Consider the following 57,671-nt stretch of genomic DNA (forward strand, 5'->3'; position numbering starts at 1 on the left):
TCCGAATGGGGCAACCCACCTTAAATACCTAGAAAGTTTAAGCCGTGCTTCGGTACGGTTTAGGTTTCTAGGTATTGTTTATAAGGTATCTTACCTTCGAATACATAGGGGTAAGAAGCGAACTCAGGGAACTGAAACATCTAAGTACCTGAAGGAAAGGACATCAACCGAGACTCCGTAAGTAGTGGCGAGCGAACGCGGACCAGGCCAGTGGCAATGAGGAATAAAGCTGAACAGGTTGGAAAGCCTGGCTATAGTGGGTGATAGCCCCGTAAGCGTAGAACACTCATTGTCCTTGAGTAGGGCGGGACACGTGAAATCCTGTCTGAACATGGGGAGACCACTCTCCAAGCCTAAGTACTCGTGCATGACCGATAGCGAACAAGTACCGTGAGGGAAAGGTGAAAAGCACCCCGACAAGGGGAGTGAAATAGAACCTGAAACCGGATGCCTACAAGCAGTCGGAGGGCGCAAGCCTGACGGCGTACCTTTTGTATAATGGGTCAACGACTTAGTGTAACTAGCAAGCTTAAGCCGGTAGGTGTAGGCGCAGCGAAAGCGAGTCTGAACAGGGCGTTCAGTTAGTTGCATTAGACCCGAAACCGAGTGATCTAGCCATGAGCAGGTTGAAGGTTGGGTAACACCAACTGGAGGACCGAACCCGCATCTGTTGCAATAGATTGGGATGACTTGTGGCTAGGGGTGAAAGGCCAATCAAACTCGGAGATAGCTGGTTCTCCGCGAAATCTATTTAGGTAGAGCGTCGATCGAATACCCCAGGGGGTAGAGCACTGGATGGGCTATGGGGACTCACCGTCTTACTGATCCTAACCAAACTCCGAATACCTGGGAGTACTAATCGGCAGACACACGGCGGGTGCTAACGTCCGTCGTGAAGAGGGCAACAACCCTGACCTCCAGCTAAGGTCCCCAAGTCATGGCTAAGTGGGAAAGGATGTGAGGATCCCAAAACAACCAGGATGTTGGCTTAGAAGCAGCCATCATTTAAAGAAAGCGTAACAGCTCACTGGTCTAAATAAGGGTCTTTGCGCCGAAAATGTAACGGGGCTAAAGCCATGCACCGAAGCTGAGGATACATCGTAAGATGTGTGGTAGCGGAGCGTTCCGTAAGTCTGTGAAGGGGGACCCGTGAGGGCCCCTGGAGATATCGGAAGTGCGAATGTTGACATGAGTAACGACAAAGGGGGTGAGAGACCCCCTCGCCGAAAGACCAAGGGTTCCTGCTTAAAGTTAATCTGAGCAGGGTTAGCCGGCCCCTAAGCTGAGGCAGAAATGCGTAGGTGATGGGAACCACGTTAATATTCGTGGGCCTGGTGGTAGTGACGGATTGCGTAACTTGTAAGGTCTTATTGGATTGATCTTGCAGGGAAGCGGTTCCAGGAAATAGCTCCACCGTATAGACCGTACCCGAAACCGACACAGGTGGTCAGGTAGAGTATACCAAGGCGCTTGAGAGAACTATGCTGAAGGAACTCGGCAAATTGCACGCGTAACTTCGGAAGAAGCGTGACCCTCTTTTACGCAAGTGGAAGAGGGTGGCACAGACCAGGGGGTAGCGACTGTTTATCAAAAACACAGGGCTCTGCGAAGTCGAAAGACGACGTATAGGGTCTGACGCCTGCCCGGTGCTGGAAGGTTAAAAGGAGAGGTGCAAGCTTTGAATTGAAGCCCCAGTAAACGGCGGCCGTAACTATAACGGTCCTAAGGTAGCGAAATTCCTTGTCGGGTAAGTTCCGACCTGCACGAATGGCGTAACGACTTCCCCGCTGTCTCCAGCATAGACTCAGTGAAATTGAATTCCCCGTGAAGATGCGGGGTTCCTGCGGTTAGACGGAAAGACCCCGTGCACCTTTACTATAGCTTTACACTGGCATTCGTGTCGGCATGTGTAGGATAGGTGGTAGGCTTTGAAGCGGGGACGCCAGTCTTCGTGGAGCCATCCTTGAAATACCACCCTTATCGTCATGGATGTCTAACCGCGGTCCGTCATCCGGATCCGGGACAGTGTATGGTGGGTAGTTTGACTGGGGCGGTCGCCTCCGAAAGAGTAACGGAGGCGCGCGATGGTGGGCTCAGACCGGTCGGAAATCGGTCGTCGAGTGCAATGGCATAAGCCCGCCTGACTGCGAGACTGACAAGTCGAGCAGAGACGAAAGTCGGTCATAGTGATCCGGTGGTCCCGCGTGGAAGGGCCATCGCTCAACGGATAAAAGGTACGCCGGGGATAACAGGCTGATGACCCCCAAGAGTCCATATCGACGGGGTTGTTTGGCACCTCGATGTCGGCTCATCGCATCCTGGGGCTGGAGCAGGTCCCAAGGGTTTGGCTGTTCGCCAATTAAAGCGGTACGTGAGCTGGGTTCAGAACGTCGTGAGACAGTTCGGTCCCTATCTGCCGTGGGTGTAGGAATATTGACAGGATCTGTCCCTAGTACGAGAGGACCGGGATGGACATATCTCTGGTGGACCTGTTGTCGTGCCAACGGCATAGCAGGGTAGCTATATATGGAATGGATAACCGCTGAAGGCATCTAAGCGGGAAACCAACCTGAAAACGAGTATTCCCTATCAGGGCCGTGGTAGACGACCACGTTGATAGGAGGCGTGTGGACGTGCAGTAATGCATGAAGCTTAGCCTTACTAATAGCCCGATTGGCTTAATCGTTCCCATTGATCAATGCTCATCCGCCTGCAAACGCAGGCCGTGAGACAAAGACGTGTTCAAATCAATCACTCAAAGAGTGAACCAGCTTCTCTTCACATTGCCCTTAGATGACCTGGTGGTCATGGCGGGGCGGCCGCACCCGTTCCCATTCCGAACACGGCCGTGAAACGCCCCAGCGCCAATGGTACTCCGTCTTAAGACGCGGGAGAGTAGGTCGCTGCCAGGTCTTCTAAAGGCAATGCATGCGAAAGCATGATACAATCTTCTCGACACAGCTCGGCCCAAGCCGAAACACCAGTTGGGCCGCTCATGCGGCCCTTCGTCGTTCATCGCCGAAAAACGCAGAACAAGACGGAATAAGGATGGCTCACTGGTCTTGATCTGGTGCCCGCCTTACAGGAGACAAAACCCAAAGGGTTTTGCTCCGGCAGTCCGCCAACGCCTTCGCGTTGGCATCTCGCACAAACCAAAGGTTTGTGCTCGTCGCGGGGTGGAGCAGCCCGGTAGCTCGTCAGGCTCATAACCTGAAGGCCGCAGGTTCAAATCCTGCCCCCGCAACCAATAATCTCAGAATATCTCCCATTCCGGAAACTTTCTCACAAGCTCCTTGGCGTAAGCCTCGAGGAGCTTGTCTCTTTGTGCTCCGTGTCGATCTCGCCAGATGCAATGCTTGTTAGCAGGTCGTGCTGGGCCGCGGCCACAAACTGTTGTTGCATCACATCCATCGAAGCGATGATGTTGGCGATTTCTCCGTGGACCTGCAGAGATGCCGGGTAAGCGACAAGCTGAGGCCTTCTAGACCTGGTAATTCCATGGCATGAGAGCATCGATCTCGCCGCTGGGCCAGCCCTTTGCGAGACGTTCCAGGCTGAATCGACATTCACCGCATCCATATCATGGCAGCAGCGATCTGTATGAAGCTTAGAGTGTTGATTTCCACTGAGAACTGACCCGGCGTGGCCTGATATTTCCATTGAGAATTGACCCATGTTCCAACCTTCCCTCGCATGTTTTCAGCGGGGGCTATGGAGTGATCGACATGGCGTTATTGAGCGTGATCCGACGCTGGCATTTTCGAGACCATCTATCGATCCGGGAGATTTGCCGCAGGACCGGCCTATCCCGGAATACCATTCGCAAATACCTTCGCCTGGACGGCGTGGAGCCGAAGTTCAAGGTGCCGGAGCGGCCGAGCAAGCTTGATCCGTTTGCAGATCGGTTGTCGGCCTGGCTGAAGACCGAATCCAAGAAGAACCGCAAACAGAAGCGGACGATGAAGCAATTGCATGCCGATCTGATGAGCCTCGGCTATGAGGGTTCCTATAATCGGGTGGCGGCATTTGCTCGGGAATGGCGTGATGATCGGCAGCGGGAATTGCAGACGACGGGTCGCGGGACATATGTGCCCCTGGCGTTCGATCCCGGTGAAGCCTTCCAGTTCGACTGGTCGGAAGACTGGGCCATCATCGGCAACGAGCGCACCAAACTACAGGTGGCGCACACGAAGCTGAGTTACAGCCGCGCCTTCATCGTGCGGGCCTATCTGCTGCAAACCCACGAGATGCTCTTCGACGCCCACAACCATGCATTCCGCGTGTTCGGAGGCATCCCCGGTCGTGGCATCTACGACAACATGCGCACCGCGATCGACAAGGTCGGCCGTGGCAAAGAGCGTGACGTCAACGTCCGCTTCCAGGCGATGGCCAGCCACTACCTGTTCGAACCCGAGTTCTGCAATCCGGCTTCCGGCTGGGAGAAGGGACAGGTCGAGAAGAACGTTCAGGACGCGCGTCATCGTCTGTGGCAGCCAACGCCGCGCTTTCCATCGCTGGATGCTCTGAACGACTGGCTCGAGCAGCGCTGCAAGGAGATCTGGGCGCAGACCCCACACGGCCAGATGCGTGGCTCCATTGCCGACATCTGGGCGGAGGAAGCACGCGCGCTTATGCCCGTTATCCGGCCGTTTGATGGGTTTGTCGAACACACCAAGCGTGTCTCACCGACCTGCCTCGTCCATCTGGAGCGCAATCGCTACAGCGTCCCGGCGTCCTTCGCCAATCGACCGGTGAGCCTGCGGGTCTATCCGGATCGTGTCGTGGTTGCTGCGGAAGGACAGATCGTTTGCGAGCATCGTCGCGTCATCGATCGCTCCCATGACCGACCGGGACAGACCATTTACGACTGGCGGCACTATCTGGCGGTGGTGCAGCGTAAGCCCGGCGCTCTGCGCAATGGTGCACCATTCGTCGAGCTACCGGACGCATTCCGGACCTTGCAGCAATATCTCCTGAAGAAGCCGGGTGGCGACCGCGAGATGGTCGATATCCTGGCGCTCGTCCTTCAGCACGATGAACAGGCCGTCCTGTCGGCGGTCGATATGGCACTGAAGTCCGGGATTCCGACCAAGACGCATGTACTGAACCTGCTGCATCGCCTCGTCGACGGCAAATCCTTCACGCCGCCGACCATTGATGCGCCGCAAGCCTTGACGCTCATCAACGAGCCCAAGGCCAATGTCGAACGATACGATGCCCTGAGAAAGACGGAGGCCCGCCATGCGTCATAATCCAGCAAGCGGTGCTATCGTCATCATGCTGCGGCAACTGAAGATGCACGGCATGGCACAAGCCGTCGGCGAACTGACTGAGCAAGGATCGCCGGCGTTCGAGGCTGCCATTCCGATCTTGTCGCAGCTCCTCAAGGCGGAGACCGCGGAACGTGAAGTTCGTTCGACTGCCTATCAGCTCAAAACAGCTCGCTTTCCTGCCTATCGTGATTTGAACGGCTTCGACTTCGCCAGCAGCGAGATCAACGAGGCGCTCGTGCAACAGCTTCATCGCTGCGACTTCCTGGACGATGCAAACAACATCGTTCTGGTCGGTGGCCCTGGCACGGGCAAGACACACATTGCTACCGCGATAGGTGTTCAGGCCATCGAACATCACCACAAACGGGTCCGATTCTTCTCAACGGTCGAACTGGTCAACGCGCTGGAACAGGAGAAGGCGCAAGGACGGTCTGGGCAGATCGCCAATCGGCTCGTCCACTCCGATCTCGTCATCCTCGATGAGCTTGGATACCTGCCGTTCAGCGCGTCGGGCGGTGCGATGCTGTTCCACCTGCTCAGCAAACTCTACGAGCGAACCAGCGTCATCATCACCACAAACCTCAGCTTCAGTGAATGGGCCAGCGTGTTCGGCGACGCCAAAATGACCACAGCATTGCTCGATCGGCTTACCCATCATTGCCACATCCTTGAAACCGGAAACGACAGCTTCCGCTTCAAGAACAGCTCTGCGCACGACACCAAAACGACAAAGGAGAAAACGAGGAACTTGACCACGACCGCAGACCCGAAACATACCTAACAAGCGGGTCAATTCTCGGTGGAAACGCCGGGTCAGTTCTCAGTGGCAATCAACACTCCAGCATGTCATGAGCATGGGCTATCCGTCTCATCTCCTGGCGCGGGCGGTGACGCAGCAGTTGGCGAATGCCCAGGCTGCTATTGTGAAGGGCGATATCACGGGCCTCAAGGCGGCCCTCGACTTCCTTCACGATGAGGGCGTTATAGAGATGCTCGACCACTACATCGGGACGGCACGAGGAGTGCCGCATTCAATAGAGGCGGGGTTCGCTTACGTGGCCGTTGCGGGGGATTTTGTCCAACAGCTATCCGTGGGGGCGTCGGACCGAGGCATTCAGGAGATCGTGGACGGTCTAAACAGACAGCATCCGATGTCAGACTCACCTTGGGGCTTGGTTGCCTTGTGGCTGGTCCATGACGTCGATCAGGCACAAGAAAGCATCGATTGCCATATCAAGGAGAGCGGCGGCCCAGTCTCAGGATCGCGAGACGCCGTTTGGTGGCGAGCCAGAAAGGTCCAGAGCAAGCTCGAGGAAGCGCTCATCGATTCAAACAACCTTATTCTGTCACCGTGGCATGTCGACGACGATCTCGCATTTGAGAGGCTCGGGATCAGTTCATCAGAACGATTGATTGCCGCGAACCAATCCATACCAAGGGTCGCATGAAGATGAGGCCCGATGGTCGTGAGACGTCCAGAAATCTGGGCTGCACGCCGTGTGTTGGGACCTCCGTACGACCGTGTTCTAACACCTTGATTTCCTAACTTAAACGGACTTGGGAAATTTGGACCTACCAGTTTGCGGATGTTTTCTTTGCTTTGGGAAATTCGGCGATTACCTTCACATTTGCCAGCGACAGGGTGTGGCTTACCGAACAGTTCTCGCTGCAGGGCAGCTTGCGATGGGACTATTTCAACAGCGAGTTCAAGAGCGCGGATGCAGCAGGCGTAACCACGATCGAAGGGTCCGCTACGTCGCGTGAAGTCAGCCCGGCTATCAGTGCCATCTGGGAGCCGACGGACGACTACATGCTCTACGCATCCTTCTCGCGCACCTATCGCCCGATCGGCACGGATATCGCTGCCGCGGTCGGCGGTGTCGGCAGCGAGGTTCCGAGAGACGGCCTTGATAACAGCCCTGAAAAGGCCGATACGTTCGAAATCGGCGCGAAGGCCGATTTCCTCGACGGACGTCTCGGCATTACCGGCGCGGTTTTCCAGATCGACAAGGATAACTCCTACACGACCGACCCAGTGACGGGTGAGGTTTCGCCAGGCTTCTCCGACAGTGGGCAGGGACGCCGTATCCGTGGCGTCGAGGTCGGCGTCAGCGGCAAGGTGACCGACGACTGGTCGGTCAACGTAGCCTACGCCTATCTCGACGGCGAAGTCACCTATGCCGACGATGCCGCCCAGATCGGCAACGATGCTCCGGGAGTTGCAAGGAACAACCTCACTGTGTGGACGAGCTATGATCTTCCCGAGAATGCCCTGGCCCTTCCGGGACGGTTCACGCTCGGTGGCGGTATCCAGTACGCCTCGTCCTACTGGGCCGATGCCGGAAACACGGCCGAGGTGCCGGAAACATTCTCCCTCGACGCGGTGCTCGCTTACAAGAAGGACAATTTCCGCGTCTCGTTCAATGGCTACAATCTCACGGACCACCTGAACTACACATCGACGTTCAATGCGGTGCGCGCCGTACCGACGTCCGGCCGGACATTCATGCTGAATGTCGGTGCAACCTTCTAGGCCTATCCGCTTATCAGGCGGCAGGCTTCGGTTTGCTGCCTGCTTCCCACGTACATTACAGTCGCAAAGTTCCGCCGGTATTGCGCGGCGGCGAAAGAGATAGATCCCATGCTCATCGAAATCCCGAATGTCCTCAGCAAGGACGAGATCCTGCATTGCAGATCGGTTCTGGAGAGTTCCGCATGGGTCGACGGCAGGGTCACGGCAGGTCAACAGGCTGCCCAATCCAAGTTCAATCTGCAGATACCGGTCGACAGCAGGGAGGCTATGGAGCTCGGCAACCTCATCCTGACGGCGCTCGGCCGCAACCCGACCTTCAATTCCGCTGCACTGCCGCTGCGGGTGATGCCGCCAATGTTCAATCGCTACGACGTCGGGATGAGTTTCGGCGCGCATGTCGACAATGCCATCCGGTCGGTGCCGGGATCGAACGGCGTGCGCATGCGGGCAGATGTCTCGTCGACCTTGTTCCTGACGGAACCGGAAGACTATGACGGCGGCGAACTGATCGTGGAGGATACGTACGGTACGCATTCCGTGAAGCTGGCTGCCGGCTCAATGGTCGTCTATCCGTCATCCAGCCTTCACAGGGTCTCGCCGATCACGCGCGGGAGCCGATGGGCGTCGTTCTTCTGGACGCAATCGATGGTCAAGGACGGCGGATCAAGGACGATGCTTTACGATCTCGACGTGTCGATCATCGAAACCCGGCGCCTTTTGGGGGACGACAATCATGCCGTGCTTGGTCTCGTCAATCACTACCATAATCTGCTGCGTCGCTGGGCTGAGCTTTGATGCAGGCAATCCACGGAGATAAGACTGCCGATGCCGATACTGCGACGATGGTCGAGGTGCAGCTGGCGCTTGGTCAGATGTATCTGGATCGGCGCGAGCACGATCATGCGGCGGATACGTTTCGCGCTGCGGCGAGAAGCGGGGACCCGCGCGCGCTCAACATGATGGGCCGGTGCCTGGAGCGTGGCTGGGGAGTGCAGGCTGATCCCGCGCTGGCCGCCCGATACTATCAATCTGCTGCGGAACTCGGAGACGTGTGGGCGATGTTCAATCTTGCCGACGCCTATTGCCGGGGTTCCGGCGTCGGTCGCGACAATGCGGCAGCTTATACGCTCTACATGTCGGCGGCACGCAACGGTCACGTCAAGTCACTGAACATGCTCGGCCTGTTTCATGAGGATGGGCGTATCGGACCGGCAGACCTCGACAAGGCGATGGAATTCTATCGCGGCGGTGCGGAAGGCGGTGATTGCTGGGCCCAGTTCAACCTCGCACGGGTGATGCTGTCGCATGGCGATGTCGACGATGCGTTGCCCTGGATCGACCGTGCGCTCGATTGCGGCTTTTCGTCCTTTCACCGGAGCATGGCGCAGTTGCTGATGCCGCATCCTCTGCCGCAGGTGGCGGATTACGGGCGTCGCGCCCTGCAATTAGCTGAAGCCGCAGAACGGGTAGACGGGTGATACCTTCCGACACCGTTTCGCTGGAAGACTACGAGCGCCATTTCCCGGCGCGGGTGGATGCCGCTGTCTTCGCGTATATCAATGGCCATGCCGCCGATGGCGTGACGCAGCGCGCAAACAGAGAACAGTTTTCCCGTATCGAGCTGATGCCGCGCGCGCTTGCCGACATGAGCGGGGCAACGGCAAGCTCTGTCCTGTTCGGCGAAGAACTGCCGTATCCGATCATCGTCGCACCGACCGCCTATCACAGGCTTCTTCATCCCGACGGCGAGATTGCCACGGCAACCGCCGCATCCCTGACACGTACCTGGATGACCGTGAGCACCCAGGCCAGCGTGCCGTTGGAGGAGATCGCTGCCGTATCGTCCTCCCCACTTTGGTTCCAGCTCTATATGCAGCCTGTCCATCGCGACAGCCTGTCGCTCGTCGAGCGGGCCGAAGCGGCGGGCTATCGTGCTATCGTTGTCACCGTCGATGCACCGCTCGGTGGCATTCGCAATGTGGAGCAGCGTGCCGGCTTTCATCTTCCGGCGGACGTCACGGCGGCAAACCTCGTCGGCATGGCGCCGTCCCGACCGCTCGTGGCAAGGCGCGGAAGCCCGGTGTTCGACAGGCTTGCCGAACATGCGCCCCGCTGGACCGACATCGAGGATCTGTGCCGCCGAACCCGCCTTCCCGTTCTCCTGAAAGGCGTGCTGAACCCCGATGACTGCGATCGGGCGCTTGCTGCCGGCTGCTCCGGCATCATCGTCTCCAATCACGGCGGCAGGGTGCTTGATACCGTCCCGTCGACCATGTCGGCGCTCGAAAGCATCACGGCGAGGGTGGCGGGCAGGATGCCCGTTCTGGTCGATGGCGGTTTCCGGCGCGGCACGGATATCGTCAAGGCCATTGCGCTTGGAGCCCGTGCGGTGATGATCGGCCAACCGATACTTCATGCTCTGGCCGTCGGCGGCGTCCCAGGCGTCGCTCACGTGCTGACAATCTTGCAGACGGAACTCGAGACAGCCATGGCACTGCTTGGGCGCCCGAGCCTGGCGTCCATCGACCGGACGGTCCTCACCGGTCGCGACTATTCGTAGAACAGGCAGACCCGCTGGCCGTTCACCTCGACCACGCCGATATCCATGTCATAGATTTCCTTGAGTACGGCCGGCCTGATAATCTCGCTTGCCGCGCCCTGGTGTGTCAGCTTGCCATCGCGCATCGCAATGATACGGTCGGAATACCAGGAGGCGAAGTTGATGTCGTGGAGAACAATCACCACGGTCTTCTTCAGTTCGTCGGCGGCGCGCTGCATGATCTTCATCATGCTCGACGCGTGTTTCATGTCGAGATTGTTGAGCGGTTCATCGAGCAGCACATAGTCCGTGTCCTGACACAGAACCATGGCGACGAAGGCGCGCTGACGTTGGCCGCCGGAGAGTTCGTCGAGGAAACGTCCGGCCAGGGGCTCTAGATGCAGATAGTCGAGCGCGCGGTCGATATGGACCTTGTCCTCAATCGTCGGCCTGCCTTTCGAATAGGGATAGCGCCCGAAGCTCACCAGATCGCGCACGGTCAGCCGTGAGGAGATGTGGTTGTCCTGCCTGAGAATGGAAAGCCTGCGGGCCAGAGCGTCGCTCGGCGTCCTTGTGACATCCAGACCATCGACGGTCACCGTTCCCCTCTCCATCGACATCAGGCGGGACACGATCGACAGAAATGTCGATTTTCCGGCTCCGTTCGGGCCGATGATCGAGGTAATGCCGCCTGTCGGGATGGATACCGATACGCCATCGACGACGATTGTACCACCATAGGATTTGCTGACCTCTTCGGCGATGATCATCGCGTACCCCGCTTGAGAATGAGACCTATGAAGACGATGCCGCCGACGAATTCGATGATGATCGACAGCGCGGTATTGAAGGCGAAGACCCGTTCAAGCACGACCTGACCACCGACAAGGCAAATGACTGCCATGAGAATTGCCGAGGGCAATATGTAGACATGCTTTCCGCTTCCCGTCGCATAATGCGCGAGCGCGGCAACCAGAAGGCCGAAAAACATCACCGGACCGACAAGCGCGGTCGATACCGCCACGAGGACCGATACAACCATCAGGATCGTGGTCACCGTGCGTTTGTAGTTGACGCCGAGACTTATTGCGGCCGAGCGACCGAGAGACAGGACATCCAGGGTATGCATCAGCTTCAGGCCGACGACCGTGGTGGCGGCGACGAGGACTGCCGAAACCCCCAGCAACGTCGAATCGACGGAATTGAAGCTGGCGAACAGGCTGTCCTGGAGGACCGCAAACTCGTTGGGATCCAGTACGCGCTGCATGAATGTCGAGAAGCTGCGGAACAGCACGCCGAGGATGATGCCGACCAGCACGAGCAGATGAAGGCTGCGCTCGGCGCCGACGAAAAGCCAACGGTAGAGAACAGCGGAAAACGCGACGAGCAGCACGGTCTCGACCAGAAACTTCGCCTGCGGATTGAAGAGCAGGACGATGTCGGAACCGAGAAAGGAAATCAGCGCTGTCTGCATGAGCACGTAGAGCGCGTCAAAGCCCATCACCGAGGGTGTCAGGATGCGGTTGTTGGTCACCGTCTGGAACAGGACCGTCGAGACAGCGATCGCATAGGCGACGAGCAGAAGCGACAGCAGCTTCATGCCCCTGAACTGAATGATGAAGGCCCAGCTTCCGCGCGCGCCAAGCGTCATGAACGCCAGTATGGAAAGCGCGGCGAGTGTCGCCAGCAGGTAAAGCACGAGCCGTGCCCGTCTGTCGGCATCCCTAGACAGCATGGTGGCGTTTCCGCAAAAGCAAATACAGGAACAGCACGCTGCCGATGACGCCGATCACCGTGCCGATAGGCACTTCGTACGGCGCCCGGATCGTTCGTCCGATGATATCGCAAAGTAGGACGAAGATTGCCCCAAGCGTCGCGACCCATGGAACGGAGCGGCGCATGTTATCGCCGATCATCATGCTGACGACGTTTGGCACGATCAAGCCGAGGAACGGGATCATGCCGACGGTGACGACAACGACTGCGCTGACCAGGGAAACGACCAACAGGCCGAAAGCCATGACACGCCTGTAGTTCATGCCGAGATTGGTTGTGAAGTCGCGTCCCATCCCGGCCACGGTAAAGCGATCTGCTGCGAAATAGGCGGCTACCGCAAACACGAAGCCGAGCCAGAGGAGTTCATATCGTCCGCGCAACACGCCCGAAAAATCGCCGGTCATCCAGGCGAGCATGGTCTGGGTCAGGTCGAAGCGGTAGGCGAAGAAGGCTGTAACCGAGCCGATGACGCCGCCGAGCATGATACCGATCAGTGGCACGAGCAGAACGTCGCGCAAGGGTATCTGCCTGAGGATACGCAGGAAGAGTGCGGTCCCGGCAAGCGCGAAAACGGCGGCTACCAGCATCTTGCCGAAGATGGAGGTGTCCGGCGCGATCATGGTGACGGTTAGCAGGCCGAGGCCGGCGGATTCAGTCGTTCCGGCGGTGGATGGCTCGACGAAGCGGTTGCGCACGAGCATCTGCATGATCAGGCCGGCGATCGCCATGGAACTGCCGGCGAGCACAAGCGCCAGGGTGCGCGGGATACGACTTGCCAGCAGTACCAGCATGGCATGCGCATCTGCCGTCGACGAGGCCAAAGCCGCCACGCCAACATTGCTCACGCCGACGAAGAGGCTCGTGACGGCGAGTGCAACGGCGATGAGAAACGCAAGTGCCAGTATTTTCAACAGGATTGCTCACACGGTAATGAGCTTCCGTCGGAGTGCCGACCGAAGCCCATCTTCAGATCGAGGAGGGTCGGCTTACTTCTTAGCCGAAATGGCAGTGTAGACTTGGTCCATCAGGGTCGTGAGCGCCGTATAGCCGCTGCTGACGATATAGGCCGCCTGCGGATCAAGATAGACGACCTGGCCCTTTTTCCAGGCCGTCGTCTGGTGAACCAACTCGTTGTCGAGCACCTGGGCGGCGGCATTGCCACTGTCGCTCTGTCCAACCCCCGCATCGCGGTCGATCACGAACAGCCAGTCCGGGTTCTTTTCGAGCAAGTATTCGAAGGAAACCACGTCTCCGCCGTGGAAGCGATCGTCGATGTTTTCCTCAACCGTGGCGAAACCCACTTCCTTGTGCAGCCATCCGACACGGGAATTCGGACCATAGGCGCCCAGCTTGCCGGCATTGGTCACGAGGATGATGGCCTTGCCTGCGGAAGGGGCGGCGCTTTTCAAGGCGGCCAGCTTTTCGTCGACGGCTGCGACGAGTTCCTTCGCCTTGTCCTGCTTGTCGAAGATGTCGCCGAGCTTGCTGATGTTGGTCTTGACGCTTTCGGTGAAGTTCTTGCTGTCGACCGACATATCGATGGCCGGCGTGATGGCCGACACGTCCGGATATTTGGCGCGGGAGCGTCCGCCGACGATGACAAGGTCGGCTTCTGCCGCGTTGATCGCCTCATAATCGGGTTCGAAAAGAGAGCCCACCTTGAGATACCGACTGTCCGAATAGCGTGACAGGTATTGGGGAAGGTTGGTTCCCGGAACGCCCTGCACATCGACCCCGAGAGCCGCCAGCGTATCGAGGCTCGGCATGTCGAGGACCAGCACTTTCTGCGGCGGGGACGTCAGGACAGTCTCTCCCTGCGCATGCTGGATCCTTACCTCCTGCGCCAACGCCGTCGATACCGTCGCGATCGAAAGCGCGCCGGCGATAAGGAAGCTCGTGAATATGTGGCCTGCTTTTTTCAAGGTCATCTCCTCGTCATCGAACCGTGCATGCGCCTCGGCTTCCATTTTCTGAAAACTAAACTTAACTTGATCCTTGAAGTCTGCTTTAGTTCCGGTAAGCGAATTTTGTCAAACGATGTAGTTCAGACTAGTTCTAAAGTGATTGTGCGGAAACATTCCGCGAAAGCGTTAGCTCCTTTCGAGTTCCAGGACACATAATGCAGCAGCCCACACCGAGCGTACTCGAGCGACCAATTTCGGATGCCTTGACGCCAGCGATAGAACAGCGTCTTGCCAATGGAAAACTGATAATTGTTCTTGATGCGATCCTAAAGACAGGCAGCGTAACCTTAGCCGCGAAACGCCTGGGAATGCAGACATCTGCCGTTAGTCGAATACTGGGTCAGCTTCGCGAACAGCTAAACGACCCCATCGTCATTCGTTCCGGCCGTGGGCTGGTCCCCACACCGTTCGCCGAGAAAATGCAGGCGGTCGTCGCAGCGGTGGTTGAAGGCATTGAGGCCGTTTTCCAAGGCGGCGCCGCCGACAGTTTTCGTGAGCCGCCTTTCGATGAGAGCTGGAATGTACAGAATCTTCGAGTTCTGCCGGGTTTCGCCACGAGTCGCGCCAATCTGATCGATGGAGAACCATCCGCACGCGATTTTGATGCAAAACTATCGAAGATTGGTGAGGAAGCCCATCCACAGGACCGATTGGCAAAAGCGCTCGCGATCATATCGACGACTGCGGGCCATAGGCGCCCACTTAGCCAGAACGAGGCTAAAGAGGCGATCGCCATCATTCTCGAAGGCAATGCAGACCCGGTCCAGATCGGAGCATTCATGGCTATTCTGCAGTTGCGAAACATAACTGCCAGCGAGCTTGCCGGTTTCGTTTCCGCCGTCCGCGAACATGTAGATGACCGCTTCGGCGCGACCCATCTCAGAGCCGATCTCGACTGGCCATGCTACATTTCTCCGAACCAGCAAAATCCGCCCTGGTTTATGCTTGCGGCACTTCTGGTCGCAAAGGCGGGTCATAAGGTTGTTTTGCATGGCGCATCCGGTGCAGGCGATCGGTCCGGGCGTCATGAGTTTGTCGCGAGTGCGTTGGGTATTCCAGTCTGCCACTCGGCCGAGGACGTGAGTGGCGCGCTTACGGAAAAAAGCATCGCCTATGTCCCGCTTTCTGCGTTCGCGCCACAGGTCTATCATCTCATGGGCTTGCACAGGCTGACTGGACATCGCTCTCCGATACGGAATGCAATGCATCTGGTCAGCCCTGTCAGGGCTGAGGCAACGGTGCTTGGCGTGGCTCAGTCCGGCTACAAGGACATGCACAGGGAAACCGCAATTGCACTCGGTCTGAAAAACCTGGCGATACTTGGTAACACGCGAGATGTCGCACAATTTACGCCATTCAAGGCGACGGCCATCAGCAGATTGGTGAACGGTGAGGCCATCGACACAAGGGTCCCTCGTATCAGGGAGCCGGTCTCCTTGTCCCGGCCGCGCACCACGAAAATTGAGTATTGGTGTGGAGTGTGGAGAGGAGCCGTCGTTGAGGAGCGGATCGAGAAAATTGTCATATCAACCGCCGCCACCGCCCTTTTAACGCTGGCCCGGGAGCCATGCAGTTCGTACGACGCCGCGTATAGCGAAGCTGCCCGAATCTGGAAGTCTCGTCACACGACCTGAGGTCTTCATGCAGCAAAATGGTCGGCGGACGACATGGAGCCGAAGTTCGGCATTCCGCCGGTAACCCGAGCCGCGACCACAGCACGTCACTGCGCAAGGCGTGCGGAAAGCGATATAGCTGCCGAGCGAAGCGGAGCAATGACCGGGCGAGAAAAGCGGGGTTGCAGCTGCTGCGCCGCCTGACCGAGCGGGCCTCCACCTATAATGACCGCTTCTGCCCCGTCGAGATCGAAGCAGGCGCGCACGGCGGCCTCCAGCGCGTCCGTCAGCCGTATCGGGTCGCCGACGAGATCGACCGGGTCGCCTTTCGTGAGACGAGTCCCTGTGAATGCGGTCGAGAGGCCGAGCATCTCTGCCTTCGCGGCGAAGCTCGTAACCAAGCTCGGCGTCACCGTGGCGATACCGAAGCGGCGGTGCCCGCCTGCCGCCTCGCGCATGCTTGACTCGCAGAGACCCACGACAGGGATCTGGCAACGCGACGCGAGGTCTTCAAGCCCGGGGTCGCCGAAGGCGGCGACAATGATGCCCGAGGCGCCGGCGGCTTGGGCCGTCAGCCCCATTTCGACGACGCCGGGTGCCGATGCGGCGAGCGCTTGTTCGTTGACAATCATTGCAACACCGGTGGCGGCGGTCATACCATGCACATCAAAGGTTTGCAGATGGCCTTGGGCGATCTGCGTCATCATCGCAGTGGTCGCCTGCGATGTGTTGGGATTGATCAGGGCAATCCGACGCGGGCTCACGCCAATAGCGCGGCCGTTCGGATTGTCCGGCTGTTCCCCGACGTCAGGATGTGTTTCCGGGTCAGGCATAGCGAAGGCAGGCCACCTTGCCGGATGCGTCAGCGTTTACCAGCGCCGGGACCTTGCTGTGACATGTGTCGAGAACCTGCGGACAACGGGGTGCAAAGGCACAGCCGGGCGGCATGTTGGCAAGATCCGGCGGAGATCCGGGTATCGTGACCAGCCGGTCACGGCCGTGGGCAAGCTCGACGCGGGCGCCGAGAAGCCCCTTGGTATAGGGGTGTTTCGGGTTGCGGATAATATCGCCGACCAAGCCTTCCTCGACGATCCGGCCAGCATACATCACAGCAATGCGGTCGGCGACTTCGGCCGCCACACCGATATCATGGGTCACGAAGATTACAGAAAGCCCGTATTCCTCCTGCAGTTCACGGATGAGCAGCAGGATCTGGATCTGAACGGTGGCATCGAGCGCAGTGGTCGGTTCGTCGGCGAGGAGCACTTTCGGATTGCAGGCCAGCGCCATGGCGATCATCGCACGCTGCAGCATGCCCCCCGACATTTCGTGCGGATAATTCTGCAAACGCCGTTCGGGCGAGGGGATGCGGACTTTCTGAAAGAGCGCAAGCGCACGCGCGGAGGCTTGCCTACGCGACACCTTTTCGTGCCGCATGATGGTTTCCTCGATCTGCTGGCCGACGGTGTAGACTGGGTCCAGGGCAAGGCGCGGCTCCTGGAAGACCATGGAGACGACGGCGCCGCGCAGGGCGCCGAGTTCGCGGGTCGAGAGCCCCATGATGTCGCGGCCGGAGACCGTCATTTCACCGTCGATCGTGGTGCCCTTGGGATGCAGGCGTAGAAGCGAGCGCATCGTCACGCTTTTGCCCGAGCCGGATTCTCCCAACAGCGCGACAACCTCACCCGGATTGACGGAGAGGCTGACGCCGTTGACGGCTCTCACGGGCTTTCGACCGCGATTGAAGGTGACCGACAGATTGCGGATGTCGATCATGTTTTCGGCGTGCGGGTCTGCTTGCATATCAGGCCTCCGTCAATGCTGGCGAGCGGCTATGGCCCGCGCCCGGTATGGACATCAGGCAGGCCGCAGACTGCTGTGCGGAAATGCCCGTCAGTGGCGGCAGAAGATCGCTGCATATGTCTTCAGCGAAGCAACAGCGCGTGTGGAAACGACAGCCAGGGGGCGGGTCGATCGGGTTGGGCGGGTCGCCCGACAGTGGCGGCACTCTCGTGCGTTCCGACGGGTCCATTTTCGGCATTGAGGCGAGAAGCGCCGCCGAATAGGGGTGGCGGGTATCGTCGAAAATGGCGTCGCGCGTGCCAAGCTCGGCAACCTTGCCGAGATACATGACCATCACCCGGTCGCACATGAAGCGCACGACGTTGAGATCGTGGGAGATGAACAGGTAGGTGAGACCGAAATCACGCTTCAGGTCGAGAAGCAGATTGAGGACCTGGGCTTCGACGGATTTGTCGAGCGCCGATACCGCCTCGTCGAGAATGACGAGACGCGGTTCGAGGGCAAGCGCTCTTGCGATATTGACGCGCTGCCGCTGACCACCCGAGAGTTCATGCGGGTAACGACCGGCAAAACGCGATGGTTCAAGGCCGACCCGATGCAACAGGTCATGGGCGCGGGCGATCGCCTTTTGTGCCGGTACGCCATGTATGCGGGGTGCGAAGGCGATCGTCTCTTCCATGGTCAGACGCGGATTGAGCGAGGCATAGCTGTCCTGAAACACCATTTGCACCTGCCGGCGATAGTCGGAGAGGGACAGCTGGTCGCCGACTTTTTCTCCGTCGAACAGGATTTCCCCCTGATCGGGCATGATGAGCTGCATCAGCAGCCTTGCCGTCGTCGATTTGCCGCAACCGCTCTCGCCGACGACGCCCAGGGTTTCTCCCTTCAAGATGTCGAAATCCACACCATCGACGGCGCGGACCATTTTCTTCGGCTTCAGAAATCCGCTTCCCTTGACGGGGAAGTGCTTGAGCAGACCGCGCGCGGAAATCAGGGGCTGGGCCGGGCCGCCTCTTTGGCCGAGCGGCAGATCGTAAGCCGGTTCTTCAACGATGCTGATCATGATTTCACGTCCATGGCCGAGCGCAGCCCGTCTGAGAAAAGGTTGAAGCAGATCGATGTGATGAAGATCATCACGCCGGGCAGTGCTGCGACGAATGGGTTGTTGTAGATCGCGGTTCTCAGCGTATTGAGCATCAGGCCCCATTCGGCATCCGGCGGACGCACGCCGAGGCCAAGGAAGGACAGCCCGGACGCCAGGATCATCGATACGGAGATAAGGCTGGTGGCGAAGACGAAGATCGGGCCGAGAACATTGCCGAGAATGTGAATGCGGATGATCGTCAGTGCTGGTGCGCCCGAGGCGCGGGCGGCATCGACATAGTCGAGTTTTCTGACCTGTGTCGTGACGCTTTCGGCAACGCGGGCGATCTGCGGGATGAAGACTACGGTCAGCGATACGAGCGCGTTGGTGAGGCCCGAGCCGAGCGCGCCGGACAGCGCCACGGCGAGAAGCACGGAGGGAAAGGCATAGAAGACGTCTACGAGACGCATGATCAAAGTGTTCGTCAGGCCACCGGCGTATCCGGCGATGATGCCGATCGTCGTGCCGATAACGAAGGCGATCGGCACCGGAATGACGCCCATGATGAGCGAGAGCCGCGCGCCGTAGATGAGGCGGGACAGCATGTCGCGGCCGAGTTCATCGGTGCCGAGAATATAGCCCGGTGTCCCGATCGGCCGCAGCCGGCGGATGACGCTGCCTCTCGCCGGGTCGTAAGGCGCGATATAGGGAGCGAAGATCGCGATCAGCACCAGCAGCAGCAGGATGGCAAGCGCCGTCACCGCCACCGGATCACGACAGACCCGGCGCAGGACGCCGCTCCAGAAGCCCGGAGATTTCACGATATGCGGTGGCGTCACCGCGATTTCTGCTGTCATGACGGCCATCGTCAGCTCCTCTGGATGCGGGGATCGATGGCGCTCTGCAACACGTCGACCAGGAGATTGAGGAAGACGAAGAACATGGCCAGGACCAGGATCGTGCCCTGCAGGATCGGCAGGTCGCGGGTGAAGATTGCGCCATTGAGAAGAAAGCCGGTTCCGGGCCATGAGAAGACGGTTTCGATCAGGATCGAACCGCCCAGAAGATAGCCGAGCTGCAGGCCCATGACCGACAGGGCGGTGGGGGCGGCATTGCGCACCACATGCCGGAGAATCTGCTGCGACATCAGTCCCTTCGCCGCCAGCGCCTGGGTGAAATCCTGCGACAGGATATCCGCCACCAGCGAGCGGATGGTGCGGGCGATGATGCCCATCGGAATGACCGACATGGTGACGGCCGGAAGAATAAGGAAACGGATGTAATCCCAGCTGAAGCTGCGGCCCGCCGACCCTTCCGGTCCGCCGCCCATGGCAGGCAGCCAGCCCAGCGTTACCGAGAAAGCGATGACGAGAACCATGCCCAGCCAGTAGTGCGGCACGCTGACGCCGAGCATGGAGAGCGCCGAGGCGAGGCGATCGATCCAGCCGCCGCGGAAGACGCCGGCGAGAAAGCCGAGCGTGGCCCCGAAAACGAAGCCGATGGCTGCGGCAAACAGCGCCAGGATGATGGAGTTGACCGATGCGTCGAGTATCTCGTTCAGCACCGGCCTGCCGGTGGCGATGGAGGTGCCGAGGTCGCCCTGCAGGGCATTCCATACCCACAACACATACTGGACCGGCAGCGGTTGATCCAGGCCGTACAGGGCGCGCATCTGCGCCTGCATTTCGGCCGACGCGTCCGACGGCAGGATGGCCGCGAGCGGGTCTCCCGGCGCGATATGGATGAGCATGAAACAGACGATGCTGACGCCGATCGTCACCGGAATGACGTGGAGCAGCCTTTTGAAAGCATAGAGCAGCATGAGGTCCTCACCAAGGATCTTGATCGGGCGTCACGGGCTGTGGCGCGCGAGAAGCCCGCGCGCCACATGCTCGGGTCAAGGATCGACGGTGATGGGCGAGAAGTCCTGGAACCAGTTCTGGGCCTGGACGAAGCCTTTTACCTTGTCGGTCATCGCGCGCGGGTTGACGTCATGCGTCACCATCAGGAACAGGGCGTCGTTGACGTATTTCTCATGCACCTGCTGCATGACCTTGTCCTGCTCCGCCGTATCGAAGGTATTGCGAACCTTCTCGAACAGGGCATCCATTTCCTGGTCGCAGTAATAGCCCCAGTTGGTGCCTGTCGGTGGCGCCAGGCTGCATTGCGACTGGCGGATCATGGCGGTGAACGGGTCCTGGATGAAGTAGCTGTAGTTGACGGCGGTGCCTTCCCTGGCGGTCGCATCCTTGGCTCCCGCACGCCAGACGTTGATGACCGTGTTCCAGTCCATCACCTCGTATTCGACGTCGATGCCGATTTCCGACAGCGTCTGCTGGATATATTCGTTCATCTGAAGCGGCAGCATCTGACCCGAACCGGAGGAAGAGATGATCGCCTTGGTCTTGATGCGGTTATCCGGCCCAAAGCCGGCCTCCGCCATCAATTTGGTGGCTTCCTCGATATTGTATTCGAGCTTGAAGGTGGGGCTGCCGAACCACTGGTGGCCGGGCGGCATGTAACCCTGCGCCGGGATGGACAGGCCACCGAGCAATTCGTTCAGGCCTTCGCGATCGACGGCGAGGTTTGCGGCCTTGCGGACGCGGATATCGTTCCACGGCGAGCCTTCGACGCGGGAGAGGTGCCATGTCCAGTTATGAGGGTAGGCGTTGGTAACGATCGAGAAACCCGCTTCCTTGAGGGAGGTGACGGAATCCGGTGCCGGTGCCTCGATCCAGTCGACCTGGCCGGATCGCAAGGCCGCGACACGGGTGTTCGGCTCGGGAAGCGGTATCAGGACCAGCTTGTCGAGTTTCGGAACGCGGGCCTTGTCCCAGTAGTCCGCATTGGGGGTCAGTTCGGCGCGCTCGCGTGGGGTGAAACCGTTCTCCAGCTTCCATGGACCTGTGCCGGAGGGCTTCTGCGCCACTGCATCCCAGCTCCTGCCCTGGGTTTCCCAATTGGCCGGAGAGGACATGAGAATCCAGCTCAGCTGATAGGGAAGCGTCGCATCAGGCGTCTTGGTCGTGATCTCGACGGTTTGCGGGTCGACCACGCGATAGGATGCGACTGCCGGAATACGCGACCGGCCCTGCGCGGACTGGCGCTTGTCGAATTGCGGGGCGGTGTCGAGCATGATCTTGTCGAGGTTCCAGACAACCGCTGCCGCATCGAAGCTGCTGCCGTCATGGAACTTCACGCCTTCGCGCAGGGTAAAGGTCCATTTGGTCTTGTCGGCGTCATCGACGGCCCATGTGGTCGCGAGGCTGGGGATGAGGCCGGAGGGCTTGTCGGCGCTGGAAAGATCCCACTCGATCAGTGAGTTATAGACCGTATAGCCCATGAAGCGCTGGCCTTCGCCGCCCTGGTCTGTCTGCCCGGTCGTGAGCGGAATGTCGGAAGCTGTCATACCGATGCGCAGCGTGCCGGCTGCAAGTGCCGTATTGGCTGACAAAAAGGCCAGGGCTGCAGCGCCAATCGCCGAGGCAAGGCGATAGCGGCCCGACGATGGGAAGGCTTTTTCCATCAATGTTTTCGTCATGCTGTTCCCTCTTTTTTGAAATGCCGGACTTTTGCCCAGTCGGATAAAGAGCAAGCAGACTTCGTGCCATTTGCCTGTGGGGCGAATTTTCTATTTTATTACAGTTGTTTGGTTGTGTTTCGGCAGGACTTGTTCGATGCGGTGAGGCAAAACTGAGCAAAAATGCAGATCCCGGTTGCGGATATTTGTCGCATAAATCGCCCCGCGCGGGCATCGAGATGCTGTGTGAGCATTTTTACGTGGGGGCTCGGATTGTCCCGATACACATTTCGCATGCTCGCCCTAGTTACGCCTGCGGCGAGTTCACAACGGGAGAGAACTATGCAGATCAATAGAACAGGTTCTGCTCATTGGACGGGTGGGCTGAAGGACGGCAAGGGCAAGATTTCCACCCAGAGCGGAGCGCTCAGTGATTATCCCTATGGTTTTGCCAGCCGTTTCGAAGGCGTTCCGGGCACCAATCCGGAGGAATTGATCGGTGCGGCGCATGCCGGGTGCTTCACCATGGCTTTGTCGCTGATCCTTGGCGAAGCGGGCTTTACAGCCGAGGCGATGGAAACGAAGGCAAAGGTTACTCTCGAGCAGGTGCCAGACGGTTTTGCCATCTCGGGGATTTCGTTGGCGCTGAAGGGCAAGGTGCCTGGGCTCGATCTTGCCGGTTTCACCGAGCTTGCCAACAAGGCAAAGGCCGGATGCCCGGTATCGAAAGCGCTCTCTGCGGTGCCGATCACTCTTTCTGTCGAGTTCACTTAAAGCACCGCATGCAATCATCGGATCACCGGAAGGGATCGATCTGTCCGGATTTGCGCATTCCGGACAGTACACCGTTTGCCGATTTTGCTCGACCTGCTGCCCTATCGTGTTCGGCATGACTGCCTGAAGTGCGCCGTGATCCAGGCATAAGGCGGGCCAAGGTGGCGATCACCCTGCAGTTCCCAGCGGAACCATTCGTCGATAGAGAGTGGGTGTCGCTGGCGGATAGTCTGGTTACTGATTTTCGAGCTGCTGCTCGATCAGTTCTCGGGCCAGTTCATGTGTGCCATCTTCGTCCGAGCCGGCGACGTCGTCGATTTTTTCAATCGCCGATACATAGATCGCCTTTTCCTCGTCGGTCGATAGAATTCCCTTTTCAACCAGCGTGTCCACCAGCGAAGACAGGAGTGCGGCAGACGAGAGGGTCAAGGCTTCCGACATCAGTCTTGCGGATTCGTCGGTCATTCGGAGATCTCCCCAATCAAGCAAAAACGATGCGACGATTGAGTTCCGGAACGCCGCCATGAAGCACCGGAGGGCTGCTGGATGACTTACAGCCTATCCCCGTACGCACAAGAAATGCCAATTTTACAGCATTCGGCAAGTGCAATCGTCAGGACCGGTTACGCGGTAACCTTAATGTCAGGCAAGCAAGGTTCGCGGAAAAACGGAGTGGAAGGGAGATGGCGCCACTCGCGAACAGACTGGTTTCTGATAGCCTCAGAGGCCACTCGCCCGCAAGGATGCGCTCAATCCCGCTTCATCTCGACGCGAAAGCCGCGGTTCTTGTTGGAGATAGAGGCCTTTTCATTGGCGGCCGGCGGTTGTTTCATTGAAAGCCGTATTCCGGGCAGGAGATCCGTCAGTGCATCGACCGTGGTTATCTCACGCAGCTGATCTCTATCCTCGTTTAGGATCGCAACAGAGGTCATCGTCAGCGGTCGACCATGACGAATGTGGTCCGAGATGATATCCCGCATGGCAATCATGACGTTCTTTGCGGCATCTTCCAAATCTTGATACTCCGCGACTTGAGTTTCGCTGAGCGACGGGTCCGAATCCCTGAAATTCAGAAAAAATACAGACATCACGTTATTCTCCTCGGAGCATCCACCCTTGATTAATAACCGGGTTCAGCTCAGATCTAGCGACAAACGTGTGGTTTACCAATACCAAACTCACCTGACTAAATAGTTCTCCCTGTCAATTTTTCCAGATTAGAGTTGTTTTTCGTGAGTTTCACGATTTATATTCTGATTCAAATCGACGTTTACTTGGAAACGCCGCAGGCGAGGCGTTTCCGTTTCATCGTGTAATCATCCTTTCCTGTCTGCCGACCTCTCATAGATTTATGATGGCGGGCTTGCCCGGATAGGCCGGCGCAGTGCTCCGTCAGGCAGTCGCGTCATCGCGTATAACGAAATCCAGGTAGTCGATCTGAAGCCCCTTGCCGATTGTGGTAAAGGCAGTCGCGGCTGCCCCACCCGCACCATCGGCATCATAGAGAAGCTGCCCGGCATTGCTGTCATAGATGATGCGGTCCGAGGCATCGAGCGCCTGGCTTGCCCTGACGAAAGCGGCTTGCGAAAGCTGGCCGGCGGCGAGCGCGGAAAAGATTGCGCGGTCGAGAACGATCGTGTCGTCGACCACCTTGAAATCCTTGATCTGATCGATGTTGTTGCTGCCGAGTGCCGTGCTGAACACGAAGCTGTCGCGACCATTGCCGCCGGTCAGCACGTCCTTGCCGAGACCACCATCGAGAATGTCGTTGCCGTTGTTGCCGTTGATCGTATTGGCGGCAGAGTTGCCGATCAGCGTATTGGCCAGATTGTTGCCCTTCAGCGTTGCGGCCGAAGTGCCGGTTGCCTGGATGAACTCGATCTCGACACCGTCCGCTAGCGTGAAAGACGACGTGGTGAAGACGCGATCGTAGCCACCTCCCGCCGCTTCGAACACCCTGTCGCTGGAACTGTCGACATAATAGGTGTCGTTGCCGGCATAGCCATACATGCTGTCAGCGCCCTTGCCGCCGTCGATCGTATCGTTGCCGGCGGTGCCGTAGAGCGTGTTGGCGCTGTTGTTTCCTGTCACAATATTGCCGCCGGCTGCCGGATTGACCGAGATTGCAAAGGTTTGTGCGGCACTCGTCGCGCCATGGGCATCGGCGACCTGATACTGGAACGTGAAGTTGCCGCTTGCTCCGGCCGCCGGGCTGTAGCTGAATGCGCCGTTGGGCTGAAGCGTGAGACCGGCAAGGCTGCCGACCTGGAGATAGGTCAGCGCATCACCTTCGATATCGAGCCCGGTCGGGATCTGGCCGCTGATTACCGTATTTGCGGTCCCGGTTGCCGCGTTGCCACTGGTGGCGGCCACCGGCGCGTCGTTGACCGGGGCAAGGTTTATGGTGAAGGTCTGCGCCGCGCTCTGGCCGCCGAAACCATCCGACACACGATACTGGAAACTGAAATTGCCGCTCTGGTCGGCCGGCGGTGCAAAGCTGAACGTGCCGTTGGCATTGAAGGTCAGTCCGGCAAGGCTGCCGATCAGAGCATAGGTCAGCGGGTTGCCGTCCGGGTCATATCCTGCCGGCACCGCGCCGCTGAGAACGATATCCTCCTGACCGGCCGCGTTGTTGCCCGTCGATGAGGCAACCGGTGCATCATTGACGGGAGAGACAGTGATGGAGAAGGCCTGTGCGGCACTCGATGCGCCATGCGCGTCGGTCGCCACGTAGTTGAACTCGACTATGCCGTTGAAGTTGGCCGCAGGCACATAGCTGAACGTACCGTTCGGGTTGAGTGTCAGGCCGGCCACCGGTGCCGCGAGCGCATAGGTCAGCGCATCGCCGTCCGCATCGTAGGCGGCCGGAATGGTCCCGGTAATGACTGTGTCCTCCTGGCCGGTCGCCGTATTCCCGGTGACAGACGCTACGGGAGCGGCATTGGCCGGTGGCGGCGTGACGACGCCGTCAAAGGCGTAATCACTGGCATGGACCGGCTCTGCGCCGGCGGGTGTCTTGATCCGGAACGTTTCCGTATAGGCGCCATCCTGAACCTGCCAGCTGTCGCCTCCAAGGTTGACGAGGATGGCGTTCTGGCTGAAGCCGACGAACCGGATGCTGTCACCAAGCGATGCGCCATTGCCGGCGAAATCCTCGATGACGTCGCCGGCGAACTCGCCACGGCGCATCACAAACGTGTCGTTGCCTGCGTCGCCATAAAGCTGGTCGGCGCCGAGGCCGCCCTCGATCGTATCGTCACCATCCATGCCGTGCAGCCTGTTGGCGCCGTCATTGCCGATGATCGTGTTGGCGAGTTCATTGCCGGTGCCGTCGCGCTGGGCGGCTCCGGTCAGGACCAGGTTTTCCAGGTTGGCGCCGAGCGTATAGGTGAGCGAACTGCGTACCGTATCGAACCCCTCTCCGGCGAGTTCAACGACAACGTCGCCGGTATGGTCGACGATATAGGTGTCGTCACCCTGTCCTCCACGCATGATGTCTGCGCCGGCCATTCCATCGAGAAGATTGTTGCCGGCATTGCCGACGAGTTCGTTGGCGAGATTGTTGCCGGTCGCACTGAGATCCGCCGTGCCTTGCAGGATGAGCTTTTCGACCTCGACGGCGAGCGTATAACTGACGCTGCTGAAGACGGTATCGACACCGCCCAGTCCGCCGTGATCCCTTTCGACGATCACATCGCCGATATTGTCTACGTAGTAAGTATCGTTGCCATTGCCGCCCTGCATGATGTCGGCGCCCTGGCCACCGTCAAGCAGGTCGTCTCCCCCAAGACCCTCAAGCTCGTTATTGGCCGCGTTGCCGATGATGATGTTGGCAAGGTCGTTACCGGTGCCGCGGGCGGCAGTTCCGGTCAGTTGCAGGTTTTCGACATAGGCCGTCAGCGTGTAATTGAGACTGGCGATTACGGTGTCGGTACCGGCATTCACCTGTTCCGTCACCACGTCGCCCGTGTGGTTGACCAGATAAGTATCATTGCCGCCAAGCCCGGCGAAGCTGTCGCCGCTGGTCGTGCCGTAGAAGATATCGTTGCCTGAGGTGGCGCTGTAGGGCGGGATGAAATAATCGCCGGTCGCCATGCCGGTGACGGTGTTGTCATGTACGGACGTGCCTGATGGGTTGCCTGCCGTCGAGTTTGTCAGCTCCTCACGGATGCCGTAGCGGCTTGTGCCGTCGGAATGAATGTCGTTGCCATAAATCGTGGTGTTTTCCGAATAGTAGGTCCGCGGCGGATTGACGACGTCATCCAGGCGCAGGCGAATGTTGATCTCGTCGTAACCACCGGCTCTCTCCTGCGAGTTGTTGTAGATCTCGCTATCGTGGATCGTCGTGTTGGTCGCGCCTTCCACCCGGATGCCCTGACGCATGTTGTCATGCACGCTGACACCGTCCGCCTCGACGTTGTCGGACAGCTTGATGAGGATGCCCTCACGCGTGTTGCCATAGTATTCCCCGCCGACGATGCGGATATTCGTTACCCAAGGAATGGTGTTTTCGCCTTCGGGGAAAATATCGCTGCGCTGGACGACGAGGCCGGCGCCGCCCGTGGCGCCGCTGCCATTGTCATAGGCCGTGTTGTTCTCGAGCAGGATGTTGCTGCTGCTGTTCTGGATATTGAAGCCATGGCGATCGTTGTCGTAGGCAATGTTGTTGCGATAGACGCTGTCGACCACGTAGTCGGCGACGAAGCCATCCCGGCCGTTGCCGTGCGATACGCAGTCCTCGATCGTCAGATTGTAGGTGATCTCGTGCGGATTGATGCCATAGGCATTGCAGTTCATCACCTCCACGCCGCTGATCGTGATATTGTCATGGGTATCGCCATCCTCGTTCGCCTTCACGCCGGTGATGATACCGGCCTGATGTTCGATATTGTTGGCCCGGTTGCCGTCGATCGTGAGGTTGGATATCGTCACGTTATGGGCATCTTCGCTGACCGGCGTGCGAACGATGCCGTTGACGCGATGATCGAAATTGTCGGCCAGCTTGAGCACGGTCTCGCCCATGCCGTCGCCCGTCAACGTCACGTTGGATCGTACTTCGACGCAGCCGCGCGAGGGGTTTTCGGGGTCGCCGCTGACGATGAATGTACCGGCAGGAATGTAGACGGTGCCGCCGCCCGCCGCATAGGCCGCATCGATGGCGGCCTGAATGGCGGCACTGTCATCCGACAGGTCGTCCGGGGTTGCGCCATAGTCCAGTACATTGAAAACGGCCATTGTTTCCTCGATCGCGGTTCAGCCCGTTGAATGGTTGAGCGCAATCGTATGTCCGTCCCGATCTCGATAAAATAAATCCAGATCAATTAGAGTATTTATTATCAGTATTTTCTTATGTCCGAAGGAATACATGTCGTCGGTACGGCTTTATTTGCTTGCAGACCGTCGGTCGACATTGCCGTGCATGAGCTGAAACAATGCCAGGCGGTTGCTGCGCGAGGGAGTATCCTGACGGTAGCCGGTCCGTTGCTCGAAGGCAGAGCTGGCATCGAGGCCGGTTTCCAGGCGCGCCTGCAGACGCTCCAGGCCGGCAGTGCATCGGCCCGGTTTCACCTCGCGTCTTTCCGCCAGCACATCTTGGAGCGGGCGAAGCGCGATATAGGCAAAGAGATGGTAGTCGAGCGCCTTCGTCTGTCTTGCCAGTTCGAGCGGCAGGAAGCCGTCGGAATCGACCTGGCACAGGCCGACGTCGAGGCTGGCGGCTGCCCAGGAGAACATGCGTTCGTCGTCGAGAATGCGGCCGGTCCTCGCCACGGCCAGACCCGCCCAATAGCGATGGTTGTTGCGGCGCGAGGTCGGTCCGGCCTGTCTATCGTAATAGGCGATCGTCTGGGTGGCGATGTTCCGCAGCCAGTCGCGAACATGCTTTTCGCGGGCGATATCGATGTTCTGCCGCCCCAGTTCGTCGATTGCCGCGGTGATCTCGGCCATGAAGCGGTCGCGTGTCAGATTGGCGTCGCTGCTCGCCATGTCGGTGAGCGACCCCTTTGAAGCCCAGAACACGATATTGCGCGCGGCACAATTGCCGCCATCGGCTCCGTGCCGCGACATGCCTTTCGCCATCGCGCCGAGCCTTCGGATGGCTTCATTGATAGGATCGAGCGTCTGGCGGCGCAGGCTTGCGGCGTCCTCGTCGATCACGGATTTCGTCTTGAAGGCCTGATCGTATTTTGAACGCGTCTCAATTCTCGTCGGCGGTGGGGCTATGAGTTCGCACGGTTCGGAATCCGGGCTGACGGAGCCGGTCAATGCATCGCGATCGAGCGGTACCGCTGCGTGCTTGTCGGAAACAGGCACATTGGAAAAAGGCTGGTCCATCGCATACGTCGCCGATGCGATGAACAGACCAAGCAGGCATGTAGCAAGAGGCAGGCGGGTGCTGAACACAAAGCCCTCTTTCGAAGTTTCGTGTTCAGTAGATCACGCCGATCTAAATTCAGGCTTAACGCCTGTGTCTTGTGGCCGCGCCAGCCTTTATGCGGCGATCTCGCCGTCGGGGGACTGCCGTGTGTTCCCACACGACGCCGGTTGCTACCGCGTCGTGACTGCGACGATCTCCTGTGCTTCGCGTAGCGGCAGGCTGCCAAGCTGAGCCATCGCGATACCGGCCATGCGATTGCCGCCTCTGGCCGAAAGCACGAGATAGGCTCTGGCGAGAGTGCGTTCGCCGGATGCTTCGACATCGCTGAGCAGGGTCATCGCCAGCTTGTACTGGGCGTCGGCACTGCCATCCCTTGCGGCTTCCTGCAGGTAATTGAGCCCCTTCCTGCGAAGGTCGGGTGCCTGGGCCGAACGGTAGAGATAGTAATCCGCAAGGGCGAGCTTGGCGGACGCGCCGCCGGCTTTTGCCTTCTCCTCCAGTACGGCGATGGCAGGCCCCGCGTCTTCAGGATCTGCCGATGCGATCAGGCTTCCGATCGCCTGGTAGGCACCGTCTATGCCCTTGTCCGCGGCAAGGAGGTAGAGGCGCAAGGCTTCGGTCCGGTCCTCCGGTCTGCTGCCGGTCGCCAGCGATGCGGCAAGCATCATGGCCGCCGCGCCGTTGCCCTTGGCGGCGAGCGGCTTCAGCCAGGTTTGCATATCGGCTTCCAGCGTCGGGTCTAGCTGCGCGATCCGCGTGCCGATGCGGCTCGGGTCTACACCTCCATAAAGCGCGACCGCTTTTTGCAGCCACATCATTGCAGGTTCCGGCTCCTCCCGGCCGGGCTGCAGCAGCGCCTTGCTGATCTGCAGCATCGAGCGGACGCGCTGGTCGACCGGAACCTCCGCCAGCATTCGCGATGCACGCTGCGTATCGCGGCGCACGCCCCAGCCGAGTGCATAAGCGAGCGCTCCGCGTTTCGACGCGGTGACATTGCCGCGTGCGCTTCCGCGCGCATACCATGATGGGGCCTCCTTCGCACTGGCAGGGCCACCGATGCCGTTCTGCAGCATCATGCCATAGGCATTGGCTGCGGCGCTCGATCCGCGCATCGCTTCGGCGCGCAGTTGCAGCCTCATTTGGGACGAACCCTTGAATTCGCGTGGCCCCATCTGGACGATCGCCTTGGCAGCCTTTCGAACGGATTCGCGGTTGCCTTGCAGCGCGGACGGCGCCAGTTTGCGCAATCGCTGCGAAGCCGAGCCGCTTTCCGCCGAGAGTGCCGGGTTTGCCGCTACAAGAGTGGCGAGCATGAAGCCGAAGCTCAAGAGCGCGCTGGTGGATTTGATCCAGCCACCCTGCTGCCGGCATGCGGTGGCCACGACAGCGGCCGTCAGGTGATCAGCGGAGGAAACCATTTTGCTTAGCCTTCTGTTGCCATGTCTGTGCCAAGTCGCGGTCAGCCGCGACACCGAAGCCGAGATCGAGGGCGATGGCATATTGGAACATCGCCTCCGCATCGCCCTTTTCCGCCGCAAGCTTCGTCCAATGGGTGCTTTCCTCGGCGGATACCGTTCCCGTCACGCCAGCGGCAAACAGCCGTGCCAGCGTCTTCATCGCCTGAACGTCGCCTCGTTCGCCGGCCTTGCGGAGGAACGCCATGCCTTCCCCCTGACGTTCGGGACCAAGAGTGGCCAGCAGAAGCCCATAAGCCTGCATGGCCGAGGTATCGCCCTGATCGGCAATGAATTGCAGTGACTGCATCGCTGACAGCGATACCTGCTGACCGGGCTGTTCGGAGGCGTAGCGCACCAACTCCCGCAACGCGACCGATTCACCCGCCAGGGCCGCCTGCCGGTACCATTCGACCGCTGCCCCGTTCTTGTCCCCCAGTCTTCCGCCTGCATAGAGAGCGGCGAGCGCCAGTGCCGATTTTCCGTAGCCGGCCGCCGCGGCACGCTCGTAGAGAAGGGCTGCTTTCGCAGGGTCATCCAGGGCTCCAGGCCCGCGCTCGGCCGTGTTCTCGGCGAGATCATGCAAATCACGCGGGCGGCGGTTGGCCAGCTTCTCGGCACGGGTCATCGTTTTGGCGGCTGCGTCAACATTGCCCTGCAGGCGGTAGAGCCGGGCCTGTTGCGCGAGGGCCGGGACGTTGCATATCACCTGCTGTTCCAGAGCACCGAGAACCTTTCCGACAACGGATATGTCATCTGTCGGCAGTTCTTTCAGTGCGTCGACATTGCCACTTTCCGCTGCCTTGGTGAGCCACTCGGCGGATGCCGTTCCTACCGTCTGGGACGCTTGGGAGAGATGAGACAGCATATACATGGCGTCCGCATTGCCGCCGTTTGCAGCGGCCAGAAGACGTGCCTGAACAGAGGCGGGTTCGTCGGTTGCAGAGGTCCGGCCCGGCCATGTGGCGAGGGTGAAGTCCACATCCGGATTGCCGCTTTCAGCTAGGCTTTCGATCAGTTGGTCGCTGGGCGTGATGTCGTCGCCCAGTCTGCCGTCGCGGTAGGCGGTTGCCAGCGCAAGCCGCCCTTCGATGACCTGTGAGCCGGAAGCCGAGGCGCGTGCTGCCAGCGTCTTGACGTCTGATCCGGAGACCTTTTCACCGGCGGCAACCAGCGCGGCAAGCTCGACCATCGCCAACCGATCGCCAAGATCGGCGGATTTCGCAAGCAGTTCTGCGCCTGTCCGAAGGTCAGCCTTGTCGAGCGCGAGCCGAGCCAGGCGTCGAATGGCGCGGGCATTACCTTCATCGGCCAGCGTCTGCAAAGGCTGTTCCGCAGTATCCTCCGCCATGCAGGCGGCAATTTCGGCGAGCTCATAACGAGCCGTCAGAGCTCCTTTCGATGCCGCATTGCGAAGGTGCTGCATGCCTTCATCGAGCCCTTTGCGTGCGGCAATCATGTAGCGGCCATAAAGCGCCTCGCCCTCCGCCGACCCGCTTTCCAGTACCTGCCGATACAGCGAGGCCGCACGGGCTTCGTCGATGGCCGCACCCTGTCCGGTACGGTAGGCATGAGCCTGCATCTCGATCAGATAGAGAGATGGATCCGGCCGCTTCGTTGCCTCCTCGAAGACACGCTGCATGGCGGCGAAATCTGCCTTGCCGGTGTAGTCACCACGATAATAGCGGGCGGCGAGCAGATAGCCGTCCGCTTCGCCATTTCTGACGGCGGCCTGCATCAGCTTCAGCGCTGCCGGCGTGTCGTCGCCGGTGCTCAGGTGCAGCCGTGCGGCGTTGGCAAAGGCGCGCACCAGCCCTTGCGCTGCAGCCTTGTCCCAGAGCGTTTTGGCTGTAGCCAGATCCTTCGCGCCGACCTGCCCGTCTTCGTGGATGCGGGCAAGCCTTGCCAGCGCGCGCGCGTCTCCGCCATCCGCCGCAATCTTGAACCACGCTACCGCCAGCGCCGGACCTTGTTGCGGATCGGCATCGATGAGGTAATCACCGACATCGAGCGCAATGGAGCAACGCCCGGAGGCCAATGCCGTCTGGATGTTAATGGCGGCAACTGTGGCAAAATGAGCCGGCGCATCTGGGAAAGGCGGCGTAGCGTCCGGTCCGGCATAGATTGCGGCCAGTTGCAGCGCCGCTGCCGGGTCACCCAAGCCGGCGGCGATGCTCAGATAGCGTGCCGCGGCCGTGGTCGACTGGTCCGGCAGCCGTTCCTCGCGGATCAGCTTTCCCATAGACAGCGCAGCACCGGTATTCTGCGCCGCTGTCGCTTCACCAAGAAGCTTTTCCGCCCGTACGACATCGACCGGACCGGATCCCGGATCGAGAAGAAGCAGCGCGAGCCGGGCTTTCGCTTCGGGCGCCGATGTGGTTGTGCCGGCTGCCAGATGTTCCAGCATCCGACGTGCCAGAACGCGATCGCGAACGACTTCATTATCGCCGTCGCTGAGCCTGGAAATGTCGGCCAGCATGATGTCGGCAGGAACGAGATCGTCAGTGCCGTTCCACTTGCCCCAATCGGCGGAAAGCGCCTGAGGCGGGGCGGCCGGGATGCAGGTATTGGCGTAGTTCAGCTTTGGCGGCTCCCTGAACATCTCCAGTGGCTGCGATGGTGCGGCCCGGCCGGATCCGGCATTGAAAAGAGCCACCATTGCGAGCGCCGTTGCCGCCAGAAGGCGTTTTTGCCGGGTCTTCAAATTCCCCTGCGATATGCCTGACATGAGCGATCTCCCCTCAGGAAAAATGACCGTAATGCTTGCTGATTTGCTGCCGACGCCTGCGGCTGATACCACTTACTCATGGGAGACCGCCGAGATGTCGGCCGGCGTTCCCTTTGAAATCTGCGAGCGGATGGTGTCCACGGTTCTTGCGGCGAGCAGGTTGCCGGCGGCGGCTGATCTCTCGAACCACGCCAGCGATTGCTGTGTATCTGCGGTAACCCATTCCCCCTTGAGATAGGCAAGGCCTAGCTGGTAGCTGGCATTCGGATGGTTACGGCTGGCCGCGCGGGTCAGCCAGTAGATGACTTGATCGCCGACGATCTGCCCCGATTGCCCCAGCGCGAAAATACGTGACAGCTCATACATTGCCGCGGTATTGCCGGCCTCGGCCGCACGCTTCAGCCATCGCATTCCCTCATCCTGTGACTTGCTGACGCCGTAGCCATTGATCAGCAGGTGGCCGAGGGAGGTCATGGCTTCCTTGTCGCCGGCGTTGGCGGCGCGATAGAGGCGTGCAGCCGCGGCATCCGGCTCCAGCGTCGGCGCGAAGCCGCCGAGGTAGAAATCACCGAGTGCCCGATCAGCCGCAATCGAGCCGCGCGCCGCCTGGGCTTTCAGCAGGGTTTCCGCGCCAAGCGGGTCTCTGTCGCTGGCGGAAAAGGCCAGCCAATCGGCCGCGAGCATGGTGGCCTTGGGATTGCGATATTCACCCTCAGCGCGAATGCCCTCGATCAGCGCCGAAGCCTGCGCTGCGTCACGCTTGATGCCGAGCCCCATCAGGTAGGCTTTCGACATCAGAAGCCTGGCGTCGTGGTTTCGCGGGTTTTCCGCCAGAACCTGGTGCAGGAGATTGACCGCCTGAGCCTGCCTGTCGCGGTAGCTGACGGAGGAGAGATAGGTTGAGGCCAGGGTGATCCTTGCACTCGGCGCGCCACTTTCCGCCGCCTTTTCAAGACGGTACAGACCGCGCTCGGCTTCTGCATCGGATGAGGCGATCAGGATGAGTAGCCGGCTCAATGCCACGTCCGTTTCGACATCGATGGCGTTGTCCGACAACAGATCCAGCATCTGCCGTGCAGCTTGAATGTTCTTTTCCCTCCCGCTGCCGATCAGCATGGCGGCGAGTTCGACGGTGTCGATCGGTTGCCGGGCGGCGCGCCTGACCTGGGCAAGGGTGAGGCTGTCCAAATCGCCGGCCCGCAGGCGATAGCTGACAAGGGCAAGGCCGGCGCGTGTATCTCCGCCGTCGAGCCGCCTTAGATAGAAGCGCTCGCCCTCCTGCCTTACTTCGGTATCGTCATCGTTTGTCTGGAGTGCTGCGAGATCCCATGCGGCCTGTTCAACGGCCTGCGCTTTTGCCTGTTCGAGCCAACGCTTGGCGAAGGTCCTGTTCGGCGCCAGAACATCGCCCTGCTGGTAAAGGTGGCCGAGTCGCAGCATGGCCTGCCCGACTTTCGCATCAGCCGCCTCGGTCAGCAGCCGCAACGCCTCGGTCAGCGGCAGGACTGTTTCGGAAAGCCTGCCGTCGAGTGCGAGGTCGGCGGTCAGAAAACTCGAAAATGCCACGCTGCGAAGGGGGTGCTTCTTCAATCCTTCGATCAGCGACAGTGCAACATCCTCGGGCAGCGCTTCGCCATTGGCCTGCAGCCATGCATTAAAGGCAAGGCCTGCTGAAGGATTCTGCTGCAACGCATGCTCCTTCAAAAGTGCAAGCAGCGCCGGCCCGATCATGCTCGAATTCGATGTCTTCCAGTATTTGTCGGCAAGGCCTGCCAAGGCATCGGGATTGTCGGCGATCGGCGAAAGCGCCGCGGCGATCATCTGTGCCTTTTCCTCAGGTGCGGCGGTGGAGCGCATGGCGACAGCCAGATCCAGGTTGGTCAGCTCCATGGCGGCATCTTTAAAGCCGATCATGGCGGCGCGGCTGAGCCATGTCCGCGCCTCGTCAGCGGGGATTTCCATATCGGGATTGCTGGTCGAACTGCGCCCGAGAGCAAGAGCCGATTCGGCGCTGCCTGCTTCGGCTGCGCCGCGGTAGAGGCTGGCGGCTCGCGCGACATCGCGGGGGATGCGGGTTCCCTGCAAGAGCTGCTCCGCCAGTGTCTCGACCGCCGCCAGATGCCCCTGGTCGACGGCGAGTGTCAGCCACTGCATCGCCTGTTGCGGCGACTGACTGGTCAGCCGGCCTTCGTCATAGGCCTGATAGAGCGCATAGGATGCCGGCCCCCAGCCGGCCAGCGCTCTTTTTTCCAGTGCCGCGAACGAAGCGTCCTTCGCCGGACCGTCGCTGAGCGTGCCGCTTTCCACGAGATCGATCACCGCCGGAATACTGCCCATGACGGCAGCGGCTTCCAGCTTCTGCGTTACCTCCTCGCCCGGAAGCTTACGGTTCTGTGCGGCATCGAGGGCCAGGACATAGGCCGCATCGCCGTTTCCCTGCAGAATGAGGTTTGTCAGCATCGGCCGCAGACCAGCCATGCCCTCGGCTTCGTTTTCCCGCAGGAGAAGACGCGCGAGCGCTACCGATGTGCCGGCCGACCGGTCACCGAATTCCATTGCCCGACGATAGGCGGCAATCGCTCCATCGCGATCGGCTACGCGCAAGGGATTGTCTGCTCCGGCCATTACGCCGGCGCGCAGCAATTCGGCCAGCCGGCGCTGGTCCTGAACCGTACGGCTTTTTGCCAGCCGTGCGATCATCGCCTGTTCATCGGCATAGGAGCCGTTCGGCAGGGCAATCTGCGCCGTTGCCGGCAACGATAGGGCCGACAGGCCGATGAATGTTCCGGCGAGAATGCCGGTCGCGGCTTTCAGGAAATGGTTCATGGATGCCCCCAGAAACATGTTGCATTGCCACCAGCAAATTCGTCGATCAGCGGCCGTTCCCCGGCGATCTCCCGATCAAAAAGGCCTGACAGCCTTTGATAGGCGAGCCCGCTTTCGTGGCCGGAAAGCGCTTCTGCCCAGGCCATGTAGTGGCGGCCGTGACCACGTTTTTCGAGAAAGCCCAGATCCGGCTTGAGAACATTCTTTTCCGGACCAGGTATGTGGTTCTCGGAGGAATAGACGAGGACGACGGTCGGGGAGGAAAGGCCGTTCATCATCGCGCCGACCAGTGTCGACAGCGTGCGGCCGTCCTTGTTGGCGTGACTGTACAGATCGATACCCTTGCCGCGTCCTATCTCCGCCAGAACGACAAGGCTAGACAGTGTCTGCCGCTGGTACCAGAGCGCGCGCGCACCCCTTCGTGCCTCCAGCTCCAGCGTGCCGTCGAGGCGGGTTTCCGCCAGGATCGTGTCGTAGCGGGCGAGCCCATTGTGCCGTAGCGCCTCATCGCCGGTGATCGAGCCCCATAGGGCGAGAACGCTGTCGGCGAGGACGCGATGGTTGTTTCGGTCGACGTCGCCGTCGAAAATCTTGTCGATCTTCCGCACCAGCGGATCCATCCAGCCCTTGAGCCTTTCCGCCTGCTGCGGTTCCAGCGTTGGTTCGATGATGGAATAGGCGGTCGCAAGCGGCAGAAGCTGCCGCTTCAATGCATAATAGGCGTCGTTGACCTCTTCCGTTTTCTCGAATGCATCCGCTTCCGCCCAGCGCAGCATGAGATCGGTGAGGCGCTTCCCGGCGGCTGCGTCGCCGGCCAGCGTCCGGCCGGACAGGACCATGATCGCCCAGGAGAAATCCTCCGCCTGGTTGTCCGAGCCATATCCTTCGGTGGTCGAAAGGCCCGCGATCGGTTTCAGCCTTGCCCATTTATTGTCGATGGGGACCGCAAGGCATGACCGGCGGATCGATGCATAGGGTTGGGTCGAGAGCTCCGCCGACCGTGCCGATACGTCGAACAGACCGTTCCACCCGGCCGCTGACGATGGCCCTGCCCAGGCCAATACAAGTGCCGTGCAGGTGAGTGCGAAAAGCCGGCTAGCCATTGTTGCCCTCGCTTCCTGTCCCGGTACCGAGCGGCTGGGAGATGCCGGTGCAGGATGTTTCCGTCGGTTGCGGGAATTGCAGGCCAGCGAAATGGCAGGCATGCGTGTTGGGTAGCGGTTGAGCCTTCGGCTTGCAGGCCATGCCGATCAGTGTTGCGGCACTCTCGCCGAGCTGCAGGAGATAGGGCGACAGCGGCCGCAGCTCTCCGCCATAGATGTTGCTGCGCTGATCCCGAAACCGGTTCGCCTCCAGAATGGTCTGGGATGCCCCGTCGACATTGATGGCATTGCCGTTCCTGGCGAAGGCGTTGCCGCTGATGACGGTTGTCGAGATCGGCTGGTACGGGTCCAGTTCGAAGTTTCGCGTCTGTCCTTCCACGGTTGTGCGCAAATCCGCGACATAGACGTCGGCGCCGCTCGTCCTGTTATCGCTCAGATGATTGTCGTAGAGCCCGACATCGACGCTGTTGCGCACCTTGATGCCGGCACGCAGGTTGCGGCTGAATTCGTTGGCAGCGGCAATATTGCATCCGCTTTCATAGAAGGTCAGGCCGTCGCCATGGTTGGCGATTGCGGTATTGGCATAGACGATATTGCGCGAACTCGTGCGGTCGAGCATCAGGCCGGAGCCCTTGTTCCAGACGGACACGTTGCCGATGATGAAGCTGTCATCGACTTCGCGGGAGACGATGATGCCGTGTTTCTTCTGTGAATCGTAGGCCGTGTTCAGCGCAATGAGAAGGTTGCGGGAACGGTCGTGCGGATCGATGCCATAGACGACATTGTCGCGATATTCGTTGGCAATCAGCTTCACATCGCTCGTTTCGTAGCTGTAGTAGCCGTAGCGCAGGTTCTCGAAGCTGTTCTCGACGATATTGCCGCGTGGGCGGTTTTCGTCCGTGGCGTAGAGAGATTGTACGGCCGCACCACTCGATTGGGTGAGGCCGAAGGCCTTGCTGGAATCATAGCCGAGCATGGCGAAACGGCTGCCGGCCAGTTCCAGATCGCTGCCGCCCCAGCCGGTGATGAACGGGCGAAAGATCGACTTGTTGCCTTCGTTGCCGAGCGCCGGCGCATTGGCGTGCTCGTCATAACCGACGATCTCGGTATCCTGAACGACAAGCTTGCCGGCGACCGCGATGAACGCGCCCGACTGCGCGCCGAGCTGGTAGCTGGAGAATTCCGCACCGGTCATGAGCAGCGTCGCGCCCGGCAAAACGATGATCGGTACCCGGATCAGGATCTCGGCCCCCTTGTCGACCAGAAGCGCGTTCGAGGCAGCCTGGGGGATGTCGCGCAGCAAGGACCCGAGCGTGACCACACCTTTCTCGACCGCAATATAGCGCGGCCAAGTCATCTGCTGGGACAGCTGGACCTGGTGGATCGCCGCATTGCCGCCGCTGGTCAGCTTGAAGGCTTCGAGGCTGAACGGGCTGAAGCCGAGGATGGCGAGGTGCGCTACGCCACCGGCCGGTGCTGGTACGCGTGCGCGCATCGTGCTGGCCGTCAGGGCGAAGATTTCCGGAATTTGCAGGCTGCTTGCCGAGCGGGTGGAAGGCACCGGAGCTTGGACGACGTGCCGGCCGAAATTGAAATTGGCCTTCTGTGCTGCGGCGGTATCAAGGCTGGCGATTGCCGGGAGCGTATAGCTGGCGGCGCTGTCGAGCCAGCCTTGCGTATCGAGGAGCCGGGCGCGGTTCTCACTCATTTTCCTGAGGGCGGGGATGCGAACAGAATAGGGAAGATCGCGTACCGCCGTGACCAGCGCCTCGACATCGCCATCGCGGGCAAACTGCGCCGAGGAGAGCCTTCTCGATATGTCTGACCGCGCCCTGGGTGATAGCGCGGCAAGCCGTGCCCGTGCCGGCTCCAACTCACCCCTTTCGACGAGGATCTCTGCAAACCGGCGCTGCGCATCGTCCCGGACATCGCTGCCGGACATCATGCCGATCAGCTCATCGGCAGTTTGATGTTCGCCCAGCCGAAAATAGGCGACCGACAGATCGGCGAGGTCCTGATCGCCGTCACGGGTCGATGTCAGAATCGTGCCCGCCTCGCCGAGGCTTGCAAGGGCCGTCTCGCGTTGCTCTTCTCCCAGAGATATGCCGATCTCGGTCAGAATTCGGCCGCGCGCCGCGGCTGTTTCCACCCGTTCCATATGGCTTCTGGCACCATCGAGACTGCCTTCGCGGGCGTGCCGCTTGGCCAGTTCTTCGACGACGCGATCCCGGTCCGGTCCGGCCGGAATGTCCTGAAGGATGTTCTCGGCCTCCTCCAGCTTGCCGTTCTTGATCAGTGCACGGGCAAGGCCCGAGCGTGCATGGGAAAGGTCTTCCGGACGGGTCACTTCGCGCAGGAGCGCCTCGGCTTCGGCGATCTGGTCCGCATCCGCCAGTCTCTTGCTCAGCCTCGAAAAAGCGAATGAGCGCTCTTTCGGGTCGGTGATCGCCTCGGCAAGCGGTCGCGCCAGCTCGAAGGCGGAAAGACCGGCAAAGGCGCTGGCGAGATCTGCGGCCGAATCCGGATCCTCGACGGGAGAGACTTCCAGCGCCTTCAAAGTGTCGAGGGCCGCTTGGTGATATCCCTGTCTGTCGAGCGCCCGCGCAACGGCGATCTCGGCATCGATCCTCTGACCATTGGTCAGCATCAGTGCGATATATTCCCGCGCGCGGATGGGTTTGTCGCCGGCAAGCCGCAGGTCGACAAGCTTGCGCAGCGCCCTGTCCTGATCCGATGCGCGGGCCATGGACTTGAGAACCTGCAGGGCGAAGTGGCTGTCCTGTTTCTCGATCGCCTGGTCGAAAAGGCTGGAGAGGATCTGCTTGCGGTCATCCTTGTCCCGCTCCAGCGCGCGAGCCGCCTGCAAAGCGCGGAAGAGGTCGCCTGCCTTGATGGCTTCGCCGGCTATCTCGACCAATGCATCGGCTGATAATTTGCGCTCGCCGACGAAACGCGCCAGCGCTTCCATCCTGTAGATGTCCGAGCGAGCGCCGGAGGTGGTCATGGCGTCCGTCGCCGTCTCGATGATGTCGCCATGCTTGCCATCGAAGGGAAATATCGTGGCGACTGCGCGCATCGCGCCATCGCGTGTCTGCTTGCGGTCTATGCCGCGCGCATCCTCGATGGCTCTCAAGCCCAAGCGTTCGGCCTCTGCCATCTGGCCGACGCGGACATGCATGCGCGCAAGCTGAGACCAAGCGGCCGAGCGGTAGGCGGGGTCCTTGATACTTGCGATTTCCGCCTTGGCCTCGAGGTCTCGTTTCAGGCCGTCTTCGTCGGCGGCAATGCCGAGGCTGAGCGCCTGGACGAGGCTCAGCCTCAACATGTCCGACGTGACTGCCTCGATCCCCAAGGCGGCAACCGCCGCCCTTGCCGTGTCATTGTCGATGGTTGTACCTGCCAGCTTTTCGAGTACCGAAATCGCTTCTACTGCCTTTCGCAGGATGACGACCTTCCGGTCCTTTTGCGATGGCTCGTCCAGCTGCATGATTGCCTCGCGAACGGCGGTTTCCGCCAGTCGCGCTTCGTCATCCATCGATGCTCGCGCGGGCAAGGCCGTGACGAGGGTGGCCAGACCCAAAGCAACCGTCGCAACATAGGCCTGCCGGAGTTTTCCGAGGTTCATCATCAGCCGACCTTTTTCTGGTTTTCCTGATCGTCAGCCGGAAGGCGCCGGCTATCGAACGTGACGGTCAACAGCAGTTCGAGCGGATCGTCCGAACGATTGCTGACGGTTAGATCGGCGTCGGTTGGCAAACTGTGGGCCGAGCCTACGTCGGCGCTGATCGCCACCGTATTCGACAGCATCGAAGCATGCCCTGACAGCACCGTCAGCATTCGGTCGGAAGCCTTATCCTCAGCCGACAATTTCATATGCTCGTGCGGCCGTATGGTCAGATGCTCGATCCGGTAGCTGCCGTTGCTTTCCAGCATTCTTGAAAACCCTCCCTGTCGCTGCTGGACCACGTGCAGATCTGCGGCCGGATGCTGACCTTTCGCCAGATGCTGGGCGATGAACTTGACGTCCTGCGACTGCGCCCGCGAGGCGACAAGAAGCGCGTCTTCGGTGTCGACCACGACGATGTTGGACAACCCGACGACCGAGACCAGGCGCTGGCCGGCGCGGATATAGCTGCGGCGCACGTCCTTCAGCACCGCTTCGCCGAGGATGACGTTTTCATCGCCATTTCGATCGCCGACCTCCCAAAGTGCCTCGAACGAGCCGAGGTCGTTCCAGTCGGGTGAAACCGGCAGGACGCCGAGCTTGCGCGAATGCTCCATCACCGCATGATCGATGGAAATTTCCGGTGCCTCGCCATAGATCGGTGTCAGCCAAATCCGGTTGTCGCTGCGGGCTGCGGAGCTTGCCGCTTCCATGGCGATCTCCAGAACATCCGGCGCAAAGGCCGAGAGTTCCTCCAGGATCGAGGAGGCGCGGAACATGAAAATGCCGCTGTTCCAAGTGTGGCGTGAATCGGCAACAAGCTGGTGGGCGCGCTCGATATCGGGCTTTTCGATGAATGCCTCGACCCTGTGCATGCCGTACTCGCTGTTATCGGCGGCGCAGATATACCCGAAACCGGTTTCGGGTGCCGTCGGGCGAATGCCGAACAGCGCGATGCCGCCCTGGCTGACGAAAGGGATCGCAGCAAGATAGGCCTCCAGAAGCCGATCCGGCCGGCCGACACGGTGATCGCTCGGCACGACGAGCATGATCGCATCCGGATCTTCTTCGGCGACCAGAACGGCGGCGGCCGCAATCGCCGGTGCCGTCGAGCGAATGGCCGGCTCGATGACGATACGGGGAATAGCGCTCTCGTCCGTCATTGTGGCGACGGCCTGTTCCAGCTCCAGCTGCACTCGTGGTTCGTGGGCAGTGTTGACCAGAACCATGGCGCGACCGAAGGCGGGGTCGTCGAAGCGGCGCAGCGTATCCTGGAAGAGCGAGGTGTCGCCGACGAGCTTCTGGAATTGCTTGGGCTCCAGCCGGCGCGACAACGGCCAAAGCCTGGTGCCTGACCCGCCGCACATGATAATCGGTATGATCGTGCTCATGGTTTTGTCTCCGCGACGGTCGCCTGCTGAGGCGGGGTGGACGCAAAAGCTCTCGAGAAAAGCGAAAAGGCCCTGCCGGGAACGCTATCCTGGAAGAGATCGAAGCTGACCTCGACCGGCTGGCCGATCATATCGGCCGAGAGCGGCTTTTTCGGATCGATGACGACGGTCAACGGATCGCGCGGCAGGTCTGCCTGGCTGCCGCCCTTGCCGGGCAGCCAAAGGATGTCGGCATTGCCGATCCTGCTGCCATCGGCATAGGTGAGCGTTGCCGTCTCGACGCCATAGAGCCCCATCAGCTTGTCGGCCGGCACGGCGGCCGAGACGACGATCGGGGCATCACCGCGCATCAGGCGGATGATCGGTTCACCCATCTTGACGAAGTCACCGTTGGCGAAGCGCTGGTCGACCTGAATGCAGTCGCAGGGTGACTGGATGGTGATCGGGTTTCCGACCGGCGGATTGATCGTCATCAAGGGTTCACCGAGCGCCACCTCGCGCTGCTGGTTGAGGAAGCCGATGCGCCCGACCGCGGGTGAGGCGACATTGACCGTCTTGGCCGAAACGCTGGCGCCCTCGCTGCGCACTACATAGAACTGGTCGTAGACATTGGCCGAGAGGAAGGTAACGAGCGCGGCGCCGATGGCGAACACGCCGGCCGAGGCCGCGAGCCTTCTACCGACATGCGCGATCCGTCCGGCAGTCGTCAGCTTGGGAGCGGGCGGGATCTGCTTGAGGGCGCCGGGCTCGCTGCGGCGGGCGACATCCAGAATATCGCCGGCCCTAACGACTTCGCCGGAGAGGATGGCGTCCGTGACGTAGCGCAGCAGGCTTGCCTGGCCGTCTTCCAGATCGAGGAAGACGAAACTGGTGCGCTTCATCGGGCCGGAGGAATAAAGCACCTCCGACGGTACCGTCAGGCCGAATTCATAACCTTCGAACGGTATCGACAGTGCTGCCATGACGCTCTTGCCGACGGCAAAACCGCCGGCCTCGACGGCGAAGCCGTTCATCGACCAGTCATGAACCTGAAAGGTCTGTCCGTCGATCGTGGCGCGCATCGGCAGGCGATAGCGTGGATGTTGGCGCTGAAGCTCGGCTTCGTATGACATTGATCCCATGATGCAAGACTCCTGTCCGTGCGATTGATTTTCAGTGGCCGATGGCGTGGGTGACGCCGATCATCCAGGAACACAGGGTGACGAGTGCCAGGACGCTGACGGCCTGGTAGAATTTGGATTCGAACTGTCTGAAGGACGTCACAAGGTTGCGGTCGCGACGCGCCAGGGTGGTCTTCTGGCGGGTCCATTTCTGCCGATCGAGATGGAAGAACACGAAGATCTTCATCATCGAACCGTAGATCTGGTTGAAATAGAGCAGCAGCGGCGTGATCGCCGATATGCGCTTGCGGGCCGATAGCAGCGACAGGGTGAGTGCATATCGCGAGGCCAGTATCCAGACGATGTAGACCAGGATCGTGAAGGGCGAGATGAGCAGCGTTGCAAGGATTGCGCTCGTCAGGCCGATCAGGCAGGTCCACATGGACAGCCGCTGGTCGAGGATTGCCCACCACACGAACGGTCTGACATGGCGCGGCCCCAGGGCCAGCGCGCGGCCGTTGGTGCGCAGCATGTTGCCATACCAGCGGACCATCAGCATGGCGGCGGAGCCGAAGAAGCTGCTGGTCGGCGGATCCTCGATGGTCGTGACCATCACATCCGGCAGGTAGAGCATGTCGTAGCGGTTTTTCAGAAGCCAGAACCAGCTGGACTTGTCGTCGCCAGTCAGAAACCTGAAGCGGCCCAGGCGCGGATGATCGATGTAATCGAGTTCGACCTGCGAGACGAAGGACGGATCACAGATGATCGATGCGCGGAACATCGACATGCGCCCGGTGAGCGTCAGGACGCGTCGCGACAGACCCATGGACGACATCAGGATGTGCCGCTGGGCAAATCGCAATGCATACCATTGGACAAAGAGCCAGCTGCCGTTGACCTTGGCGATCTCGTCGGTGGTCAGCGCCCCGACCTTCGGATCATGGAAGAAGGGAGCGCATTTCTCCACGAGGTCCGGCGGAACGATGCTGTCGCCGTCGATGACCGCGACCATGGCGTCCGGCGCCGGCATCAACCGGGCGATCGCCCGGAAGCCGCAGGCCAGCGCATCGCGCTTTCCGGTGCCTTCTATCCGAAGAAGGATCAGATCGACCTTGTCGCTCTCTCTCACCATCGAGGCGAAGAGCTTCTTGATGATACGCTGGTCGGACACGTCGACGATCGAAGCGACGATCGTCGCCGGTCCGGGCGCCTGAAGTGCGGCGTTGAAGGCTGCGCGATAGACCTCGATCGTCGTTTCCGTCGGGATGCGGAAACTGGTCACCAGGAAATAGGAGGCAAAGCCGTCTCGCCGCCTGGAGACCGCCTGTCGCCGCAGGCGTGGGAAAACCCACGCCCGGTAGATGACGCTGCGCAGGAAATGGAGGATGCCCCAGCCGTAGCGCCAGGCTCCGACAATTCCGATCGCCAGCCCGGTCTTGCTGTCGATGATCGCATAGGCCTGGCTCGGCAACGATGTCGCCAAGGTTGCTATCGCCAGGACCATGAGAACATGCGCCGCCGGGCTCTGGGAGAATTCACCAGCAGATGCCATGGTAATTTCCCTGGCTGCGCAGAGCCTTGTCGACACGGACGAGATCGATGATCTGCGTGTTCGGCTTCACGTGATTGAGCGAGCCGTTCATCTCGGCGCGATTGCCTACGACAATGACGTCGCTGTCCTCGATGACGGTGTCGATGTCTTCGTTGAGCAGGTCCGCCAGATGCGGCAGCCGTGCCTTGACGAAACTCGCATTGGCACCGGTCAGGTGCGCCAGCCGGATATTCGGATCGAAGATCTTGATCTGGAAACCGCGACCGTAGAGGCGTTCGGCAAGTTCGACGAGCGGGCTTTCACGCAGATCGTCCGTATCCGGCTTGAAGCTCAAGCCGACGAAGCCGACCTTGCGGCTGCCGTGGTCGGTGACCATGCTGTAGGCGCGATTGATCTGCACCTCGTTGGCGGCCAGCGTCGCTTCCAGCAGCGGGGCAGGCGTGCCCTGGCGCCGGGACATCGAGATGAGGGCGCGAAGATCCTTGGGCAGGCAGGAGCCGCCAAAGGCAAAGCCCGGCGTCAGATAGGCCTTGGAGATATTCAGACGGTCATCGGCGCAGAGGATTTCCAGGGCCACATGGCTGTCGATGCCGGCCTTGCTGAGAATGTTGCCGATCTCGTTGGAGAAGGAGATCTTCAATGCGTGCCAGGCGTTGTTGGTGTACTTGATGCCTTCGGCCGTCTTGATGTCGACCACGTATTTCGGCCGATCGAGATGTGAATGTATTTCATTCAGGCGGTCGAGGGTGAACTTGTCGACGGTGCCGAAAATGCAAACGCCGGGGTCGTAGTAATCCTTGATCGCCGTGCTTTCGCGCAGGAATTCGGGAAGGTAGGCGATGCCGAAATCCTCCCCTGCCTTCATACCCGATGCCTTTTCCAGCGCCGGAACGACAATGCTCTCGGTCGTGCCGGGAAGGCAGGTGGAGCGAACCACGACGGAGTGGAAGGTGTTCTTCTGTTTCAGCGCCGCGCCGATCTCTTCGGCGACGCGCATCAGGTATTCGGTGTTGAGGCTGCCGTCCGGGCGCGAAGGCGTGCCGACGCAGATGAGAGACAGATCCGTCGCGGCGACGGCGGCCGCCGCATCGGATGTCGCGGTCAGCCGACCCGAGGCTACGCCGTCCTTGATAAAGTCTTCGAGACCGGGCTCGATAATGGGGGATTTCCCGGCCAGGAGCGGCTGGATCTTATTGGGGTCAGGGTCCACGGCAATGACCGTGTGGCCGTCCTTTGCAAGGCATGCGGCAGATACCGCGCCGACATAGCCGGCGCCGAAAATACTGATCTTCATGGTCAGGTCCTCATTGCACTGACGCAAATAGATCATCGGATCAGATTGATAACATTAACGTAAATTAACTAAATGAGAAAAAAGAATCAGTATTCCCGAAGTAAAAAAATAACCGGCGTAACGCCGGCTATGGATCATTCACTTTTTAAACGTTTATCTTTGCTTAGGCTGCTTCGATCATTTCGTCAGCCAGTCCCGAAAGCCACAATATGTCCCTTACCATGATACCTCCGCGGCATGTATCGACTACGCCTCTGCGGGCGAATTCGCTGATGACGCGATTGAAGTGGATATGGGTCACGCCGATCGCGTCGGCGAGAAGGGACTGGGTGACGGGAATCATGACCGGTCCGAGCTGGCCCTTGGGCGTCAGCCGGCGGACCATGTCCGTCAGCAGCGTGGCAACGCGAAGGCGGGTGTCGGCTCTTCCGAGGCTGGTGATATGGTTGCGCATGATCGCGTTCTGTTGTTCGGCCAAGGTCCATAGGGCCTGATTGAGGCCGACGATCGTGTTGGCCATGCTGATCAGGCTTTCGCATTCGAACCGGTCGATGCGCACCGGCGTCACGGCAGCCACGTTATGGTCTATCGTCGTCGGGTAGATGTGCGGGCTGCACAGGTCGCCCGGCATCAGGAACATGATCACCTGGCGACTGCCATCGGGCAGGATACGATAGCGCATTGCAATGCCCTGGCCGATTGCCGCAGCCTGGCGGCCGGTCGGTCCGATGGACAGGATCTCGGCGCCCTTGTCGGCGCCGCTGCTCTTGAAGGCGATGCCATCGAGCATCGGATTGATCAGTCCGGATGATGGCAAGAGATCTGCTAAACGCCGAATAAAAGGTGACGTATGAACCATAAGGCTCACTCCCTCAGGCTCGAAGCCCCGGTGGTTGCCGGGCAACAGGAGATTGATACGAAAATTGCAGTATAAATGGCACTCGCGACGCGGAAGCGTCACGTTAAGAACTGCGGCCTGAGGTAAGTCTCCCCGATGTGCGATATATTGCCTTGAAATTAACTTGAGTTAATCAAAGGTCTGTACAGCGCTTATGCAACTATAAGATACCAAATTCTGGAGGCAAGCAAGTGTGCTTGTATAGAAAAAATTAAATTTCATTTTTGCAAGAATTAATCTCTCGTTAACCTAGGTAAACGACGCAGATGATGTGCATGTCCTATAGCCTGTCCTACCTTTCTCATGGATGGGGCTACCACGCATGTATCTCGCACGCAAAGTCTCGCAGACATCAAGTCGATCACATGGACGAGAATTTCTCTCGTTGGAAGATGCCGCCGATCATGTCCTGAAATGCCTTTTCGAAGACATGTTCCCGCTATGGGCCACCGTCGGGCTGGACCGTGCGAAGGGCGGATTTTGTGAGGCGATTGCCGCCGACTGCTCGGTTCCTGCCGGAAACCGCCGCGTTCGGGTAACGGCTCGGCAGCTTTATGTATTCTCCGAGGCAGCCGGGCTCGGTCTCAATCCATCGGTCGCAAGTGCTTGTATTCTCCACGGATTTCGCTTTCTTAAAGAGCATAGCAGCGGAGATGGGCTGATCAGGCACAGTATTTCCGCCGATGGTGCGTGCCTTGACGAGGGGCATGACCTCTATGATCAGGCCTTCCTGCTGCTTGCATGGTCGAGCGCCTATCGGCATCTGCAGGACGATCAATTCCGCCAGCGGGCGCTACGCCTCCTGTCGTCGATCCGCCGGCGTTTCGCACATCCGGCCGGTGGTTTCGTCGATCGTACGGACCGGCCCTTCCCCCTGCGGGCGAATCCGCACATGCACCTCCTTGAAGCAGCGTTGGCATGGATGACGACCGATGACGACCCCGCCTGGCGTGGGTTGGCGGACGAGATCGTCACCCTGTTCAGGACGTATTTTTTCGATGCAAGACATGGGGTTGTACGCGAGTTCTTCAGCTCCGACTGGCGCGCCATCGAGACGAATGGCAGATGCCTTGTCGAACCCGGACACAACTATGAGTGGGCATGGCTGTTGATGCGCTGGGAGGCGCTCACGGGGAGCGATGCCGGCGGTTGCGCCGGTGCGATGATCAATTTTGCCGAGACCCACGGCTATGACGGCCGGCGCCGTGTCGCCGTCAACGAATGCTGGCATGACGGCGCGGTCCACGATGCGACGGCGAGGCTCTGGCCGCAAACCGAGCGGCTCAAGGCCTGGATCGCGATGGCCGAGGCCGGTACGGGCCTTGTGCGCCTGGAGGCGGAGGCGCGTGCGCTCGATGCGGCGCGCAGCCTGTTCTCCTATCTCGATCCCGAGGCACCCGGCCTGTGGCGTGACGTCATGCTCGAGGATGGCACGTTCACGCCGTGCGTCTCACCGGCGAGTTCGTTCTACCACATCATCTGCGCTGCAGGAGAACTGGTGCGCTACGCGGAAGGCCTCGGCGTCGATGATGTCAGCGTGGCCAATGTCCGGGCTGGATTGCCTCCCGCATTCATCGCCAGTAACGCCATGACGCGTGCGGCCATGGCCCCGAATGGCAGCACGCAGAGGGTGAACGGCAAAAATTCCGTGGAGCGGCCAGCATGATCGACGTCAGTTCCTTTGCCGATGCCGTTATGCCGGGCCTGCCTGCTCCGGCGAGCAGCCTCAAATTCGGCACCAGCGGCCTGCGCGGCCTCGTCGTCGATCTGGTCGGCCTGCCCAGCCGCAGTTACGCTCTGGCCTTCATTCGCCACATGCTGGAGACTTCGGATGGGGTCGATCAGGTGGTGATCGGCCATGACTTGCGATCAAGCAGTCCGCAGATCGCCCTGGATTGCGCTGCCGCTTGTGCTTTTGCAGGGATCGTTGCGGTGGATTGCGGCGCGCTGCCGACGCCCGCCCTGGCGCTGGAAGCTCAGCGTCGTGGTTGCCCGGCGATCATGGTGACGGGTAGCCACATCCCGGACGATCGCAACGGTCTCAAATTCTATCGCGCGGATGGCGAGATCACCAAGGAGGATGAGGCCGCTATCCTTGGCCAGCATGCCGCTCTTGTCGATCCGGACGGGCTTGCGGCGAGCATACCGGCATTCGTCGTCCCGGAAGGGGATCCGATCGCGCCCTATGTCGAGCGCTATGCGGATTTCTTCGGCGCGCAGGCCCTCAAGGGGCTGCGGATCGGCGTGTACCAGCACAGTTCGGTTGGTCGCGATGCCCTGATGCAGGTTCTGCAGGCGCTGGGCGCCGAGGTTTCCGGTTTTGGCCGCTCGGCGCACTTCATTCCTGTCGATACCGAGGCGCATAGTCCCGAGCAGCTGTCGATGATCGGGAAGGCCGCGCGCGAGGGTGGATTTTCGGCAATCGTTTCGACGGATGGCGATGCCGACCGTCCTCTTGTTGCCGATGAGGCGGGGCGTGTGCTGCGCGGTGACGTGCTGGGGCTGATGGTCGCCGCGCTGTTGCGGCCGGATGGTATCGTAACGCCCGTGACGTCGGGCTCGGTCATCGAGCGCTCCGCCATTGCAGGTGACGTGGTTCGGACGCGCGTCGGTTCCCCCTATGTCATCGATGGCATGAAAATGCTGGCAGATGCGGGAAAATCGGTGATCGGGTTCGAAGCGAATGGAGGCGTGCTTTTGGGATATGATGCCGTCCGGCATGGATGCCGGCTGGTTGCCCTGCCCACCCGTGACGCATTTCTGCCGATCATAGCATCGCTTGTTCTGGCTGCCGAAGCCGACAGGACGCTCGGACAGGTCGTTGCCGACCTTGATGTCGGCTTTGCCGTCGCCGACCGTTTGAAGGACGTGCCGAGCGCGTCATCCATGGATTTTCTCGAAAAACTTGCTGCAGATCCCGTATTTCAGGAATCTTTCTTTCTTGAGGCTGGAAGGGTTGTCACGTCGAGTCGGACCGATGGTCTGCGTATTGGGTTGGATAATGGAACCGTGATCCACTACCGCGCATCCGGCAACGCACCCGAACTGCGCTGTTATGTCGAGGCAATGAGTGCAACCGACGCGGAAAGCCTGCTGGCATGGGGGCTTCGCGCCGCCGGCGCGGCAGTGCAGCCGCAGTTGTGCAGACAGGGTTAGTCTCGATGGGGGCGGCAGTGATGCTGGCAACGAATGCAAAAAGAGAGTTCTGAGGAGATACCCCGACTGGATCGTGGAGAAATCGCGCTTGATGTCGATGTTTCAGGTAATGCAATGGCGTTAACCGTCAATCTTGTCAGGGCCTATGTGGCCAATCATACCGTGCCGGCGGCGCAGCTCGGCACGCTTCTGGAACAAACGCATCGCACTGTGCTCGGGCTCGCGACCTATCGCGCCGAGGCCGCCGGCGCCGGTGCGGTGGAGACCTCGATCCGCAAGGACTGCATCATGTGCCTCGAGGACGGAAAGCTGTTCCGGTCGCTGAAGCGGCATCTCGCCGTTCACCATGCGATGACGCCCACCGAATACCGGACCCGCTGGAACCTGCCGCCGGACTATCCGATGGTCGCGCCGGATTATGCTGAAAATCGCTCCAGGCTGGCGATCTCCATGGGGTTCGGCGGCAAGAGAAAACGTCGCCGCCGGCCCCTGCCGGATGCGCAGACGGAGCCCGCCTTCAATCCCCAGGCAGGCCGCAAAGAGGCAGATCGCGAAGAGGAGTAGGCATGTCGTTTCAAGGTCGGCCGGCGCAAACTGCCGTGCTTGAAGAGGGGCTTCATCAGTGCCGTATGGCGTTTGTTGCCGTGGCTCTCATCAGCGCCATCATCAACCTGCTGTTTCTCAGCGGGCCGCTGTTCATGCTGGAGGTCTATGACCGGGTTCTGCCCAGCCATAGCCTGCCGACGCTTGTCGTCCTGCTCGGCATTGTGGCGCTTCTCTATGCCTTCCAGGGAGGACTCGATGTCATCCGCAGCCGGATACTCAGCCGGACGGGGGCCGTGGTCAGCACATGCGCCGCCGAACCGACCTTCCAGATCGCCATGGCGAGTGCGCGTGAGCGACGGCCGGGCGAAAGGGCTGCCGACCCCGTCAACGATCTCGACCAGATCCGCAATTTTCTCGGCGGCCCATGTCTCGGAGCCTTGTTCGACCTGCCATGGATACCTCTCTATCTCGTCGTCTGCTTCTCTTTTCATCCGTGGATCGGCTTTTCCGCGCTTGCCGGTGCGCTGTTCCTGCTTCTGGCGACGATGGTGACGGATTTTCTGTCGCAACGACTGCTCGCGGGCTCGGCCAAGCATATCTCCGGTCGCGCCATCCTGTCCGAGGAGGGCATTCGTCAGGCGGAAGTGATCCGGGCTCTTGGCCTGCAGGGCAGGATGACCGGCCGCTGGGCGGAGCAGAACCGGCTTGTCGTTGCGAACCAGCTGAAGATCAGCGATGTGGGGAGCGCCTTCGGGGCGGTATCCAAGGCATTTCGCATGTTTCTTCAATCCGGCGTTCTGGCGCTTGGCGCTTATCTTGTCATCGAGGGCGAGGTCACTGCCGGGGTCATCGTCGCCAGCGGCATTCTGGTGTCACGCGCGCTTGCGCCGGTGGAACTGTCGATCGCCAACTGGCGCAATTTCGTCGCGGCGCGGCAAAGCTGGCGACGGCTGTCACGCGCCCTGCGTGGCGCCTCTCAACCCAGGCTTCTGTCGCTCCCGCCTCCGGCCGAGACGTTGAGTGTCGAGGGCCTCACGCTCATGACGAAAGAGCCGGCTCGGCTCATCCTTCGCGACGCGAGTTTTTCGCTGAGCGCGGGGGAGGCGATGGCGATTATCGGTCCGAGTGCTGCCGGTAAGTCGTCCCTGGCGCGTGCTCTTGTTGGCCTTTGGATGCCGGCACAGGGCTCGGTCAGGCTCGACGGTGCGCCGCTCGACTATAGGCACAGCGATGAGCTAGGCGCGCATGTCGGCTATCTGCCGCAGGAAGTCGAGCTGTTCTGCGGCACGGTCGCCGACAATATAAGCCGGTTCGAGCCGGGCGCCTCGAGCGAAAAGATCATTGCGGCGGCAAGAGATGCCGGTGTGCATGAGATGATCCTGCGGCTTCGAAACGGCTATAACACCGCCATCGGGGAAGGCGGCGATGTTCTGTCGGTCGGGCAGAGGCAGCGCATCGGGCTTGCCCGGGCACTTTATGGCAAGCCTTTTCTGGTCGTGCTCGACGAGCCGAATTCCAATCTCGATGCGGAGGGGGAGGAGGCGCTTACCCGCGCAATCGAAGGCGTCCGAAAGCGGCGTGGCGTTGCCGTCGTCATCGCCCATCGTGCCAGCGCGCTTGCGGCCTGTGACACGATCATGATGGTTTCGAGCGGCAGTGTGCAGATGCTTGGTCGCAAGGAGGATGTCATGCATCGGATGCGGCCGGTGGCGGTCCCGGTGGGCGGGCCACAGCGCGGGCCGCTGCCGTCGCAGATACAGCGGGTTCCCATGGCCGCTTCGGCTGGCGACGCGAACGTGACCGCCGTTCCGCTCCCAATGACGGCGGAGGTGACGTGATGAGCTCGGCCGATCTTTTTCGCGTCTCTTTACGCAGGAATATTTGGGTGTCGGGAGGCCTCGCTTTCCTGCTGGCCGTTTCTGTGGCTGCCGCGTCGCTAGTGGAGATTTCTGCCGCGGTGATTGCCGGCGGACGCGTCAGCGTCAGTTCCGAAGTGAAGAAGGTGCAACACTCCACCGGGGGGGTGGTGGGCGAAATCCTCGTGACGACCGGGCAGCTCGTCGATGCGGGGCAGGTCGTGGCGCGGCTCGACGCAACGGCGACGCGCGCGAATATGCAGATCGTCAGCAAATCGCTCGATGATCTTCTGGCGCGGCGGGCCCGTCTCATAACGGAGAGGGACGGCCTGACCGCGATTTCCTTCGATGAGTCGTTTCTTGAGCGCGGCAGGGACGCCATGGTCGATCGGCTGATGGTGGCGGAACAGGGGGTTCTGAACCTGCGGCGCGACGCGCGGGAAGGTGAAAAGGCGCAGCTACGCGAGCGGATCCGGCAGTTGCGCGAACAGATTTCGGGGCTCCAAACCCAGTCATTGGCGAAGGCGGATGAATTGGGTCTGGTGGAGAAGGATCTGGGAAGTGTCCGCAAGCTCTGGGACCAGAAGCTTGTTCAATATGCTCGTCTCAATACCGCCGAGCGCGAGGCGACCAAGCTCAAGGGCGAGGTCGGGTCTATCGTTGCCACGATTGCCGAGACAACCGGGCGGATCACCGAGACCGAATTGCAGATCCTCCAGGTAGAACAGAATTTTCGCAGCGATGTCGCCAAGGAAATGAGCGAGGTCGATGCGTCCATCGCCGAACTGACCGAGCGCAAGGTGGCGGCGCAGGATCAGCTTAGTCGCGTCGATATTCGCGCGCCCCAGGCCGGCATGATCCATGAACTCGCCATACATACGGTCGGCGGCGTCGTCGGGCCGCAGGAGACGTTGATGCTGATCGTGCCGCAATCCGATCCGCTCGTTGTCGATGCGCGCGTTTCCCCAAGCGATGTCGACCAGATCTTTCCGGGGCAAAGGACATTCCTGAAGTTCCCCGCCTTCAGCCAGAAGACGACACCGGAATCGGAAGGTGTGCTGGAGCGGATTTCGCCCGATCTTGTCACCGATGCGAAAACCGGCGTGCAGTATTACGAGGTGCGGATCAGGCTTGCCGGTGTCGCACGAGAATTCGCACTGGTTCCCGGTATGCCGGTCGAGGCCTTTCTGCAGACCGGCAGCCGCAGCATCCTGTCCTATCTCGTAAAGCCGATATCGGATTTTCTGTCGCGCGCCCTGCGGGCCGAGTAGAGGGGCAGATGCGTCACGCCGCCGGCCGGTTTGACAGTGGGCGCATGTCGATCTTTCGGCGATGGAGTGCGGTGTTCCGTGCTTTGTCGAAGGTTGTTTGGCGTCGGGTGAGCAAGCGCGATGGGCCGCTGCGACTTTGGTTTTTAGTGGCTATTCGCCACTCGCCGGGTCGCGGACGAGCATAAGCGACGAGCGGTGGACAGCCACTCCGGAGAGTTGATCAGCTCCAGTAGGCGGCGGCTGTGAAATTTTGTTTGGCCACGCCGCGCTCGGTCAGTTGTGCCCGCGCCGCACGCGATTGGTCGGCATGGCCGGCAAACCAGACATAGGCGTTCTCGGGCAGGTCGATCGCTTCCAGCGCCTCGTTCAGATCGGTGACTACCGTCATCCGGTCATCATCCACCAGTTCACAAAGGTCGTCGCGGTGTGCCTTTACGAAGGCACGCACATCCGCCGGGGCATCCTGCAGCATGCGGATGATGGCAGGAATGGCAGTTTCATCGCCGAACAGGAAGAGATTGCCGTTTTGCGGGCAGGCGCCGCCGCCGGGGCCGATTATGCCGATCGTGCGACCGGTCGGGTCTTCTTCCACCCAGTCGGAGGTCGGGCTTCCGGCATGGCGATAGACGTCGAATTCCAGCCAGTTTTCGCCATAGGCAACGGTCGTGTAGCAGGGTCGGTGCAGGGCGTCGTCGCCCTCGGGCCAAACGGTGCGGCCCGAGGCTGCAATACGCGGCCAGCATGGCGGGCGACCCCGGCGAGGGATGAGAAGACGAAAGTGATAGCTTCCGGTGCCGAAGCGCTCGGCATCATGGCCTTCGAGACGTACTCGCGTAAAGCCCGGCGAGCGGCGGGTGACGGAGGCAACCTGCATCAACGACATTCCAGGTGCCAGCGCACCTTCGGCAACCTCGTCCCATTTGGGGCAGAGCAGGCATTCCTCGAAAAGCTCCGTCAGGCTGCCCTGCAAAGTCTGCAGCAGGCGCTGCTCCGGAGAGGAGATTTCTATCGAGACGCCGGTGGCATCTGGAATAAGCGTGGCCTTGGAATTCCACACATGGAAGCAGAAACCTGAGGCCTCTTGCGTCAGCGGCACGTCCCACTCGATTGCGCGCCTTTTCAACGCGTCGATCGCGGCGCCGTTATCGCGGACGATACGGCCTTTGGTCTGGTGGAGCATGATATTCGCCCGGAAGTCGTTCTCTTACCCGGACTAAAATCATTCATGACTTCTTAAGTCAAGAAATTGATGAGCGCGTTCACCCATGGCCGCAGCGATGTGCCTTGAAGCGACATACCAAAGCAGCGGCATGGCTGGCTCGGCCGCATCCTCAATCACGTTGGAACGATAGTTCGATTGTCGCCAGACGGCGCTTGCTAGGTTTCTTCCCGGATGCGGATGACGAAACCTGTGGCGGTACCTGAAAGCTGCGTCGTCTCCTGTCGCGATAGGATGGCGCAATCGAAGGCGTCGAGCGTTTCGTCCTGACCGTCGCTGGAGAGATGCATCCGCCCGTGCTGGCACAGGATAAGCGCCAGCGCGCCTTCGGCTTCGATTGCTTCGGCAGTGCCGCTGATCTTGGTGACCGTATGCGAGAGAAGGCCGCGGCGGGTCATGATGTTGAGATCGGTGATCGCGCCGTCCGGCAGACTAGCCGTCGTCGGCTCGTCGGCCGGGAATGCGTAAGGGGCCGATGCCTGAGTGAGCAGGGTCGGCGCGCGACCCTCGATCTGCAACTCCATGCCCTTGCCGTCGAGGATCGACAATGTGCGGTCGACATCCGGGAAATTGGAAAAGGCGCCGTCCTCCGAGACCGTCGCCATGCTGATGCGCCAGTCGAACGTATCGACGCTCGCACCTTCGGGAAAGACGGCGATCTCGACGGTTTCTCCGCGCCCGTTCTTCCAGGGCATGCGCCGGTGCTCCGCCGCCCGCAAAATTCTAACCATTGCGATATTTCCCGCTGAAGGAGGCGACCGCCCGCCGGGGCCGGTCGCCTGGCGATGATCAGTTGCCCAGGATCCCGGGCAGACGCAGGCCCTTGTCCTTGGCGCATTCGAGCGCGATGTCATAGCCGGCATCGGCATGCCGCATGACGCCGGTAGCCGGGTCATTCCAGAGCACGCGCTCCAGCCGGCGGTCGGCATCTTCCGAGCCGTCGGCGCAGATGACCATGCCGGAATGCTGGGAATAGCCCATTCCAACACCGCCGCCGTGATGCAGCGACACCCAGGTGGCACCCGAGGCCGTGTTGAGCAGTGCGTTGAGCAGCGGCCAGTCGGATACGGCGTCCGACCCATCCTTCATCGCCTCGGTCTCGCGGTTGGGCGAGGCGACCGAGCCACTGTCGAGATGGTCGCGGCCGATGACGATCGGAGCGGACAGCTCGCCATTGCGGACCATCTCGTTGAAGGCGAGGCCGAGCTTGTGGCGGTCGCCGAGGCCCACCCAGCAAATGCGCGCGGGTAGGCCCTGGAAGGCGATGCGCTCGCGGGCCATATCCAGCCAGTTGTGCAGATGCTTGTTGTCGGGCAGCAGTTCCTTCACCTTGGCATCGGTCTTGTAGATATCCTCCGGATCGCCGGACAGGGCCGCCCAACGGAAGGGGCCGATGCCGCGGCAGAACAGCGGGCGGATATAGGCCGGAACGAAGCCCGGAAAGGCGAAGGCGTTTTCCAGGCCCTCGTCCTTGGCGACCTGGCGGATATTGTTGCCGTAATCGAGTGTCGGAACGCCGGCATCCCAGAAGGCGACCATGGCTTCGACATGCGCCTTCATCGATGCTCGGGCGGCAATCTCGACGGATTTCGGATCACTCTCGCGCTTGGCCTTGGCCTCCTCGACGGTCCAGCCGATCGGCAGGTAGCCATTGCGCGGGTCGTGTGCCGAGGTCTGGTCGGTGACGATATCGGGGCGCGGGCCGCCGGCCTGCATGCGCTTGACCAGTTCCGGGAAGATTTCCGCCGCGTTGCCGAGCAAACCAACCGATTTGGCTTCGCCCTTGGCTGTCCATTCGGCAATCAGCGCAAGCGCTTCATCCAGCGTCTTTGCCTTGGCATCGACGTAGCGGGTGCGCAGGCGGAAATCGATGCGGGTCTCGTCGCATTCCACGGCCAGGCAGCAGGCGCCGGCCATGACGGCTGCCAGCGGTTGGGCGCCGCCCATGCCGCCGAGGCCGCCGGTCAGGATCCATTTGCCCTTGAGGTTGCCACCGTAATGCTGGCGCCCGGCCTCGACGAAGGTTTCATACGTGCCCTGCACAATCCCTTGGGTGCCGATATAGATCCACGAGCCGGCGGTCATCTGGCCGTACATGGCGAGACCCTTCTTATCCAGCTCGTTGAAATGGTCCCAGGTCGCCCAATGCGGCACGAGGTTGGAATTGGCGATCAGCACGCGCGGCGCATCCTTGTGGGTGCGGAACACGCCGACAGGCTTGCCGGACTGAACGAGCAGCGTCTCTTCTTCGGTGAGCGTTTTCAGGGTCGCCGCGATCGCATCGAAATCGTCCCAGGTGCGGGCGGCGCGGCCGATGCCGCCATAAACGACCAGTTCGTGGGGGTTTTCCGCCACGTC

General features: G+C 60.4%; 41 protein-coding genes, 1 tRNA gene and 2 rRNA genes (2 of these 44 only partly in view). 17 read left to right on the forward strand and 27 right to left on the reverse strand.

Annotated features, from left to right (window positions below; genetic code table 11):
• The 10 genes from AC0JZ4_RS06325 to AC0JZ4_RS06370 all read left to right on the forward strand — a co-directional run.
• A 23S ribosomal RNA gene (locus AC0JZ4_RS06325) occupies window positions 1–2,686 on the forward strand; it begins 113 nt to the left of the window's first position.
• Window positions 2,687–2,797: 111 nt separating this feature from the next.
• Window positions 2,798–2,912, forward strand: a 5S ribosomal RNA gene (gene rrf, locus AC0JZ4_RS06330).
• 258 nt (window positions 2,913–3,170) lie between these two features.
• Window positions 3,171–3,247 (forward strand) — tRNA-Met (locus AC0JZ4_RS06335).
• Window positions 3,248–3,725: 478 nt separating this feature from the next.
• On the forward strand, window positions 3,726–5,252 hold the full coding sequence (gene istA / locus AC0JZ4_RS06340; protein ID WP_471885053.1) for an IS21 family transposase: 1,527 nt from the start codon (window positions 3,726–3,728) through the stop codon (window positions 5,250–5,252).
• On the forward strand, window positions 5,242–6,054 hold the full coding sequence (gene istB, locus AC0JZ4_RS06345; protein ID WP_094513296.1) for an IS21-like element helper ATPase IstB: 813 nt from the start codon (window positions 5,242–5,244) through the stop codon (window positions 6,052–6,054). The genes istA and istB overlap by 11 nt, the downstream gene beginning before the upstream one ends.
• 67 nt (window positions 6,055–6,121) lie before the next feature.
• The gene (locus AC0JZ4_RS06350) at window positions 6,122–6,721 is read left to right on the forward strand and encodes a hypothetical protein (RefSeq protein WP_471885558.1); all 600 of its coding nucleotides are present in this window, start codon (window positions 6,122–6,124) and stop codon (window positions 6,719–6,721) included.
• Between the two features lie 152 nt (window positions 6,722–6,873).
• Complete coding sequence (locus tag AC0JZ4_RS06355; RefSeq protein ID WP_471885559.1) at window positions 6,874–7,806, forward strand: TonB-dependent receptor; 933 nt, start codon at window positions 6,874–6,876, stop codon at window positions 7,804–7,806.
• A gap of 108 nt (window positions 7,807–7,914) precedes the next feature.
• Window positions 7,915–8,601, forward strand: a complete 687-nt coding sequence (locus AC0JZ4_RS06360) for a Fe2+-dependent dioxygenase (RefSeq protein WP_471885560.1) — start codon at window positions 7,915–7,917, stop codon at window positions 8,599–8,601.
• Complete coding sequence (locus tag AC0JZ4_RS06365) at window positions 8,601–9,284, forward strand: tetratricopeptide repeat protein (protein ID WP_471885561.1); 684 nt, start codon at window positions 8,601–8,603, stop codon at window positions 9,282–9,284. The genes AC0JZ4_RS06360 and AC0JZ4_RS06365 overlap by 1 nt, the downstream gene beginning before the upstream one ends.
• Window positions 9,281–10,366 carry an alpha-hydroxy acid oxidase gene (locus AC0JZ4_RS06370; RefSeq protein WP_471885562.1) on the forward strand — a complete coding sequence of 362 codons (1,086 nt, stop codon included), beginning with the start codon at window positions 9,281–9,283 and terminating at the stop codon, window positions 10,364–10,366. The genes AC0JZ4_RS06365 and AC0JZ4_RS06370 overlap by 4 nt, the downstream gene beginning before the upstream one ends.
• On the opposite strand, the gene AC0JZ4_RS06375 is transcribed toward AC0JZ4_RS06370, so the two are convergent.
• The 4 genes from AC0JZ4_RS06375 to AC0JZ4_RS06390 form a co-directional block, all read right to left on the reverse strand.
• Entirely contained in the window at window positions 10,357–11,115 is a 759-nt protein-coding gene (locus tag AC0JZ4_RS06375) for an iron ABC transporter ATP-binding protein (RefSeq protein ID WP_471885563.1), read from the reverse strand. The two genes, AC0JZ4_RS06370 and AC0JZ4_RS06375, sit on opposite strands and share 10 nt — an antisense overlap.
• The gene (locus tag AC0JZ4_RS06380; RefSeq protein WP_471885564.1) at window positions 11,112–12,080 is read right to left on the reverse strand and encodes an iron chelate uptake ABC transporter family permease subunit; all 969 of its coding nucleotides are present in this window, start codon (window positions 12,078–12,080) and stop codon (window positions 11,112–11,114) included. Before AC0JZ4_RS06380 ends, AC0JZ4_RS06375 begins: the two co-directional genes overlap by 4 nt.
• Window positions 12,070–13,032, reverse strand: coding sequence for an ABC transporter permease (locus AC0JZ4_RS06385; protein WP_471885565.1), 963 nt, complete (start codon window positions 13,030–13,032; stop codon window positions 12,070–12,072). Before AC0JZ4_RS06385 ends, AC0JZ4_RS06380 begins: the two co-directional genes overlap by 11 nt.
• A gap of 75 nt (window positions 13,033–13,107) precedes the next feature.
• On the reverse strand, window positions 13,108–14,043 hold the full coding sequence (locus AC0JZ4_RS06390) for a siderophore ABC transporter substrate-binding protein (protein WP_471885566.1): 936 nt from the start codon (window positions 14,041–14,043) through the stop codon (window positions 13,108–13,110).
• A gap of 197 nt (window positions 14,044–14,240) precedes the next feature.
• Here AC0JZ4_RS06390 and AC0JZ4_RS06395 point away from each other — a divergent pair, with 197 nt between their 5' ends.
• Entirely contained in the window at window positions 14,241–15,719 is a 1,479-nt protein-coding gene (locus tag AC0JZ4_RS06395) for a glycosyl transferase family protein (RefSeq protein WP_471885567.1), read from the forward strand.
• Window positions 15,720–15,805: 86 nt separating this feature from the next.
• Here AC0JZ4_RS06395 and AC0JZ4_RS06400 read toward each other — a convergent pair whose 3' ends face one another.
• From AC0JZ4_RS06400 to AC0JZ4_RS06425, 6 genes are all read right to left on the reverse strand, one after another.
• Window positions 15,806–16,531: an aspartate/glutamate racemase family protein gene (locus AC0JZ4_RS06400; protein WP_471885568.1), complete on the reverse strand. Its 726-nt coding sequence runs from the start codon at window positions 16,529–16,531 to the stop codon at window positions 15,806–15,808.
• Entirely contained in the window at window positions 16,524–17,501 is a 978-nt protein-coding gene (locus tag AC0JZ4_RS06405; protein WP_471885569.1) for an ABC transporter ATP-binding protein, read from the reverse strand. The genes AC0JZ4_RS06400 and AC0JZ4_RS06405 overlap by 8 nt, the downstream gene beginning before the upstream one ends.
• 1 nt (window position 17,502) lies before the next feature.
• Window positions 17,503–18,564, reverse strand: coding sequence for an ABC transporter ATP-binding protein (locus tag AC0JZ4_RS06410; protein WP_471885570.1), 1,062 nt, complete (start codon window positions 18,562–18,564; stop codon window positions 17,503–17,505).
• Entirely contained in the window at window positions 18,561–19,451 is an 891-nt protein-coding gene (locus tag AC0JZ4_RS06415; RefSeq protein ID WP_471885571.1) for an ABC transporter permease, read from the reverse strand. The genes AC0JZ4_RS06410 and AC0JZ4_RS06415 overlap by 4 nt, the downstream gene beginning before the upstream one ends.
• 2 nt (window positions 19,452–19,453) lie before the next feature.
• A complete protein-coding gene (locus tag AC0JZ4_RS06420; RefSeq protein WP_471885572.1) occupies window positions 19,454–20,407 on the reverse strand; it encodes an ABC transporter permease in 954 nt (317 codons plus the stop codon).
• Window positions 20,408–20,482: 75 nt separating this feature from the next.
• Window positions 20,483–22,126 carry an ABC transporter substrate-binding protein gene (locus AC0JZ4_RS06425; RefSeq protein WP_471885573.1) on the reverse strand — a complete coding sequence of 548 codons (1,644 nt, stop codon included), beginning with the start codon at window positions 22,124–22,126 and terminating at the stop codon, window positions 20,483–20,485.
• A 321-nt stretch (window positions 22,127–22,447) separates the two neighbouring features.
• Between AC0JZ4_RS06425 and AC0JZ4_RS06430 the strand changes: the two genes are divergently transcribed.
• Entirely contained in the window at window positions 22,448–22,879 is a 432-nt protein-coding gene (locus AC0JZ4_RS06430) for an OsmC family protein (RefSeq protein WP_471885574.1), read from the forward strand.
• A gap of 234 nt (window positions 22,880–23,113) precedes the next feature.
• On the opposite strand, the gene AC0JZ4_RS06435 is transcribed toward AC0JZ4_RS06430, so the two are convergent.
• From AC0JZ4_RS06435 to AC0JZ4_RS06500, 14 genes are all read right to left on the reverse strand, one after another.
• On the reverse strand, window positions 23,114–23,344 hold the full coding sequence (locus AC0JZ4_RS06435) for a hypothetical protein (protein WP_471885575.1): 231 nt from the start codon (window positions 23,342–23,344) through the stop codon (window positions 23,114–23,116).
• A gap of 284 nt (window positions 23,345–23,628) precedes the next feature.
• Window positions 23,629–23,967 carry a hypothetical protein gene (locus AC0JZ4_RS06440; protein WP_471885576.1) on the reverse strand — a complete coding sequence of 113 codons (339 nt, stop codon included), beginning with the start codon at window positions 23,965–23,967 and terminating at the stop codon, window positions 23,629–23,631.
• A 304-nt stretch (window positions 23,968–24,271) separates the two neighbouring features.
• A complete protein-coding gene (locus AC0JZ4_RS06445; RefSeq protein ID WP_471885577.1) occupies window positions 24,272–28,114 on the reverse strand; it encodes a tandem-95 repeat protein in 3,843 nt (1,280 codons plus the stop codon).
• A gap of 147 nt (window positions 28,115–28,261) precedes the next feature.
• Window positions 28,262–29,281 (reverse strand): alginate lyase family protein, encoded by a 1,020-nt coding sequence (locus AC0JZ4_RS06450; RefSeq protein ID WP_471885578.1) that lies wholly within the window; start codon window positions 29,279–29,281, stop codon window positions 28,262–28,264.
• A gap of 144 nt (window positions 29,282–29,425) precedes the next feature.
• Window positions 29,426–30,673, reverse strand: coding sequence for an SEL1-like repeat protein (locus AC0JZ4_RS06455; RefSeq protein WP_471885579.1), 1,248 nt, complete (start codon window positions 30,671–30,673; stop codon window positions 29,426–29,428).
• Window positions 30,657–33,437 carry a tetratricopeptide repeat protein gene (locus AC0JZ4_RS06460; protein ID WP_471885580.1) on the reverse strand — a complete coding sequence of 927 codons (2,781 nt, stop codon included), beginning with the start codon at window positions 33,435–33,437 and terminating at the stop codon, window positions 30,657–30,659. Before AC0JZ4_RS06460 ends, AC0JZ4_RS06455 begins: the two co-directional genes overlap by 17 nt.
• 72 nt (window positions 33,438–33,509) lie before the next feature.
• Window positions 33,510–36,263 carry a tetratricopeptide repeat protein gene (locus AC0JZ4_RS06465; RefSeq protein WP_471885581.1) on the reverse strand — a complete coding sequence of 918 codons (2,754 nt, stop codon included), beginning with the start codon at window positions 36,261–36,263 and terminating at the stop codon, window positions 33,510–33,512.
• Window positions 36,260–37,366 carry an alginate lyase family protein gene (locus AC0JZ4_RS06470; RefSeq protein WP_471885582.1) on the reverse strand — a complete coding sequence of 369 codons (1,107 nt, stop codon included), beginning with the start codon at window positions 37,364–37,366 and terminating at the stop codon, window positions 36,260–36,262. Before AC0JZ4_RS06470 ends, AC0JZ4_RS06465 begins: the two co-directional genes overlap by 4 nt.
• The gene (locus AC0JZ4_RS06475) at window positions 37,359–40,994 is read right to left on the reverse strand and encodes a NosD domain-containing protein (RefSeq protein WP_471885583.1); all 3,636 of its coding nucleotides are present in this window, start codon (window positions 40,992–40,994) and stop codon (window positions 37,359–37,361) included. The genes AC0JZ4_RS06470 and AC0JZ4_RS06475 overlap by 8 nt, the downstream gene beginning before the upstream one ends.
• Window positions 40,994–42,421, reverse strand: a complete 1,428-nt coding sequence (locus tag AC0JZ4_RS06480) for a mannose-1-phosphate guanylyltransferase/mannose-6-phosphate isomerase (protein WP_471885584.1) — start codon at window positions 42,419–42,421, stop codon at window positions 40,994–40,996. The genes AC0JZ4_RS06475 and AC0JZ4_RS06480 overlap by 1 nt, the downstream gene beginning before the upstream one ends.
• Window positions 42,418–43,542, reverse strand: coding sequence for a PilZ domain-containing protein (locus AC0JZ4_RS06485; RefSeq protein WP_471885585.1), 1,125 nt, complete (start codon window positions 43,540–43,542; stop codon window positions 42,418–42,420). The genes AC0JZ4_RS06480 and AC0JZ4_RS06485 overlap by 4 nt, the downstream gene beginning before the upstream one ends.
• Before the next feature lie 31 nt (window positions 43,543–43,573).
• Window positions 43,574–45,073 carry a glycosyltransferase gene (locus AC0JZ4_RS06490; RefSeq protein ID WP_471885586.1) on the reverse strand — a complete coding sequence of 500 codons (1,500 nt, stop codon included), beginning with the start codon at window positions 45,071–45,073 and terminating at the stop codon, window positions 43,574–43,576.
• The gene (locus tag AC0JZ4_RS06495; protein ID WP_471885587.1) at window positions 45,057–46,367 is read right to left on the reverse strand and encodes a nucleotide sugar dehydrogenase; all 1,311 of its coding nucleotides are present in this window, start codon (window positions 46,365–46,367) and stop codon (window positions 45,057–45,059) included. The genes AC0JZ4_RS06490 and AC0JZ4_RS06495 overlap by 17 nt, the downstream gene beginning before the upstream one ends.
• A 163-nt stretch (window positions 46,368–46,530) precedes the next feature.
• A complete protein-coding gene (locus tag AC0JZ4_RS06500) occupies window positions 46,531–47,184 on the reverse strand; it encodes a Crp/Fnr family transcriptional regulator (RefSeq protein ID WP_471885588.1) in 654 nt (217 codons plus the stop codon).
• Window positions 47,185–47,587: 403 nt separating this feature from the next.
• Between AC0JZ4_RS06500 and AC0JZ4_RS06505 the strand changes: the two genes are divergently transcribed.
• The 5 genes from AC0JZ4_RS06505 to AC0JZ4_RS06525 all read left to right on the forward strand — a co-directional run bounded on the left by AC0JZ4_RS06505 (window position 47,588) and on the right by AC0JZ4_RS06525 (window position 54,094).
• The gene (locus tag AC0JZ4_RS06505; RefSeq protein ID WP_471885589.1) at window positions 47,588–48,931 is read left to right on the forward strand and encodes an AGE family epimerase/isomerase; all 1,344 of its coding nucleotides are present in this window, start codon (window positions 47,588–47,590) and stop codon (window positions 48,929–48,931) included.
• On the forward strand, window positions 48,928–50,421 hold the full coding sequence (locus tag AC0JZ4_RS06510; RefSeq protein WP_471885590.1) for a phosphomannomutase: 1,494 nt from the start codon (window positions 48,928–48,930) through the stop codon (window positions 50,419–50,421). Before AC0JZ4_RS06505 ends, AC0JZ4_RS06510 begins: the two co-directional genes overlap by 4 nt.
• Before the next feature lie 114 nt (window positions 50,422–50,535).
• Window positions 50,536–50,985 carry a Ros/MucR family transcriptional regulator gene (locus AC0JZ4_RS06515; protein ID WP_471885591.1) on the forward strand — a complete coding sequence of 150 codons (450 nt, stop codon included), beginning with the start codon at window positions 50,536–50,538 and terminating at the stop codon, window positions 50,983–50,985.
• 2 nt (window positions 50,986–50,987) lie between these two features.
• Window positions 50,988–52,805 (forward strand): type I secretion system permease/ATPase, encoded by a 1,818-nt coding sequence (locus AC0JZ4_RS06520; RefSeq protein WP_471885592.1) that lies wholly within the window; start codon window positions 50,988–50,990, stop codon window positions 52,803–52,805.
• Window positions 52,806–52,852: 47 nt separating this feature from the next.
• The gene (locus AC0JZ4_RS06525; protein ID WP_471885593.1) at window positions 52,853–54,094 is read left to right on the forward strand and encodes an HlyD family type I secretion periplasmic adaptor subunit; all 1,242 of its coding nucleotides are present in this window, start codon (window positions 52,853–52,855) and stop codon (window positions 54,092–54,094) included.
• A gap of 220 nt (window positions 54,095–54,314) precedes the next feature.
• On the opposite strand, the gene AC0JZ4_RS06530 is transcribed toward AC0JZ4_RS06525, so the two are convergent.
• From AC0JZ4_RS06530 to hutU, 3 genes are all read right to left on the reverse strand, one after another.
• Entirely contained in the window at window positions 54,315–55,274 is a 960-nt protein-coding gene (locus AC0JZ4_RS06530) for a siderophore-interacting protein (protein WP_471885594.1), read from the reverse strand.
• 197 nt (window positions 55,275–55,471) lie between these two features.
• Complete coding sequence (locus tag AC0JZ4_RS06535; RefSeq protein WP_471885595.1) at window positions 55,472–56,008, reverse strand: HutD/Ves family protein; 537 nt, start codon at window positions 56,006–56,008, stop codon at window positions 55,472–55,474.
• A 94-nt stretch (window positions 56,009–56,102) separates the two neighbouring features.
• A protein-coding gene (hutU, locus tag AC0JZ4_RS06540) for a urocanate hydratase (RefSeq protein WP_471885596.1) crosses the window boundary here: on the reverse strand, window positions 56,103–57,671 show its 3' portion. The gene runs 117 nt beyond the window's last position; 1,569 of the gene's 1,686 nt are visible here — the last part of the coding sequence; its start codon lies off the right edge, out of view; its stop codon occupies window positions 56,103–56,105.

This window comes from [Rhizobium] kunmingense, assembly GCF_977018605.1.

Bases quoted from the DNA above. Each gene is read 5' to 3' on its own strand.
- istA (WP_471885053.1), top strand. From the start codon at position 3,726: ATGGCGTTATTGAGCGTGATCCGACGCTGGCATTTTCGAGACCATCTA.
- istB (WP_094513296.1), top strand. From the start codon at position 5,242: ATGCGTCATAATCCAGCAAGCGGTGCTATCGTCATCATGCTGCGGCAA.
- AC0JZ4_RS06350 (WP_471885558.1), top strand. From the start codon at position 6,122: ATGAGCATGGGCTATCCGTCTCATCTCCTGGCGCGGGCGGTGACGCAG.
- AC0JZ4_RS06360 (WP_471885560.1), top strand. From the start codon at position 7,915: ATGCTCATCGAAATCCCGAATGTCCTCAGCAAGGACGAGATCCTGCAT.
- AC0JZ4_RS06365 (WP_471885561.1), top strand. From the start codon at position 8,601: ATGCAGGCAATCCACGGAGATAAGACTGCCGATGCCGATACTGCGACG.
- AC0JZ4_RS06375 (WP_471885563.1), bottom strand. From the start codon at position 11,115: ATGATCATCGCCGAAGAGGTCAGCAAATCCTATGGTGGTACAATCGTC.
- AC0JZ4_RS06380 (WP_471885564.1), bottom strand. From the start codon at position 12,080: ATGCTGTCTAGGGATGCCGACAGACGGGCACGGCTCGTGCTTTACCTG.
- AC0JZ4_RS06395 (WP_471885567.1), top strand. From the start codon at position 14,241: ATGCAGCAGCCCACACCGAGCGTACTCGAGCGACCAATTTCGGATGCC.
- AC0JZ4_RS06400 (WP_471885568.1), bottom strand. From the start codon at position 16,531: ATGCCTGACCCGGAAACACATCCTGACGTCGGGGAACAGCCGGACAAT.
- AC0JZ4_RS06405 (WP_471885569.1), bottom strand. From the start codon at position 17,501: ATGCAAGCAGACCCGCACGCCGAAAACATGATCGACATCCGCAATCTG.
- AC0JZ4_RS06410 (WP_471885570.1), bottom strand. From the start codon at position 18,564: ATGATCAGCATCGTTGAAGAACCGGCTTACGATCTGCCGCTCGGCCAA.
- AC0JZ4_RS06415 (WP_471885571.1), bottom strand. From the start codon at position 19,451: ATGGCCGTCATGACAGCAGAAATCGCGGTGACGCCACCGCATATCGTG.
- AC0JZ4_RS06420 (WP_471885572.1), bottom strand. From the start codon at position 20,407: ATGCTGCTCTATGCTTTCAAAAGGCTGCTCCACGTCATTCCGGTGACG.
- AC0JZ4_RS06425 (WP_471885573.1), bottom strand. From the start codon at position 22,126: ATGACGAAAACATTGATGGAAAAAGCCTTCCCATCGTCGGGCCGCTAT.
- AC0JZ4_RS06430 (WP_471885574.1), top strand. From the start codon at position 22,448: ATGCAGATCAATAGAACAGGTTCTGCTCATTGGACGGGTGGGCTGAAG.
- AC0JZ4_RS06435 (WP_471885575.1), bottom strand. From the start codon at position 23,344: ATGACCGACGAATCCGCAAGACTGATGTCGGAAGCCTTGACCCTCTCG.
- AC0JZ4_RS06440 (WP_471885576.1), bottom strand. From the start codon at position 23,967: ATGTCTGTATTTTTTCTGAATTTCAGGGATTCGGACCCGTCGCTCAGC.
- AC0JZ4_RS06445 (WP_471885577.1), bottom strand. From the start codon at position 28,114: ATGGCCGTTTTCAATGTACTGGACTATGGCGCAACCCCGGACGACCTG.
- AC0JZ4_RS06455 (WP_471885579.1), bottom strand. From the start codon at position 30,673: ATGGTTTCCTCCGCTGATCACCTGACGGCCGCTGTCGTGGCCACCGCA.
- AC0JZ4_RS06460 (WP_471885580.1), bottom strand. From the start codon at position 33,437: ATGTCAGGCATATCGCAGGGGAATTTGAAGACCCGGCAAAAACGCCTT.
- AC0JZ4_RS06465 (WP_471885581.1), bottom strand. From the start codon at position 36,263: ATGAACCATTTCCTGAAAGCCGCGACCGGCATTCTCGCCGGAACATTC.
- AC0JZ4_RS06470 (WP_471885582.1), bottom strand. From the start codon at position 37,366: ATGGCTAGCCGGCTTTTCGCACTCACCTGCACGGCACTTGTATTGGCC.
- AC0JZ4_RS06475 (WP_471885583.1), bottom strand. From the start codon at position 40,994: ATGATGAACCTCGGAAAACTCCGGCAGGCCTATGTTGCGACGGTTGCT.
- AC0JZ4_RS06480 (WP_471885584.1), bottom strand. From the start codon at position 42,421: ATGAGCACGATCATACCGATTATCATGTGCGGCGGGTCAGGCACCAGG.
- AC0JZ4_RS06485 (WP_471885585.1), bottom strand. From the start codon at position 43,542: ATGGGATCAATGTCATACGAAGCCGAGCTTCAGCGCCAACATCCACGC.
- AC0JZ4_RS06490 (WP_471885586.1), bottom strand. From the start codon at position 45,073: ATGGCATCTGCTGGTGAATTCTCCCAGAGCCCGGCGGCGCATGTTCTC.
- AC0JZ4_RS06495 (WP_471885587.1), bottom strand. From the start codon at position 46,367: ATGAAGATCAGTATTTTCGGCGCCGGCTATGTCGGCGCGGTATCTGCC.
- AC0JZ4_RS06505 (WP_471885589.1), top strand. From the start codon at position 47,588: ATGTATCTCGCACGCAAAGTCTCGCAGACATCAAGTCGATCACATGGA.
- AC0JZ4_RS06510 (WP_471885590.1), top strand. From the start codon at position 48,928: ATGATCGACGTCAGTTCCTTTGCCGATGCCGTTATGCCGGGCCTGCCT.
- AC0JZ4_RS06515 (WP_471885591.1), top strand. From the start codon at position 50,536: ATGGCGTTAACCGTCAATCTTGTCAGGGCCTATGTGGCCAATCATACC.
- AC0JZ4_RS06520 (WP_471885592.1), top strand. From the start codon at position 50,988: ATGTCGTTTCAAGGTCGGCCGGCGCAAACTGCCGTGCTTGAAGAGGGG.
- AC0JZ4_RS06530 (WP_471885594.1), bottom strand. From the start codon at position 55,274: ATGCTCCACCAGACCAAAGGCCGTATCGTCCGCGATAACGGCGCCGCG.
- AC0JZ4_RS06535 (WP_471885595.1), bottom strand. From the start codon at position 56,008: ATGCCCTGGAAGAACGGGCGCGGAGAAACCGTCGAGATCGCCGTCTTT.